At 36.8% G+C, this 57,671-nt stretch carries 37 protein-coding genes (2 of these 37 cut by a window edge); 10 read left to right on the top strand and 27 right to left on the bottom strand.

The window, feature by feature from the left end; all coding sequences use genetic code 11:
• The 9 genes from B4F31_RS12960 to B4F31_RS12920 all read right to left on the bottom strand — a co-directional run.
• Positions 1-2,157, bottom strand: the 5' portion of a protein-coding gene (locus B4F31_RS12960; protein ID WP_286761449.1) for a sodium:solute symporter family transporter. It extends 531 nt beyond the left edge of the window; 2,157 of the gene's 2,688 nt are visible here — the first part of the coding sequence; it begins with the start codon at positions 2,155-2,157; its stop codon lies off the left edge, out of view.
• A gap of 82 nt (positions 2,158-2,239) precedes the next feature.
• Complete coding sequence (locus tag B4F31_RS12955; RefSeq protein WP_093302098.1) at positions 2,240-2,548, bottom strand: hypothetical protein; 309 nt, start codon at positions 2,546-2,548, stop codon at positions 2,240-2,242.
• A gap of 212 nt (positions 2,549-2,760) precedes the next feature.
• Positions 2,761-4,275: a sialate O-acetylesterase gene (locus B4F31_RS12950; RefSeq protein ID WP_286761448.1), complete on the bottom strand. Its 1,515-nt coding sequence runs from the start codon at positions 4,273-4,275 to the stop codon at positions 2,761-2,763.
• A 3-nt stretch (positions 4,276-4,278) separates the two neighbouring features.
• Positions 4,279-6,309 carry a family 20 glycosylhydrolase gene (locus B4F31_RS12945; protein ID WP_286761447.1) on the bottom strand — a complete coding sequence of 677 codons (2,031 nt, stop codon included), beginning with the start codon at positions 6,307-6,309 and terminating at the stop codon, positions 4,279-4,281.
• Between the two features lie 194 nt (positions 6,310-6,503).
• A complete protein-coding gene (locus tag B4F31_RS12940; protein WP_286761446.1) occupies positions 6,504-7,847 on the bottom strand; it encodes a Gfo/Idh/MocA family protein in 1,344 nt (447 codons plus the stop codon).
• A gap of 16 nt (positions 7,848-7,863) precedes the next feature.
• Complete coding sequence (locus tag B4F31_RS12935; RefSeq protein ID WP_286761445.1) at positions 7,864-8,841, bottom strand: formylglycine-generating enzyme family protein; 978 nt, start codon at positions 8,839-8,841, stop codon at positions 7,864-7,866.
• Between the two features lie 3 nt (positions 8,842-8,844).
• Positions 8,845-9,771 carry a hydroxypyruvate isomerase family protein gene (locus tag B4F31_RS12930; RefSeq protein WP_093302088.1) on the bottom strand — a complete coding sequence of 309 codons (927 nt, stop codon included), beginning with the start codon at positions 9,769-9,771 and terminating at the stop codon, positions 8,845-8,847.
• Positions 9,772-9,773: 2 nt separating this feature from the next.
• A complete protein-coding gene (locus B4F31_RS12925; protein WP_286761444.1) occupies positions 9,774-11,450 on the bottom strand; it encodes a beta-N-acetylhexosaminidase in 1,677 nt (558 codons plus the stop codon).
• A gap of 114 nt (positions 11,451-11,564) precedes the next feature.
• Positions 11,565-12,719, bottom strand: a complete 1,155-nt coding sequence (locus tag B4F31_RS12920) for an AGE family epimerase/isomerase (RefSeq protein ID WP_286761443.1) — start codon at positions 12,717-12,719, stop codon at positions 11,565-11,567.
• Between the two features lie 114 nt (positions 12,720-12,833).
• On the opposite strand from B4F31_RS12920, the gene B4F31_RS12915 reads away from it, so the two are divergent.
• The gene (locus B4F31_RS12915) at positions 12,834-13,541 is read left to right on the top strand and encodes a FadR/GntR family transcriptional regulator (protein WP_286761442.1); all 708 of its coding nucleotides are present in this window, start codon (positions 12,834-12,836) and stop codon (positions 13,539-13,541) included.
• A 4-nt stretch (positions 13,542-13,545) separates the two neighbouring features.
• Here B4F31_RS12915 and B4F31_RS12910 read toward each other — a convergent pair whose 3' ends face one another.
• The 14 genes from B4F31_RS12910 to B4F31_RS12845 all read right to left on the bottom strand — a co-directional run bounded on the left by B4F31_RS12910 (position 13,546) and on the right by B4F31_RS12845 (position 33,742).
• Positions 13,546-14,268 carry a 3-keto-disaccharide hydrolase gene (locus B4F31_RS12910; protein ID WP_286761441.1) on the bottom strand — a complete coding sequence of 241 codons (723 nt, stop codon included), beginning with the start codon at positions 14,266-14,268 and terminating at the stop codon, positions 13,546-13,548.
• A gap of 288 nt (positions 14,269-14,556) precedes the next feature.
• Complete coding sequence (locus B4F31_RS12905) at positions 14,557-15,681, bottom strand: sialidase family protein (RefSeq protein ID WP_286761440.1); 1,125 nt, start codon at positions 15,679-15,681, stop codon at positions 14,557-14,559.
• Positions 15,682-15,770: 89 nt separating this feature from the next.
• Complete coding sequence (locus tag B4F31_RS12900) at positions 15,771-17,276, bottom strand: RagB/SusD family nutrient uptake outer membrane protein (RefSeq protein WP_286761439.1); 1,506 nt, start codon at positions 17,274-17,276, stop codon at positions 15,771-15,773.
• A gap of 15 nt (positions 17,277-17,291) precedes the next feature.
• Entirely contained in the window at positions 17,292-20,579 is a 3,288-nt protein-coding gene (locus tag B4F31_RS12895) for a SusC/RagA family TonB-linked outer membrane protein (RefSeq protein WP_245764316.1), read from the bottom strand.
• A 90-nt stretch (positions 20,580-20,669) separates the two neighbouring features.
• Positions 20,670-21,566, bottom strand: a complete 897-nt coding sequence (locus B4F31_RS12890) for a dihydrodipicolinate synthase family protein (protein ID WP_093302076.1) — start codon at positions 21,564-21,566, stop codon at positions 20,670-20,672.
• A gap of 47 nt (positions 21,567-21,613) precedes the next feature.
• On the bottom strand, positions 21,614-22,384 hold the full coding sequence (agaR, locus tag B4F31_RS12885; protein ID WP_075326315.1) for a transcriptional repressor AgaR: 771 nt from the start codon (positions 22,382-22,384) through the stop codon (positions 21,614-21,616).
• 204 nt (positions 22,385-22,588) lie between these two features.
• Positions 22,589-23,998 carry a Gfo/Idh/MocA family protein gene (locus B4F31_RS12880; RefSeq protein ID WP_075326314.1) on the bottom strand — a complete coding sequence of 470 codons (1,410 nt, stop codon included), beginning with the start codon at positions 23,996-23,998 and terminating at the stop codon, positions 22,589-22,591.
• A gap of 119 nt (positions 23,999-24,117) precedes the next feature.
• On the bottom strand, positions 24,118-25,107 hold the full coding sequence (locus tag B4F31_RS12875; protein ID WP_093302447.1) for an amidohydrolase family protein: 990 nt from the start codon (positions 25,105-25,107) through the stop codon (positions 24,118-24,120).
• A gap of 88 nt (positions 25,108-25,195) precedes the next feature.
• Positions 25,196-26,020 (bottom strand): class II fructose-bisphosphate aldolase, encoded by an 825-nt coding sequence (locus B4F31_RS12870; protein ID WP_075326313.1) that lies wholly within the window; start codon positions 26,018-26,020, stop codon positions 25,196-25,198.
• Entirely contained in the window at positions 26,020-26,964 is a 945-nt protein-coding gene (locus tag B4F31_RS12865) for a carbohydrate kinase family protein (RefSeq protein ID WP_075326312.1), read from the bottom strand. The genes B4F31_RS12870 and B4F31_RS12865 overlap by 1 nt, the downstream gene beginning before the upstream one ends.
• Complete coding sequence (locus tag B4F31_RS12860; RefSeq protein WP_093302073.1) at positions 26,954-27,880, bottom strand: 1-phosphofructokinase family hexose kinase; 927 nt, start codon at positions 27,878-27,880, stop codon at positions 26,954-26,956. The genes B4F31_RS12865 and B4F31_RS12860 overlap by 11 nt, the downstream gene beginning before the upstream one ends.
• Positions 27,870-29,033 (bottom strand): SIS domain-containing protein, encoded by a 1,164-nt coding sequence (locus B4F31_RS12855; RefSeq protein ID WP_093302071.1) that lies wholly within the window; start codon positions 29,031-29,033, stop codon positions 27,870-27,872. The genes B4F31_RS12860 and B4F31_RS12855 overlap by 11 nt, the downstream gene beginning before the upstream one ends.
• Positions 29,034-29,178: 145 nt before the next feature.
• Positions 29,179-30,591, bottom strand: coding sequence for an arylsulfatase (locus tag B4F31_RS12850; protein ID WP_093302068.1), 1,413 nt, complete (start codon positions 30,589-30,591; stop codon positions 29,179-29,181).
• 31 nt (positions 30,592-30,622) lie between these two features.
• Positions 30,623-33,742, bottom strand: a complete 3,120-nt coding sequence (locus B4F31_RS12845) for a glycoside hydrolase family 2 TIM barrel-domain containing protein (RefSeq protein WP_286761438.1) — start codon at positions 33,740-33,742, stop codon at positions 30,623-30,625.
• A 267-nt stretch (positions 33,743-34,009) separates the two neighbouring features.
• Here B4F31_RS12845 and B4F31_RS12840 point away from each other — a divergent pair, with 267 nt between their 5' ends.
• From B4F31_RS12840 to B4F31_RS12800, 9 genes are all read left to right on the top strand, one after another.
• A complete protein-coding gene (locus B4F31_RS12840) occupies positions 34,010-37,018 on the top strand; it encodes a SusC/RagA family TonB-linked outer membrane protein (RefSeq protein WP_286761437.1) in 3,009 nt (1,002 codons plus the stop codon).
• An 11-nt stretch (positions 37,019-37,029) separates the two neighbouring features.
• Positions 37,030-38,724, top strand: a complete 1,695-nt coding sequence (locus B4F31_RS12835) for a RagB/SusD family nutrient uptake outer membrane protein (RefSeq protein WP_286761436.1) — start codon at positions 37,030-37,032, stop codon at positions 38,722-38,724.
• 562 nt (positions 38,725-39,286) lie between these two features.
• The gene (locus tag B4F31_RS12830; RefSeq protein WP_093302060.1) at positions 39,287-42,292 is read left to right on the top strand and encodes a SusC/RagA family TonB-linked outer membrane protein; all 3,006 of its coding nucleotides are present in this window, start codon (positions 39,287-39,289) and stop codon (positions 42,290-42,292) included.
• Between the two features lie 10 nt (positions 42,293-42,302).
• Positions 42,303-43,898 carry a RagB/SusD family nutrient uptake outer membrane protein gene (locus B4F31_RS12825; RefSeq protein ID WP_093302058.1) on the top strand — a complete coding sequence of 532 codons (1,596 nt, stop codon included), beginning with the start codon at positions 42,303-42,305 and terminating at the stop codon, positions 43,896-43,898.
• 115 nt (positions 43,899-44,013) lie between these two features.
• Entirely contained in the window at positions 44,014-45,312 is a 1,299-nt protein-coding gene (locus B4F31_RS12820) for a DUF3472 domain-containing protein (protein ID WP_232228820.1), read from the top strand.
• Between the two features lie 42 nt (positions 45,313-45,354).
• Positions 45,355-46,299: an NAD-dependent epimerase/dehydratase family protein gene (locus tag B4F31_RS12815; RefSeq protein WP_075326301.1), complete on the top strand. Its 945-nt coding sequence runs from the start codon at positions 45,355-45,357 to the stop codon at positions 46,297-46,299.
• 124 nt (positions 46,300-46,423) lie between these two features.
• Positions 46,424-48,250 carry a DUF4091 domain-containing protein gene (locus B4F31_RS12810; RefSeq protein ID WP_286761435.1) on the top strand — a complete coding sequence of 609 codons (1,827 nt, stop codon included), beginning with the start codon at positions 46,424-46,426 and terminating at the stop codon, positions 48,248-48,250.
• Positions 48,251-48,436: 186 nt separating this feature from the next.
• Complete coding sequence (locus B4F31_RS12805; protein WP_093302052.1) at positions 48,437-49,681, top strand: sugar MFS transporter; 1,245 nt, start codon at positions 48,437-48,439, stop codon at positions 49,679-49,681.
• Between the two features lie 449 nt (positions 49,682-50,130).
• Complete coding sequence (locus tag B4F31_RS12800) at positions 50,131-52,686, top strand: adenosylcobalamin-dependent ribonucleoside-diphosphate reductase (RefSeq protein WP_093302445.1); 2,556 nt, start codon at positions 50,131-50,133, stop codon at positions 52,684-52,686.
• Positions 52,687-52,883: 197 nt separating this feature from the next.
• On the opposite strand, the gene B4F31_RS12795 is transcribed toward B4F31_RS12800, so the two are convergent.
• From B4F31_RS12795 to B4F31_RS12780, 4 genes are all read right to left on the bottom strand, one after another.
• Positions 52,884-55,454 carry a hypothetical protein gene (locus B4F31_RS12795; protein ID WP_286761434.1) on the bottom strand — a complete coding sequence of 857 codons (2,571 nt, stop codon included), beginning with the start codon at positions 55,452-55,454 and terminating at the stop codon, positions 52,884-52,886.
• Positions 55,455-55,463: 9 nt separating this feature from the next.
• Positions 55,464-56,360 carry a hydroxypyruvate isomerase family protein gene (locus tag B4F31_RS12790; protein ID WP_286761433.1) on the bottom strand — a complete coding sequence of 299 codons (897 nt, stop codon included), beginning with the start codon at positions 56,358-56,360 and terminating at the stop codon, positions 55,464-55,466.
• A 257-nt stretch (positions 56,361-56,617) separates the two neighbouring features.
• Complete coding sequence (locus tag B4F31_RS12785) at positions 56,618-57,322, bottom strand: NUDIX hydrolase (protein WP_093302044.1); 705 nt, start codon at positions 57,320-57,322, stop codon at positions 56,618-56,620.
• A 59-nt stretch (positions 57,323-57,381) separates the two neighbouring features.
• A protein-coding gene (locus tag B4F31_RS12780) for a solute:sodium symporter family transporter (protein WP_286761432.1) crosses the window boundary here: on the bottom strand, positions 57,382-57,671 show its end. It continues 1,300 nt past the right edge of the window; the window shows 290 of its 1,590 coding nt (coding positions 1,301-1,590); the start codon falls outside the window, past its right edge; it ends in the stop codon at positions 57,382-57,384.

The raw sequence follows: 57,671 nt of genomic DNA, 5'->3' as shown, positions 1-57,671 counted from the left end.
ACCGGGAGGAAGGTGATTTGCAATAAACAATGGGAAAATACCATCATTTTGCATTCCCACAACTATAAAATCAGGATTGTCTTTAAAAAAGACATATAAAAAAGTCCCCATTAAAAAGATAAGCAATCCAGCAGGAATGGAAATTATTCCGTTAAGCCAGATACTTTTACGTGATTCCTTTTCATTGGCTGTGGTTAAATAACGTTGTACTACTGCCTGGTCTGTAGTGTACGGCGCAAAATTTAATGCAAAAGAACCTAAAAATAATGACCAGGTTACGACCTCAGTCCAGCTAAATCGGAAATCGAATAACTTCATTTTATTATCCGCATAAGCAGTTTCAAAAATATAACCTACATCCCCAATATCTATGGCTATATAGATAAGTCCAAGGATAAGACCCCCAATAAGTACAATTACCTGAATAACATCTGTCCAAATTACAGCTTCAATACCTCCCAATACCGTGTAAAGTATTGCAAGAACACCCATGATAATTATTGCCGTATAGATGTCCAAACCTACTACTGTAGACAGTGCAAGGGCTGGCAGATAAACAACAATCCCCATTCTCGCCACCTGAAACAATACGAAAGAAGCACTACCAAATATTCTCACCGCAATATTAAATCGCTTTTCAAGATATTCGTAAGCAGTAGTAATATTTAAATTTCTAAAGAATGGAAGATAAAAGGTAATGACGATAGGCACCGTAAGCAAAATAGTAAAGTAACCTAAATAGGCCTGCCAGTCATAAGAATAGGCCAAAGCCGGTTGTGAAAGATAGGTTATTGCACTAAGCATCGTTGCATAAATACTCAACCCAGCAGCCCACCAGGGTATACGCCCCCCAGCCAGAAAATAATCATCTGTACTATTGTTTCGTCTGGAAAAATACCAACCAAGCCCAACAATTAATGCTAAGTAAACAAATAAAGTAATGTAATTAATCAAGCCAAAATCTGCCCGGTGGGGCTCCACACTAATTTTGTGAACGGCCGGGGTACGTACACCAGGACTTATCTCTCCTCCAGCAATAAAAATCTCATCATTCCAAAATTCGGCATCGGTTACTACAGGAGATTTTCCGGGAATCTCCCCTCTTTGACTCCAGGTATCTGTAATGGCATGATATGCCCAAATGGTGGAAGAGAAAGATGTATTCTGAAAATTATTAGCTATTAATTTTTTAAGCGAATCAGATTTGTGACGAGCTTCTGCTTCCGAATAATTAGATTCACTTACAGATACCAACTCATTCTGAAGTTCTAAACGCTGATTCCAAAGTTGATTTTCTCCACCAGCTCCCCCAAAAATAATAATATGTGCATCCCCAAGTTTCACCGCAGGCGCAGCTCCAATATATCCTCCCGAAAGCCCGGGGGTAGTATTGGTAGGAATATCTGCTTTTTGTCTCCATTTCTTTTGAAGCGGATTATATTCATACACATCAGTCAAAAATTGATTCGGATCATTTGCATCGGGATTGAAATGAGTTCCACTAAAAACATAAACACAATTCGCCTTTCCGTTGTTCTGGCTAACCACTACGGGTTGAATTCTACCTGGGCCTGGTAAATCTTCTAAACGTTGCCATTCATTATTTTTAAAAGAGAAAAATTTATTACTTGCTTTACTCCCATTTTCTTCCTGTCCTCCAACAACAAAAACCTCATCACCTATATTTGTAGCCTGCATATTAGCCAGAGGTTCAGGTAGATCAGGCTGCTTTTCAATTTCGATTTTCTTCTCTCTCGGGTTCCATTTTAGCAGAAAAACTTCAGAAAATGTACCATCTGAATTATTCCCTCCAATGCATAACAAGCCATCGGGAGTAGACACTGAAGCTCCATAAGCCAGTTTCCGGGGTAATTTTGCATTTACTGAAATCCAGTTATAGCTATCATTCGATTTTTGTAAAACTTCAATAGTATTATACCAAACTTTTTCTCCTCCTTCCCAAACTGGATCATTTGGAAAATTTGCTCCTCCAGCTACTATAAATGCATCATTATGAATACCAGAAAAGGCTCCATTTACGCCTAAATCATCATTAAGCGTGGCAATAGTATCCCATTTAAAATCAAGTTTTTTCTCAGTTTGCGCAGTTAGTTGCCCACACAGGAAGAACAAAAGTAAAATCACCCGAATATTCATATGCTAAATTTTGGCCTAAAGATAACAATTTTGTATTATGTATAACATATATAAATATTATTTTATAACTTACTTTGTGAATTTATTGTTTTTCTAATGAAGTTATAGTTATTATTGGTGCAGTTATACATTCGTTAGTTAGAATGTCTGATTTGCTATGTTTTCTAAAAGCAACCTTGACTTCTACACCCATTGCGCGAAATTGTTCTTCTATTTCATGTTGAAAAACATATTTTTCATCAGAAAGTTTTAGAGTAATATAGCCATTTATAGTTGCACAGTCTGGCTGGTAATATAAAGTAGCCGCTGCATGTTCTAATTCATTATCATTTTGCTTTTCAACAGTACAACCCAGTAGTAATATTAAGAAGATGAAAGAGAAAAACTTCATACTATTAATTCATATTAAATCCTTGAAATCTACCATAATTCAATGTATAGTTACTATTAATAAATATGATTAAAAAGATACAAAAAGGAATTTTAGTAAATGTGAATCTACCATTTTTAGGTACAAAAAACCAAAATATACAGCGATCAATATACTTAGGTAAAAATAAGCGTGTTTAAGATAAATTCCTTGTTCCGGATATTTGATTTTGATTAATCACGTTTCATAACTTCCATCTTAAATGTTGAAGCCGGCAAGCCTTCCGAATTAATCAAATTCCCGGTAGCCCAGGGCTGCCAGTTATAGTAAATAAATTTAGGTTTTTCTGAAGTTTTAATAAATACTTTATTTCCTTTTAATTTTGCCGCTGCTTCCGTTTTTCCATTAAGGGAAAATCCTCTCAAAGATTTGCTATTGGAAACGCTTAAGCCATTCCCAATGTATTCAAAATCCACTATTATACTATCATTTTTATAAATAGCACTCTTTGGTAAGGGACCAGAAACTAAAACATCTTGCCCATATTCTTGGTTTAAAGCCCATCGCGCAAGTCTATTGCCCACAGCTTTTTTATTTCGTGGGTGGACGTCGTGACGGGCACCAATATCACTACTCACGGCCATTCCCACATTCTTCATTTCCTCCAGTAATCTACGCTGCCCGTCCCTAAATTCAGGCCAAAAGTGAGAGTCATAATTTATGGTATCAATTGAAGACAACTGAACCCAATAAAAAGGTAAATTAGGGTTCTCCCATTTTTTTCGATAATCCTGTATCATAAGTTTTTGCAGCTCAGGATATTCTTCTACACGCTCCTTTTCCTGGGCGTTACTTTCGCCTTGATACCAAAGAATACCTTTAATTGGCATTTTTAAAATAGGCGCAATACCTGTGCTGAATGCGAAACCAGGTTTATAACCATGATTTGGTCCATTGGAGTGATTTTCTACTTGATTTCCGTTGATATTCTCCCGACCTCTTTCCCTTATCCAATCGGGTAGATGTGCATTATAAAGCCAGTTTGAACCCGTTTTCTTAGAAAATTTTTTATTCTTTTTTAAAGTTTCTAATGCTATAAATGTTTCCAGGGGTGCACCGCCAATAGATAAATTGATAAGGCCTACCGGAATCCCTTTTTTATTTGAAATTTGTTTCCCAAAATAGTATCCTATAGCACTCATAGCTTTAAAAGTAGAAGTATCGCTTTCCTCCCATTTTTTATCATAGAATAATTCTCCCCCAGCAAATTTTTTTCTTTCGTCTTGATTATAGGCCTTCCCATAAATGTTCTTTCCTATATACTTAGGGTTATAAAACCTGAGTTGTTTGTTATTGGCATCTTTTAACTCCTCTTCAAAATGCATCTCCCCACTCATAGGCCATTCCATATTAGATTGACCCAGTAATAGCCACACATCCCCTATTAGTAGATTATGTAAGGTAATTGTTTGCTGGGGTGATTTCAAAATTAGTTCCTGAGGATTAGAGTTGGCAGGCTGCTCATCAAACACTACCTCCCAATTGCCCTTAACATCTGTGACAACAGATTCAACTTTATTCTGAAAATAAATTGAAATTTTAGATTGTGGGGGAGCAATTCCCCAAATTCTAATGGGTTGGTCCCGCTGGAGTACCATATTATCAGTAAATATATCAGCAAAGGTTATTTGCGAATGCATAGGTCTAAAAGCGAGTAGTAAAACAAAGGTTAGTAATAAGCATCTCATAGGTTAATTTTTTGAAGTTGAAAACCTAATTCCTTCCTGCTCCAACGGTGCGAAAGTAAACATCCAATTTTGATAATCGCTACTTCCCGGAACACGGATCAAAACTTCATTCCAACCCTCTTTTAACGAAATTTTTGCTGGTTCTCGTGTCCAATATAATTCTTCATCTTTCCAGGGCACTTCCTGGTCACCTTTACTTCCCCAACCACTGGTCTTTTCAGGTTTCCACCCGGGATTTTTCCAATTGGGAGCGGGAATTTCCTTTTCATTTACCCAAATCGTGCCTCCACTTACATCCCATTCCCCTACTTCAGGAATTCCAGTATAAGCCCGATTACTACGAAAAGGGGTTTCAAAACCAATCCATACGGGTATATTCTTAGCTTCGTCGGCATAAATATAGGTATGAGCGAAATAAGTTTCGCCGGGCTTCGCTTTGGGATAAAATCCACCCTGTTTAAACCGGTACCGGATATAAACTGTATTTCCTGTAGCATTTTTCCATTGAAGAATACTATCATTAATTGAATATGAATCTTTTATTTCGCCCAGGGTTTCCTTGTCTTCAAAAGGACCAATAAGTTTCCATTCGGTATCGGCCTGCTTTACATATTGGAAAGGTTGACCTTTAAAATAGGTGTTTTTATGATACATTAGGAAATCTTCAAAAGCAGAAAAATAATCATGAGCTTTACTATTCTTTGGTGGTACTCTGGTTATAAATTTTGAGGAAGTTTCTGTAATATCGGCTGTCCAGGTTGTCCAGGCATAGGTTAATAGTGAAGGGTATAATGGATTATGTCTCACCGCATCAAAAGGTTCATCAAGGTTTACATCAGGCCAAAGCGCGATGATTCCACCTATTATCTTGTGATTGCTATCCTGTCCAATAGGTTTAAACAATAGTCTCGGAATTTGTAGCATTGGTTCGCTGTTATTGATATAGGAATTTTGAGAATCAATACCCCTTAAACCAGATTGGTCCATTTTTTCGATCTCATGTTCTGGTCGCCAGGTTTGGCGAATTACTCTATCGTTTGCCGGTAAACCTGGATCCCAAATTACGGCCGATCTATTATTTGATTCAATTATATGGAGCATTCGATTCATAAAACCTTCAGGGTCGGGAACATCAACTTCATCAGAGCCCAGGTGTATTATAGGTGCCATTTCTTTCGGAATTTCCTCAAAAAATTCATATAAAACGTCTTCTAAAATCTTCATTCCTTCTTCCGATTCCATTCTATGGCCGGTAGCCGTTGTAAACGAATCGCTATGGCCAGGCATGTCTATTTCTGGAATAACCTGAATTTGCAATTCATTAGCATAGTTAATTACTTCACGAATTTCATTATAAGTATAGAATAGTCCAGGATCCCGTGTAGGCCTATGATTTTCAGCTGCATTAAGTTCTGGATATTTTTCACTTTCTATACGCCAGGCAGGATAATCTGTTAAATGCCAGTGGAAAGTATTCAATTTATAATTTGCCAGTATATCCAAATGATTCTTTAGAGTTTCAATAGGTTGAAAATTCCGGCCCGTATCAATCATATAACCCCGCAACTCAAACGCGGGTTCATCCCAGATTTTTACAGCATAAAAACCTTTCTTCCCATCAACAATCTGTTCTAATGTTTTTAACGCGTAAAAAAAACCAGCATCAGAGGAAGCTCCAATTTTAATTTCATCGGAAGTGATTTCAAGGGTATAGGCCTCCCGGGTTAAACTGTCAATTTTCTTAAATTTAATCTTATTCTTATTGTTCTTACTAGTTTTAACGCCGGCTTTAAACAGCAATTGTTCCAATTCACTTTTTACCGATGGATGTAAAAAGTTAAAGTTATTAATCTCAACTTGCTTAAAGTCTATTGGTTTCTCCCCCCATGAAACTTCCTTTGGGTAGGGCATTAGTTTTACGGGTGCTTCCTTAAGTTCTTCCACACTTAAATTACTTTTGAATTCTTCCTGAGCAGTTGTTGTAAAGCTTATAATATACAAAAGAAGGACTGCGAATATCTCTAGTTTTCTCATTGCCATAGTAAATTGTATTATGTATGATATATAAAAATATAATAAGGGCTTTCAATTGAAGGAAAAAATTTTCAATCTTAGAAAGATCCAGTTTTAAAACTCATTTGAATTCTAAAACTGGATTAATATATAATGATAGATTTTAAAGTTAATAGGAAAAAAATTGTAATCAACTTAAAGTGTGACCACAAAAATTACATAACTTTTGTTTTTCCTGGGGTAGGTATTGGGTAATGCCCATCAGAATTTGGCATTACAGGTGGTGTGGAATCCCAGCTTAGATTTTCAGGAACCAATTCCAGGTTAGATTGAAGTGCTTCATCCCAACTGATTACCTGCCCTGAATATGTAGCCATTCGGCCCATGATCGCAGTCATTGTACTTTTAGCTCCATTCTCAGCATCGCTTATAACCTCGCCGTTTCGAATGGATTTAAACAATTGGTTATGTTCTTCCTGATAAGGGTTGGGATCATTCCGACCTCGATATTTAAAAATATCGTTGCCCTCTAAATCTACTAATTTTGCAACACCTGCATCATTGGTTTCAACAATACCTTTGGTGGCCTGAAACCCCTCTCCTACTTTTGACATTGTTCCGGGTTGATGCCTGCACTGGCTAGAAATTACGGCCCCACCGGGATATTTAAATTCAACAAAATGATGATCGAAGATCTCTCCGTGCTCGGGTCCTGTACGCACTTGCCGACCGCCCATTCCCTGAGCCGAAACAGGATACTCACCTATAAACCAATTCGCAACATCAATATTATGAATGTGTTGTTCTAAAATATGATCACCACAAAGCCAATTAAAGTAATACCAGTTACGCATTTGGTATTCCATTTCGGTTTGGTTTGGCTGTCTGGGGTTTACCCACACCCCACTACTATTCCAATACACCTGCCCTGAAAGAATTTTTCCAACTTCTCCCTTTTGAATTTTTTCAGCAATATTTATATAATTATTCTGGTATCTTCTTTGTAAACCAACAACAACGTTCAACTTCTTTTCTTTAGCAATTTTTGCTGAATCCAAAACTTTTCTAATTCCTGGTACATCTGTAGCCACAGGTTTTTCCATAAATACATGTTTCCCCGCATTAATGGCATATTCAAAATGGTGGGGTCTAAAACCCGGTGGTGTCGTAAGTATTACTACATCTGCCAGATCAATAGCTTTTTTATAAGCATCAAAACCGGTGAACCGATTTTTTTCTTTAACCCTTACTTTATTAGACCCAGCAAACTCATTTTCCAACTGGCCCAAGCTACTAAGTAGTCTGTCTTCAAAAGCATCTGCCATAGCAACCAACTGTACATTTTCGTCGGCTTTTAGAGCTTGATTTACAGCACCTGTGCCGCGACCTCCGCATCCTACCACAGCCAGTTTCAGCTTTTTGTCGTTAAAAACATTGTACATAGCATTCATTTCCATAGCAGGTATCATCATTCCGGCGGTAAAAAGCGCTGTAGTTTTACAAAACGTTCTCCGTGAATTTTTTATAATTTCTGGCTTAATTGGTGCTGTTTTTTTCATTTTTAAAAGTTTTAAATCAAGGAGTAATTGGCCCCCAATATTTTTCATAATCTGTTTCTGTTGGCGGATTGGGATCTCTTACAATCCTAAATCCCACAAATTGAGCATCGGTATTCCACCATTTACTTTTGGGAAATTGAGGGTCGCGCATTTTCCAGTTCTCACTGGATCCCAAACGAGCAGCACTTCTTAAGTATTCAGCATCATCATAATAAGAGCCTCCCCTCACACTATGAGGATATTCATTTTCTGGTACTGCAAAAGGATTAGGGGTCAGATCCTCCCTGTTCTTATAAGTATCAGCGCTATAAGCATCTAAAGTCCACTCCGCAACATTTCCGTGCATATCATAAAGTCCCCATTGGTTTGGTTTCTTTGAACCCACGGCATGATAATGACCGTCACTATTTTCATAAAACCAGGCATATTCATCTAAATCGTCAGGATTGTCGCCAAAATGGTAAGCAGATTGATTCCCAGCCCTGGCAGCATATTCCCATTCTGCCTCAGTGGGTAAGCGATAAAAATATCCTGTTTTTGCTGAAAGCCATTTACAGAATTTTTGCGCGGCCAGATATGTTATATTCACTACCGGCATACCATCGCCTGTTCCCATTCCCAAACTCATATCTACATAAGGCACAGTAGCACCTGAAATAGCATCAACTTTAATAGTTACATCCTTAGCCTTATTCTCTAATGGCAAATCATTTAACGGACGCTCCAGGTAGAGCTTAAAAAGCTTCCATGTAATTTCGTGAGATGCCATCCAAAAAGGATCAATCTGTACCTTATGTAACGGTGCTTCATCTTCATAATGACCAAATTCTTCTAGCGAACTACCCATTTGAAATTCCCCGCCAGGAATAGCAATCATTTTAATCTCTAGATCTGTACCTGAAAATTCCTGAACATAATTTTCTAACTTGTCCTGGCCGTAAAATTCAACAGAAACCAAAGTTAGACAGGTAACAAAAAATTTTATATATCTCATTTTTTAAAAATCGTCACTTTGTTTATATGCTTCTATTACGGCGATTTCGCCCTTTTTTCCCTGCAGGGAGTTCCCATGTTCCATACCTACTATCCCGTCGAAACCTTTTGAATGGATATATTTAAATACATTTTTATAATTGATCTCACCGGTAGTGGGTTCATTTCTTCCCGGGTTATCGCCTACCTGAAAGTATGCTATCTCATCCCAACTGGCCTCAATATTAGGAATTAGGTTCCCTTCTTGTATTTGCTGATGATAAATATCAAAAAGTATTTTGCAGGACGGACTATCTACCGCTTTACAAATTTGATAGGCCTGGGGGGATTCGCTCAAAAATAAACCAGGATGATCTCTAAAATTAAGAGGCTCCAAAACCATTGTAAGTCCGTGGGGTTCTAAAATATCGGCAGCGCGCCTTAGAGATTCAATTACATTTGCAGTTTGATATTGCATATTTAGACGTTGATCCACATAACCGGGCACCACTGTCATCCATTTAGCATTAACGCGTTTTGCAACCTCTACCGATTCCCTTATCTCTTTTAGAAATTCATTTTGCAAGTCTTTATTTCCACTAGCTAAATTAGGCTCAGTCCAGTAAATAGTATGGGCTACAAAAACACCCATGCGTATATTTCTTTTGGTCATTGTCGCAGCCATTTCTTCCTGTAACGCTACGGCCCTACCTTTCATTCCATTATCCTCAAAAGCCTTAAAACCCTGATCGGCCATAAAATTAAGCTGATCTATGGGATCTTCTCCTGCGTGGCTACGAAACATTCCCAGGTGAGGGGCATAATCAAGATTAAAATTATCCTCATTTAAAAAAGTATTTTCATTGAAATTAGCGGCAAAAGCTCCTACCGGCGCCAAACCTGCCAAAGCAGATGCTGCTATATTTTGCTTAACAAAGGTTCTTCTATTCATTATTATTTAGCTGCTGTAGGTTCATTTTTAATTGATTGAGAATCTTCAAAAACATGTGTGGCATAATTTAAATCCATTTCGTCGTAGTGTTTTTTAAATTCGGTTAGCCTGCTTTTAAATTCTTCCCAATTACGTTCTTCAGGATAGGTCCAAACTACCTCAGATAAAGCAGTCATTCTCGGTAAAATCATATACTCTACGTAATCTGAATCTTTCATATATTCAGTCCAAACATTGGCTTGCGCTCCCATAATATACTTTGCTTCCTCAATTGATAATTCTTCAGGAACGGGATCAAAAGAATATACATGTTTAACAGTAGAATTGCCGCCAATTGCCAGAGGTTCATTTTCAGGATTGGCTTGATAATGGTCAAAATACAAATGAGTATTTGGAGTCATCACTACATTATGCTTTTGTTTAGCAGCTTCAATCCCACCCTGGTTACCTCTCCAGGACATTACCGTGGCATTAGGAGCAAGGCCTCCCTCAAGAATCTCGTCCCAACCAATTATTTGACGGCCATTTTTATTTAGAAATTTCTCAATTCGCCTAATAAAATAGCTTTGCAATTCGTGTTCATCTTTTAGCCCCTCTCGTTTTATAACTTCCTGTGCCTGGGTACTTTTTTCCCATTCTGTTTTTGGTGCTTCATCTCCACCAATATGAATATATTCACTTGGGAATAATTCCATAACCTCGGTTAAAACATTTTCCAGGAATTCAAAAGTTTCTTCTTTTGGTGCCAATATTTCGTCAAACACCCCCCATTTTGTAGCCACTTCATAGGGGCCTGTATTATTACCTAATTCTGGATAGGCAGCCAAAACTGCGCGAGAGTGGCCCGGCAATTCTATTTCAGGTATAACAGTTACATGTCTTTTGGCAGCATACTCCACGATATCTTTTACTTCTTCTTGCGTGTAATATCCCCCATATTCTTTGCCATCACCTTTATATGGATCAAAATTCTTTTCTATCATCGTTTCTTTCCTAATAGAGCCAATCTCGGTAAGTTTAGGATATTGTTTAATTTCGATTCTCCACCCCTGATCTTCGGTTAAATGCCAGTGGAAAGTGTTCATTTTATGGATTGCTATTAGATCTATATATTTTTTAATGAACGCTACCGGAAATATATGTCGGGCCACATCTAAATGCATGCCACGATAATTAAATGCTGGTGCATCTGAAATAGCTACGGCAGGAATACTGATTGTTGCAGATTCATTTTGAAATTTAGATTTTAAAGGAAGAAGTTGTTTTAGCGTTTGGATCCCATAAAAAACACCTTTAGCTGAAGCTCCTTCAACTACAACCTTTTCGTGTGTAATCTTTAAATTATAGGCTTCATCCTGATCAAAATCACTTGAAATTTTAAGACTAATGCTTCTTTCCACTTCATCTCTATCAGATTTAATTGCTGGGGTAAAACCGGCAATTTCCCCAATATAATCCGCAAGAAATTCAGCTTCCTGACTTAATTCTTCACTTGCCTGTATTTGAGTATTCTCGTCTATAACAAAAATCCCATTTGAAGTTTCCATTTTTTGTGGAAGCGGAATTATAGCATAATCTTGCTTTTTATTTTCAACTTGTGCAAATTCATCGTAAGATTTGGATTGATCACAGGAGATAAGAGTGGCAGCTAAAATTAAGAAGGCAGTAAATTTTTTCATAATTAACTTTCTATATATAAATTTTGCATAAATATAATTATCATATCGAAAATTAAAAATTTATACTTCATAATTTTTAACTTTCGATATCTTTAAAAATAAAATCACCTTTAATTAATGAGAATTTTCAATATTTTCGAAAGCCTGCCAGCATTGATACATAGCACGAGGCACATGAAAACAACCTTTCCATTTCCCTCCTTTTAAACTAAGGTGTGGTTCACCCTGCCTATTTAAATAGCCAAACCACTCGCCATTCTTTTCGTCGGAAAATTTACTCCACGCATATTCATGGACTTTTTTATACCACTCCCATACTTCCTGGTTTTTGGTTAAACTATAGGCTTTTGAGAGCGCCACAAGGGCTTCCAGGTGTACCCACCAAAGTTTTTGATCCCATTCTAACTGCTGGGGTGGATAACCTTTAATATCAAGAAAGTAAAAAATTCCGCCGTATTGCTTATCCCAGCCAAATTCTAAGGTATTTAAAACAACCTGGACCGCTTCATCCAACAATTTTTTATCATTCTTTCTTTCTGCAATATCCATCATGAACCACATTGCTTCAATACCGTGGCCTGGGTTAATAAGACGACCTTCAAAACTATCTGAAAATGAACCGTCCGGATTTAAGTTTTCATAAATTAGTCCATCGTCCTGAAGAAACACCTCCATCACTTCCGTTATGCTGTGTTCCAGCCGCAGATCAACCTCTTCTTTTGGTAAGACCGATTCCAGTTCCAAAACAAGATTGGATAAAATCATTGGAAGGGAAAAATTTCTAAGGGGCCGGTTACCCGTAGTTTTATCGTATTTACCTTTTGGATTTTCCTTTCTATCTAGAATATTATAGTAGGTTTTACGAGCCAGTGCTTCAATCTCTTTATCTCCACTGGCTTTTGCATATTGCCCGAAAGCCATCGTTGCAAAACAATCGGAAAAAATATTATAGGGAGCAATAAGAGGTTTCCCTTCACGGGAAAGGGAAAAATAAAAGTTACCATTTTTATCCATGCCATGAGTGCGCAAAAAGTCAATCCCGTTTTTAGCAATGTCAAGCCATTCCTTTTTTTGATCTACATTATTGAAAAGAAACGAATACATCCAGGCCTGCCTTCCCTGCAACCAGACAAATTTATCAGTATCATACACCTGGCCTTCCTGGGTTAAGCACGAAAAATAACCTCCATGTGTCTTATCGATTGAAAAGTTGCTCCAAAAAGGAATAACATCTTCTAAAAGTGCTTTTTTATATATAGTTGAATTCATATTATATGTATAACATAATACGAATATAAAAATTAGTTATATCTTTATCCTCCATTATCTGATATTTTATAAATTATTTTTATTTCTTAGCTTTTTTGGAATATTTGCATGACTATGAAGAACATAAAACCTATTGATACACTTTCTCTGGTTGATAAAGTTGAAATTCGACTCTTAGAATTTTTTAAAAATAACAATTTAAAACCCGGAGATCCAATTCCCAAAGAACTTGAGTTTTCTGAATCACTGGGAGTTAGTCGTACGGTAATAAGGGAGGCATTACTAAGGCTAAGAACCCTTGGATTGGTGGAGTCAAAAAAACATAGAGGCATGGTTCTTACTGAACCAGATATTATAAATAATTTTGCCCGTATTTTAGATCCCACGCTTTTAGGCACCGGTATATTAAAAAATCTTTTTGAACTGCGTTTAATCTTAGAAATGGGAATGGCAGATTTTCTTTTTGAAAGAAAAACCCAGAAAGATTTAGACGATCTGGAAGAGATTGTTGTAAAGGAAGAGGAACAGGAGTCAGATCAAAGCCATTTTAGCCTTGATAAGGAAATATCTTTTCACGGGAAACTCTACCAAATTTCAAATAATAAAACCCTGCAAGGCTTTCAGCAATTGTTATTACCCGTTTTTGAATATGTTCATTTAAAAAATACTCCGCAAGATTTTAAACATCGATATTCTTCGGGACATTTTGTTACTCACCGAATGTTAATGGATAATATAAAAATTGGAACACCAGAAACATTTAGAAATGCCATGCGTCATCATTTAGAACCTCATTTTGATTCTATTTTTAAAGAAAAATAAACTTTTAATCCAGTCGCTTAATTTTAATATCCCGAAATTCAACTCCTTGCCCTTCGGCCTGAAGACCAATGTATCCCTGGGTTAAAAGTTTTCCATCTTGTTTAATTTCCGGATCATAACCTTCAGTGGTACCACCACCAATTTGAGGTTTTGTATATTTTAATACCGTTTTACCATTCACTTTATGAATAACAAGACTGTCCTGAACTATCAATTCAGCTTGCACCCATTCGTTCCATAAGTAAGTATCTGAAGAGGAACTAATACAATGCCGTGGATCCATTTCTCCCTCAAAAAAAATTTCAGTGCCTGGGGAACACATATTTCCCGTTGGGCGTGGATTGCCGTCACCGGCATCTGCCAGCATTTGATATTCAACTGAAATAGGCCAATCCTGATTTTTTAATATGGTTTTTGGATCTTGAGAATGAAACATTACCCCACTGTTACGGTAGGTATAACCCGGCGCATCTTGCATCCATTCATCTGTAAAACGATATTCAAATTTTAAGTGGTAGTTTGAAAATGGTTTCTTATAAAAAAGATGACCGTATCTTTCGTTAAAACGTTCATATCCTTTATAATTTACCTGAATAACTCCATCTCTAACCTGAAAAGTGTTTTGATAATTATCACCCAATTCATGTTTGTGAATTTTCACTATCCAGTTATCCAGATTTTTTCCATTGAATAAATATTCCCAACCATCATCTTTTTCACTTTTCAAAGTATTTACTTTACAAGAAACCAAAATTAAAATGCTAGCGGAATAACAAAAGAATTTAATAATATTATATTTCATCTGAATATTAAATAGGAAAATTAGGTGTTAAAATAGTTTAAAAACACCAAAATCAAAATACCCGGACGGAATTTTGATTTAGTATTGTAAAAAATCCAGATCTCGGTATTCACAACTGGCTAAATTAAATCAACTGTAATTAATCAAGGAAACCTGTGAAATTATCAAAGAATATCGAGTCTGGATAATTGAAAGTATTTTGGTTATTGTTTTTTACTTATCAGTCAACCATTCTAAAGAAAAGCTTGTGAAAAGATTCCTGGAATAGCCATCGGCTTCAAAAAACACACCTATATCACCATTCTCTAAAACCGTAAGATCAGAATAGGCTGCAGATCCAGGATATATAATTTTTCCCTCACTCCAGGTTTCTCCTTCGTCATAACTTATACGAACGCTTAGGTTTTTTCTTTCCTCTGCATCATTGGAATTTGAAAAAAGCAGGATATCTTTTTCGTTCTCACCATCACGAGTATACCTAATAATACTTGCATTATTTCCTGGGTCGGTTAATTTAGTTTCGGGACGGGTTTCCCAACTTTCTCCCTTATCATCAGAAATATGTACATATCGATGTCCTTCACCTGTATTCACGCGAGCATTAATCATATATCTTCCATCGGCAAGTTCAATAACCTTAGACTCATCTGCAGGTTGAATTGGGGTGTCGATTAAAAACCAGTTTTCTCCGTGGTCATCACTACCAAATAAATGTAGACCATTATCCAGGTTTACAAGGGTATGCAGTAGCCTCCCAGAGCTTGTTTGTGTTCCACGTCCAGAAGTAATGAATTTAAAATCTTTATGCCATTCATCCTTAGCAATTTCCGTAGTAATATCGCGGGGTTCTGTCCAGGTTTTGCCGTTGTCTTTACTCGAAACTACATGTAGATAATAGATATTCGCTTCATTGTCAAGATCCATAAAGTTATAGAACATAAAAATTTCTTCTGTCTCTTCATCAACAATCATAGAAGGGTCTGATGCAGATTCTCCCTCGGGAAAGTCAACTACTGTTTCAATTTCGCTCCAGGTTCTACCATTATCGGTACTTCTACGCTGTACAATATTTATATCTTTGCTCCCTCTTAAATCTGCACAAGAAGGTACTCTCTCATCTATTGCAGCTATAATATCTCCATTAGGAGCAGTTATCAAAGAAGGGATACGATAACAGGCAATATTCTCTTTAGCTTCTGCATTAAAAAGATCTTCAAACACTAACTCCTGTGTTTCAGGCTCATTAATTTCTTCTATTTTGGCTTCTTTTTCTTTAGCGTTATCATTGCAACCTTGCAAAAAAGCACCGAGCATTATTAGTAATATAATTTTTTTCATAATTTTTAATTTAATTAAATTTTAAAAAAGGCCGCAAGTGCGGCCTTTTCAGCTAACTAACTAATAAATAATAACCATGGGTATAATTATTATTCATAACCTTCTGTTTGTTCCAATAGCGGATTATTGGCTATCATTCCTGGAGAAATTGGTAGTTCCAATTTATAAGCTTCAGCTGCATCCAAACTTTCTATTTCATCAAATATAAATGTGCCTCCTGCACGTCTTAAATCCCACCAACGTTTTCCTTCCCCGATAAATTCTTTTAACCTTTCATCAAGAATTGCACGAGTATTCTCTACCTGAGAGCCACCTGTATAAGCATCTTCGGCTTCTGTATAATCCTCTCCATAAGCTCTTATTCGAATTTGATTGATTTCTTCTGACGGATCTTCCCCTAAATTATTTTTGGCCTCAGCCAAAAGCAATATAACATCGGCATATCTAAACAATGGTACATCATTATTACTTAAACGGCTACCTGCTTCAACTACACCCAAAAACTTTTTCAGAATAGAGGCCTGATACCCTTCAGTATCAAATGGAATATGACCTTCATCATTACCATAAAGCCTAATAAAAGTCTCATCCCTACGAGCATCTTCAGTATTATCAATCATTTCCAGTATTTTAATACTTGGACCATAACGGTTACCTCCATTAGAAATAAAATCGGCCATAGAGTTACCATAGGAATCCCAGGTAGCATTTATCTCTGTAGACCGACCAGTAAATAATCCGCTATAAAAATTTCCAGCTTCATCTTGTGTATAATCAAATTTAAAAATGAACTCATTATTATTTTCATTTTCTTCACCCCACAGATCATTGTAATTTTCTACCAGGCTAAAGCCCATTCCTTGTACTTCTTCTAGAGCTAATTTTGCTTCATTATAATCTGTATCTCCCCCGCCAAGGAGTTTACCAGACCATAAATAAACTTTTCCTTTCAAGACCAAACTTGCAGCTTTAGACCAATAGGTTCGCTGCCCATTCCAAAAAGATTCATCATCTCCAAAAGCCTCTAAAGATCTGGCAATATCGCTTTTTACTAATGCCATTACCTCTTCTTTAGAAGAACGAGCTTTAGCTAATTCGCTCGGATTAACGTCTAACAAAGGTTCAGTTGAAATTGGTACTCCACCCCAGGTTTTTAACATTGTAAAATACATAAATGCCCTAATTCCATACACCTGTCCAATAAGGTGAGCTTTATCGGCTTCATTGTCAAATTCGATATTTTCAATATTTAAAAGAAAATCATTAATATGATGCATATAACCGTAAAAACCGGCCCAATTTCCAAATGGCACCTGAGTAGCACTAATATTTTGATTAATTAAATCAAGGTTAGAAGGAGATTCAAAGGTAGGGCCACCCCAAATATCTGACCGAACTTCACCCATAACCCAGAAAGTACTATTATAATTTCTAAAATTAGCATATAAACCAACCTGTGCGGCCCTTGCAGCCTCTTCACTCTCCCAAAACCCATTATAGGTTAGGGTGCTTTCTGGCTGTAGATCTAACTCGCTTTCGCAAGCTCCTAGTGCAAAAACTAAGAAAAGTGCACTAACTATTTTATAAATCCTCATAATAATTATTTTTTATTAAAAACTTAAATTAACCCCCAGAGTATAACTTACCGGTAAGGGGAAACGACCGCTATCTATACCTCCATTTTCTGGAGAGTAACCGGTATAATCATTAAAGTATGCTAAATTACTTCCCGTTCCATATATTCTAAGGTTTTGGAATACATTACCTATAAGTTCTCCTGGAACATTGTAACTTAAGGTCACCTCCCTAAGAGCTAGGTAGTCCCCTTTTTCCCAATAACGAGAACTACTATTGTACTGTCCTCCATACGGAAAGGACAAGTGGTTACGTTGTGGATCAGTGAAATCGTATCTGGGAACGTTTGTATTTGGATTTTCTTCCGTCCAGGTATCTAACAATTCGTTAGTCCAGTTCATATTTCCTTGAACTTGCGCCATTCCCCGGGATCTTGCATTGTTTTGTATTAGATGGCCTAAAGCAAAGTCAGTCTTTATAAACAAGTTAAAGTTTTTATAGGTAAGATCTGAGGTGAATCCTCCAAAGAAATCTGGTGTAATTCTACCAATTTTCACCCTGTCGCGAAAATCTATAATATTATCACCATTCACATCCCTCCAACGAGAATCCCCTAACTGCTGAAATTCTGGGTTGGTTGCCATTTCTACTCTACGACCTTCGTGCTCTGCCAGATCTGCTTCAGTTTGATAAACTCCTTCTTGAATATAAGCCGTAACAATATCAGTTCCCACTCGTTGTCCTTCCTGTAAACCACCTATATATCGGGTACCATCGGTTTCAGGGTCATAAACCTCAATCCCTCCTTGACGGTTGTTTTCTACCCCGTTATCAGGTAAAGATTCCACATATCTTTTTTGTGTAAAATAAGTACCACCAATATTCCAGTTCCAATTGTCGTTATTGACAATTGTTGCATCCAATTCTAATTCAAAACCTTTATTTCTTAAGGTCCCGTTATTCACAAGGATAGAACTAAATCCAGTCCATTGAGGTAAAGTTAAACCTGCAAGTTTATCATCCACATCTCGAATAAAATAATCTACTAAAAGATTCACACGATTTTTAAACAGGCCTAAATCCAATCCAAAATTGAGTGTAGTGGCACGTTCCCATTTTAGACCAAGTGTTGGTAAATTGGTATTAGCGTAACCGGTTTGACCACCATACACAGCGGTTTCCGCATATAAACCATAAACACCATAATTACTCAATACATCTATATTCCCATTCACCCCATAACTTACACGTGGCTTAATACGCGATACTAAGCTTTCAACATTTGAACTTTCATAAAAGTTTTCATTATGAAGATTCCAACCAAATGATACCCCTGGGAAGAAATCATATTTTTCAGTCCCTAATCTCGAAGTTCCGTCTTGTCTAAAAGTAAGACCTAGTAAATATCTATTATCATAATCATAATTTACCTGCCCAAAAACTGAAGCAATAGCATAATTAGTTTTTGAGGAAGAAGGCACTCCATTAGCTTCTGCTCCCGCATTCAGAGTAGTAATTAAATCGGTAGGAGATAACCTTGTTGCTCCACTCAATACAAAATAGTCTTCTCGAAAAAATTCTCCACCCAACATTGCATTAACATTGTGTTTTTCATTAAAAACATTATCATAAGTAACCGTGGCCGTGGCCTGATTCCTCAATGTTTTTTGATGGCTGGCAGAAGCATTTCTAGTGGTTACTAATGATCCCGCATTTAAGTACGCTTTATTAAAACTCTCATTAGTGTTATTAATAGTAAAATGGGAACCCCTAAGCATTAAGTTGAAATTTTCTATAAACTGCCAGTCCAATTGTACTGATGCAGTAAGACGCTGCTCCAAATTCTCACTTAAAAATTTATCCTTATAGTATAATGGATTACCAAAACTAGTATTTGTACCAGGGTTTGGATCATCACTTAAACTCCCATCGGGATTATTATTATAAATCCTGGACGTAGGTGGTTGCCCCGCCGCACGTTCGAATATTTGATTATCATTACCCAAATAAGTACCATTAACTTCGGAATGCGCATAAAGTAAATTTGAAGAAACTTTAAAATTATCTTTTACGTTATAGGATCCGTTAAACGTTCCTGAAAACCGTTCAAAACCAGAACCAATAACAATACCTTGATCATCAAGATATCCCAAACCGGCATAATAAGTACCTTTCTCATTACCGCCATCAAAAGAAAGAGAATGATCTTTTGAATGACTATTTTGAAAAAACAACTCACTCATATCATTTTCTTGAAAAATTAACTGCTGCGACGGATTTATAGGATCTTGAATGGAACTCCAACCTGGCTGATCTAGCAAATATCTATTATCCTCTCCTAAAATCATTGTAGTAAAAGGAGAGTTTGTAGTGTTATTGCCAGTTCCCATCCCCTGGGGTCCTACTAGAAAATTATTAAATGCGCCTTCACCAAGTACTCTTTGTGTATTTCTAATGGCCCTACGATTATAAATAATAAAATCTTCGGCCCCAAGATATTCTGGGGTGTCCCGTCTTTCATTGATAGTATACCTATGCCTATAGGTAATGTTAGAACGTCCAGCTTTTCCTTTTTTGGTAGTTACCAGAATAACTCCGTTTGCAGCTCGCGCACCATATACGGCAGTAGAAGCAGCATCCTTTAAGACTTCCATAGATTCAATATCGTCGGAATTTAAAGCATAAAAGGATCCAGGAACTCCGTCAATTAAAATTAATGGACTACCGCCACCACCAAAATCACTCCCCCCACGTAGGGAGATACTTGGTGTAGCTCCGGGTTGTCCAGTGTTTTGAGTTACACGTAAACCTGCAATAGTACCCTGAAGCGCTGTAGCCGCATTAGATCTAGGCGCGCTTTCCAGTACCTTAGTATCTAATTTGGAAACTGCTGTAGCCATATTACTCCTCAACTGGGTGGAATACCCGGTAACAACCACTTCATCCAGGCTGGATAGATCTTCTTCAAGAATAACATTAATTTCAGAATCCCCGTCTTCTACAACGATTTCGGTAGTTTTGAAACCTATATAACTAAAGGATAAAGTTTCTCCCTGGGATACTTCTATATTATATGCTCCATCAAAATCGGTTTGAACACCACGATTAGTATTTTTCACTAATACATTAACTCCTGGTATAGGGATTCCTGCTTCATCTGAAACAACTCCTGAAACTTCGAAATCCTGAGATTGCATCGTAAAGCCAAAACACAAAAATACAAGCCCACCCAATAGTACTTTATTAGTGAAATCTGGCCGGGATAATTGTAATACCTTATTCAAAAGGTATCTCCAATCATCCATAATTAATCTTTTTTTCATAAAATTAGGATTTAATTTGTTTGTTTTTAACACTGCTAATATAAATAAAAGCATTATGTTATACATAATAATTTAATAAAAAATTTTTCGTTATGATGAAAAATATTCGGATAAGCCAATGTTTTCAAAAGTTTCGAAAGCATTTTTTATTTCAGAATCTTTTAAAGTAGGATGCGGATAACGAGAGGGGCCACAATCTATGCCAAGTTTCTTCATAAAACTTTTCCCAGATCCGTTGAAGCTTCCATAGCTACTCAATGTTTCTACAAATTTTGCTACAAAACTCTGTAATTGTGCAGCTTTCTGAAGATTACCTTTATCAAATTCTTCCTTTATTTTATAAAAAAGTGGTGATAAATGATTGTAAGTACTTCCAACCCAACCACCAGCCTGTAAGCCTAGTGAAGAATAAAAAGCTTCATCTACTCCAAAGAAAATATCCAAATCAGGATGACCAAGACTCGTTTTTTGAAATTCTACGAGATTATTCTCAGTAAATTTAATACCAGCAAAATTGGGAATTTGCCCCTTAGCTTTTTCAGCAAAACTCAGCATTGGAAAATTTACACCGGTTAAAACAGGTAAGTGATAGTAGTAGAAAGGAAGGTCTTTTGCCTTTAATGCAATTGATTTACAATAGTCAATTAATTGCTGGATATTTGAAGGTGTAAAATAAAAAGGAGCTATTGCTGCCACTGCATCTGCCCTTCCTACTGAGGAAGCTGCAAGAATTTCTGCCTCTTTCAGGCTATTGCTTCCCACGTGATTTATTAAGTATAAGCCATTTGATTTATGATCTGCCCAGGCTTCCAGTAGCTCTGTACGCTCATTAGTGGTTAATGAAACAAAGTCACCAGTTGAACCATTAATAAAAACTCCAGATAGTTTATTCCTTTTAAGGAAATCGGCATACGAACCAACCATCCCAGGATTAATGCTCCAATCATCTTTCATAGGCGCATAAGTCGCCGCAAACAAGTTTTTCATTTGATATGTATTATGTATTACATATCAAATATATAAAATATTATCTTTTATTCACCTTTTCCTGCAATTAAAACTTCCACGTTATTCTTTTGTAACATCTTAAGGTCGTTCTCATCAATTCCATCGTCGGTAATAACCTTATCTATATGTTCAAAATTCTGAATAAAAGCCAGGCCGGTTTTTTTGAACTTAGTAGAATCTGCCACCACAATTACTTCTTCAGCAATCTCAATCATTATTTGATTTAGATATGCCTCTTCCATATGGTGGGTGAAAAAACCGACATTACTTCTAATACTATCTACTCCAAGAAACAATTTATTACAAAAAAGCTGTTTTAAATTTCGCTCCGCCATTGGCCCCACTAAGGACATGGAAAATTCCTTTAAATATCCGCCAGGCATATAAACTTTTAAATTATCAAACTGAGCAAGATTGTTAACAATGTCCAGTGCATTAGAAATAACCGTAATTTCCTTAAACTTCCCCAGATTACTCGCAATTTCAAAAGTAGTTGTTCCTGAGTCCAGAATAATAGAATCATTTTCCTGGATAAGACCAACAGCGGTCTTCCCAATTAGCCGTTTAAGATCGCGATTAATACTTTTCTTTTCTGATACCGCTAAGGCCAGGTTATTTGTCTTAAAAGCACCTCCATGAGCCCTAACAAGGAGTTTATTTTTTTCTAATTTATCTAAATCGTTACGAATAGTAACTTCACTCACACTAAAGTGCTCACTTAATTCGGTTACATTCACTTTATTTGTTTCATCTAAAATTTCCAAAATTTTAGATCGGCGTGCTGCGGCTTTTCTCATAGATTAGCTTTGATTTATTTAGTTAACTATTTTCCCTATTAGAGGTATAGTTACTTTTTTATTATTTATTCCAAAATTAGACAAAAAATAAAAAATTCCTGTTAGTTATAGACAACAAAACAGGAATTTAAAAAATATTATATTTCGTTTGAAAGTTTTATTCCAAAATATACAAGTTTTTTCGTAATAATGAATAAATAATTTCTAAGCTTTTAATATTACATTGGTTGTTCCACCTCCTTTTAAAGTTACATCTACAGGCTTATTATTCTTCCATGCTCCTCTTGTAAAATCAGGCACGTCCATAGACTGAGCTCTATTGGTAACAGAATCTACTGAAAGAGGGGTGATTGCGCTCCATAAAGCTGCATCGTATACATCCTGGTCTAAAGGAAGGCCATTTCTAAGACAATCAATCAATCTCCAGTCCATGATAAAATCCATTCCTCCATGGCCACCGACTTTCTTCGCCATATCACCTACTTTTTTCACTATTTCAGGAGTATATTTACTTTCAAGTTCAGACATTTCGTTCTCATTTAACCAACTATGTCCCTTAGCTACTCTCTCAGGGCTTGGCCATTTTCTCGCAAAAGCTTTAGTCCCGCTTACTAAGTGTATTCTAGAATAAGGGCGTGGAGAAGTAACATCATGCTGCACCATTATACTTTTTCCATTTTTGGTCTTAATCATGGTGGTATTCATATTTCCAGCATAATCTTTACCAACAAATTGGTCATAAAAAGAATCATCTTTAGCTAATTCTTTAGCTTTCCCAGCCATATGAAAATCATTACTGGATAGGGACGTTAAATAATCCATTTGGTCACCCCTGTTTACATTCATTATCTGGCAAATTGGGCCTAAACCATGAGTTGGATAAAGGTTTCCATCTCTTTCATAGTTCTCTCTTAGACGCCACATATCTTCATAAGCATTTTTCTGAAAATTTAGATCTAATAGATCATGGATATACGCTCCTTCTCCGTGAATAATTTCTCCAAAATAACCTTGGCGTGCCATATTCAAAGTTAAAAGTTCAAAGAAATCATAACAGCAATTTTCAAGCATCATACAATGCTTCTTAGTTCTTTCAGATGTTTCCACAAGCTCCCAACATTCATCTATAGTCTTTGCCGCTGGAACTTCTACTGCAGCATGTTTTCCGGCTTCCATAGCGTATACTGCCATTGGCGTATGCCAGTCCCACGGGGTTGCAATGTAAATTAAATCCAGGTCTTCCCTGTCTACCATTTCTTTCCACGCATCATCACTCCCCGAATATAAATCGGGATTATGGGAAGTTCCCTTTAAAAGTTCTTTTGCTTTTTCAGCCTGTTTAGGTCTTAAATCACACAGTGCTTTAATCTCCACTCCTTCAATCTGACTCATACGGTTTACCGCACCCGGACCTCTCATTCCCAGACCAATAAAACCAATACGAACGGTATCTAATTTGGGAGCGGCATAACCGCTCATATTAAACTGTTGGGGACCGGTAGGAGCATTTGCTAAAAATGCTTCAGGCCCTTTGCAGTTTAAAAAGCTACTGCTTACCAGTCCAAGCCCGCCAAGACCGGTTATTCTTAAAAAATCTCTTCGGTTATTTTTCATAATAAAAGTTTTAATTCTAGAAAATCTGTATAGTTATTAAGTACTTAAGAAGTAGCAGATCATAAAAGATATGTTTTCATACTATTTAAAGCGAACCCGGAAAAACAAACATTAGCAATTTAAAAATCGGAAAAACCATAAGTTTCTTTCGCATTAGTATAGAATATCTTTTCCACAACATCTTTGGGGAGATCGAGACCTTTGAAATCTCCTTGAAATTCCGGAGCGCTCAATGTTTTTGCTGTGGCGAAAAAATCGTAATGAAATTGCCACAAATTTTCAAACCTTCCGGCGATTTCGTCTGCTGGCGTATTACCGTCGTCAATCACATCGGTGCCGTATATAATTCTATCTTGATATTTTATGCAGAAGTTGCGTACAGCTTCCCAATTATCTTTAGCCTGCAATTGTAAATGGCAAACACGCTCAGCTACATCGGTTAAAGTATTTGGATATGCCTCCAAACGAGCAGCAACTTCTTTGATGCTCCACTCCATGCTAAACAAATGAAGCCCCACATAGGTTATTTCGGGGAATTTTTCTAGCATATTATCCCTGGCCTGCATTTGATCTTCATAAGAGGGATATTGCTTTTGAAGAAACATATGATATTCGGGATGGTCTTTAAAATAGTTTCTATCTGAATCTACGGTCATTTCATCCAGAGGTAACCAACAATTTCGAGGCTCTCCCTGATGACCTATAAGCATAATTTTATTCTTTTGAATAAAATCAAAAATTGGATCAAAGACAGGATCATCTATCATTACAAAACTGCCGTCTTCGTGATGATAATCAAAACCTACATCTTTCCATATCTTCACCCCTACTGCCCCATTATCTATCCCTCGCTTTATCTGATTGATAGCATCATCTACAAACTCTGAAGTTCCCCATTTTTTAAAATTGAACGTGGTAAAATATTTTATTCTTCCCGGATATTTTTTCTGAAGCTTAAGAATGATCTTTTCCTGTTCTTCAATTTCATCAAAAAATGGGATATTGGTGTTTATAGAAAGAAAACCCGAATTATATTCCATCATTTTCTCCATTTTTTCTGCAGAAAGCGTGTTTAAATGCACGTGCGCATCTATAAATTTTGATATCATATTGTTTTCTTTTTTTAATTCTATTTGCACTTAATTTTTTTCCTCTTCATAGGAAATAGATTTTGGCTGCACTTTATTCTAACAGCTTTTACCTATTATTCTTTACAATTTCTAATTTACCTTTAACCAGTTTTGTAATTTCTTCAGTTGCTACGGGAAATACCTTTCTTAAGTCTATCTCTTCATTATTACGCAATTCACTTTGCAAGGTTTTCATAAAGATATTCTTGATTTCTGTAGCAAGGTTTACTTTACAAATCCCTCTGGAAATGGCTGCCTGCATCTGGGAACCTGGCACTCCAGAACCACCGTGCAATACCAATCCTACAGGAGTAGCTTTTGCAATTTTCTCCAGTAAATCTAATTGTAGCTCAGGTTCTTTTTGGTAAAATCCATGTGCAGTACCAATAGCAACTGCCAGGGCATCAATTCCCGTTTCTTCTACAAATTGTTTGGCTTCTTCGGGTTGAGTAAAAACTTCTTCATCGTGAGATTGTCCTAACTTAGCAACGTACCCCAATTCAGCTTCTACATGTGCTCCATATTTTTTAGCCCGTTCTACAACTTCCCGGGTAATTTGAATATTCTCTTCAAAAGCTAATTCACTACCATCTATCATTACTGAATCAAAACCTGCATCCAGGCAACGCTGCGCTAAATCTACCGAACCACCGTGATCTAAATGAATCCAACCTTCTACTCCAAACTGTTTTAATCCAGTTCTTCCTAAATTTACCGCTGTTTCCAATCCCATATAATCTATAGAGCTCTGGGTAAGTTGTAAAATTAAAGGTTCATTCATTTCTGAAGCGGCACCTAATACCCCATGCAAGGTTTCTAGGTTATAAAAATTAGTAGCCAGAATTCCACGGCCTTCACTTCTCAACTGTTGTAATTTTTCTTTTAATTTCATTATAATTTCTTATTCACGATTTGTTGAATTTTGCTTTTAATTTCTTTCTCATTACTAAAAGCACCAGTACCTCCGGCCGCCGTTGTACTTACTGAGCCTGTGAGATTAGCATAATCAAGGCACTCCCGTAAAGATGCTCCGCTTAGGAATTTCTTTAAGAAACCTGCATTAAAGGAATCACCGGCACCAATGGCATCTTTATATGTGTTGTTTAAATAAGGTTTTATTGTAATATCTTCAGATCCGGATACCACCCTACCACCTTTATCTCCTAATTTTAAAGCCAGAATATTAGTATGGTTTTTTATCGCTTCAATAGCACCTTTTAGATTTTTCTTTCCCGTAAGTTTCAAAAGCTCATTCTCGTTAGGAAGAAAAACATCTACAAATGGTAAACAATTTTTATAATCAAAATCCCATTTATCCTGTGGGTCTACCTGTAAATCTAGAGAAGTACTAAGTCCAGCTTCCTTTGCTTTCTTAAATAGTTCAGTAATATAAGGCTGCATACCAGGCTGCAGAAAATAATTTGAAAAATGAAGATGTGAAAATGTTGAAATATTTTCCCAGGGTATATGTTCTATACTTAGCACACTCATTGCTCCGCAATAAGTTACATTGGCCCTATCCTGATCATAATTCATCACTACGGTAATACCGGTTTTGTGGTGTTCAGAACGACTAATAAACCGAGTATCCACATTTTTTCCTCGTAATTCTTTCAAAATAAAATCACCAAAATTATCCTCTCCAAGCAATCCACAAAAGGAAGTAGGAACACCCAGAGCAGCAATATTCGAAGCTAAAATTGCTGAAGAACTACCCAGGGTAAAATCCATGTTTTCAGCAATTTTTTCAGCACCTATTTCCGGAAAACCCTGAATTTGATTCAAAATAAGATCAATATTCAACTCTCCAACCACCAATAGTTTTTTATTGCTCATATATTATCTCTTTTACTTCTACCTGAGGTAATAACCGGTTTACATCTTCTAAATGTAACATTCCCAAATCTTCGTTTAAACAGTTTGCTGCCCCACAAGCCACTCCATAGGTGGCAATTTTAGATGGTGAGAAGTTATTTGCCACACCATAGGCAATACCTGCAGTAAGACAGTCACCACTCCCTACTGGGCTTATTACCTCATCTATTTTTACATTTGCTGTGATAAGTTTTCCCCTATAAAAAAGTTCCAATCCTTTACTACCGCGGGTTAAAGCCACTAGCTCTACCCTGCCGTTCAAAGTCTTCAACAAATCCTCCATATTAGCACTACCACAAAGACTCATGGCTTCGTGCTCATTAAGGTGCAAACCAAAAAAACCTATTTCAAGTGCATTTTGAAGCTGTTTACCGGTACAATCAAGTATACTTCGCTTTCCAAAATTATTTCCTATCTGGATTAATTCGGCATAAGTATCTGCAGAAATTCCCCTGGGCCAGGATCCAGCCAGACAAATAATGCTGGTATGTTCAATTAAACGTACATATCCCTGTTTAAAATCTTCCCAGTTCTTTTTATTAAGGCTGGGGCCCGGTTCTAAAATCTCGGTATTATTAAATGCTTTATTTTCCGATAAAAATGTATAACACTTCCTGTTATTGTCTTTTAAACCAATTCCATTTATATAAACACCCTTCTTTAGGCATTCCTTTTTTATCCATTCTCCAGAGGATCCACCCCAAAAGGCGTATAACATAGATTCTGTTCCTAGTTCTGCAAGGGCCAGGGCTATATGGGTGGCTTTACCGCCTGGATATTCTTTTATATTTGATATTCTATTTGATTGGCCGGCAACAAGATTATTCATCCAGGCGTAACTATCTATAGAAGGATTAGGACAAAGATTAAGAATCATGCTCTATTTTTTCAGGATATTCATAAATTTTCACGCCTTGCACTACCCGGCTTATTGCTCCAGAAATCGAGGGGTTATCTGGATTTAGACCTAACTGTAAAGATTTATAATAACCCATAATCTGGCCCACCAGAGTCGCAGGTACAATATTTAACTGCTGATTTGAATTTAAATTTAAATCTATATTTAGACAGGAATGGAGGACTTTATCTTCTGAACGACCAATACTTACACATTCTATCGTTCTGGGATCTTTTGCAATAGATTTTGCAAGATCTAATTCATATTTATAAACATGGTCACTAGGCGAGAAAAGATAAACCAATAAGGTTTGTTCATTAGTCACTGCACGCGGACCGTGTCTAAAACCTAAAAAGGAATCATGTTTACAAATAATCTGACCATCTGTTAATTCCTGAAGTTTTAAATGACATTCCCGGGCAATTGCTAGCATAGGTCCAGAACCCAAAAATACCACGCGTTCAAAATATTTCGCCGAAATTTCTTTAAAAGCCTTTGCACTATCCAGAAGAAGATTCCCCTGGTTCATTATTCGTTGCAATTCCAGTTTATGACTTTCCAAATTCTTTAGATCACTAACCAATAATATACTTAGTAACATTGAAGTAAAACTCCCAGTCATTGCAAGGCTTTTGTCATTCGCTTTTTCCGGGAGTAAAATGGCTAAAGCGGTTTTTGTATTAGCTCTGGTATATTTAAATAACTCCCCTTCTTTATTGCAGGTAATCACTAAATGAAAAATTTCAGAGCAAAAACTGTCGGCTAAATTTACAGTTTCAACACTTTCCGGACTGTTACCGGAACGAGCAAAAGATACTAAAAGCACTGGATGATCTTTAGGAAAAAAAAGCTCAGGATGGGTGACTAAATCGGTTGTAGCAATGGCACGTGTAGTACGTTTGCTGTTTTTTTGAACCAGCCCTTGAGCTGCTTCTCCTACGAAAGCTGAAGACCCAGCCCCGGTTAAAATTATTTCTAAACCATTCTTATTCAAGATTGGGTCTAAAAAAGCTTTGATTTCTTTTTGTTGTGCTTGAATTAGATCAAAAACCGATTGCCATAATTCTGGTTGACCTTCTATTTCTTGTTTGGTATGTGAGACACTTTGTTCTCCTGATTTATTCTCCTTCATATATATTATAAGTTACCTCCAACTTTCTTTTTTCAAATAAAACAAAAAAAATTGAAAACGAAAAATTTTTTTTCGTTTTACAGATTTTTTTAAACTTTTAATTAACGAAACGAAAGTTTTGATTTAGATATTAATGGTATTTTTTCTAAAAATTAAAGTTCTTGTTCGGTGTTCTTACAGAATTCATTAATTGCGATAGTTCAAGAGTTTTTTGAGGATATTCTTCTGCGAGATTCGTTTGTTCCCCTGGATCTGATTCAATATTAAATAGCGCTACCGGAGCATTTGGATTTTCATTTACATTAAGACGAATAACTTTCCAGTCTTCTTGTAATAAAGCTTGTTTCCCACCAAACTCGTGAAACTCCCAGTATAAATATTCGTGTTGTTCTTGATTTCCTTTTCCCGTAAGTGTCGGTAAAAAAGAAAGGCCGTCAATTGAATTTCCTTTAATTTTGGCCTCAGTAATTTCTGCAAGAGTAGGATAAACATCCCAAAATGCTCCTTTAAAATTGCTGGTACTACCGGCTTCTACTACTCCCGGCCACTGAACAATAAATGGCTCCTTAATTCCTCCTTCATATAAATCTCTTTTCACTCCACGATAATCACCGCTACTTCTAAAAAAGTCAACATCTGCCTGGCGTCGTCCGCCTTCCAGGTGGGTACCGTTATCACTAGTGAAAATGACTATAGTGTTCTCTTCAAGCCCCTGTTTTTTTAATTGGGTTATCACCTTCCCTACGTAAGCATCTATACTTTCCACCAACGCCGCATAGGCCGCTTTAGGATATTCTTGTGAACCGTAATGTCGTCCTTCAGGCCAGGCTTTCTCCGGCTCATATTTGCTTGAGCCATCTTTGTTTAAATGCGGCTCTATATATGTGTTAGGGACAACAAGTTCTGCGTGAGGAATGGTAAACGATAAATACAGAAAAAATGGAACATTTTTTTTCCGTTCTTCAATAAAGTTAACTGCAGCATCGGTAAACAGTTCATTGGCGTAACTATTAGGAGGGGTTTTCTCTTTAGTTAATAGTCCGTTTTCTATCACATCCAGGGAATCGGGTTGTTGATAATGGGCGTCTACATGGTGCAAATGGCCAAGAAATTCATCCCAGTCCCTTTTTTCGGGTGAACCAGTGCTACCGGCAAGCCCTAGCCCCCACTTCCCATACATTGCAGTGGTATATCCCTGCTCCTTTAAAATTTCGGGGATAATTTTCTTGTCGGGATTTAGCGGAAATTCCCCATTCCCTCTTACTTCAGTATTTCCAGTATGTTGCCCGGTTAACAATGCCGCTCTAGACGGCGCACAAACGGTACTACCTGCGTAAAAGTTTTCAAATTTCATCCCATTTGTCGCCAGTTGGTCAATATTGGGAGTCTTAATAATATTCTGACCATAGACCCCGATATCTCCAATACCTAAATCATCAGCCATAATAAAAACTATATTTGGCATTGATTTTTGTGATTTCTCCTCTTGGTGCTTAGCGTTATCTCCACAAGCCAGAATAAGAAAACTTAACCCAAGTAGATGAATTATTTTTTTCATTTTAAATTTTTAAGCCTGTTAATAATCCTTGTTATTCCAAGGGAGAAATTATATAGCTATATTCATAATCCTGAAAAGGTATGCGGTACTTTTCTAAAGCAAGGCTACCCCAGCTATTAATGCCGGCCACACCCATTTGTTTGAGATCTACATCGAGATGAATTACATCATCTTCTTCCAATAGTCGCGAATGCTCCTGGCTCTTTTTTGCCGATGGATAAAGTTGTTCTAATGAATAAGGCAATGCGGAAACATTTAATAGCTTATCAATATAATCTATTTTTATTCCTTTTTTCTTTCCTTGAGAAACTGTTGCCCAACGTACATCTGTTTTATTCCCCGATTCCTGCGGACGGATATATGGATGATATTGATCTTTTACCAGGCCTTTATAAATTCCTACCATAGCGCTAAACTTTCTATCGGCATAGCTTTCCCAGGGGCCACGTCCATACCAGCTGAAGTCTTCCAGGTCCTTAGGTAATTGCATAGAATTTCCTACCTTCAACAATAATTTATGGTCTCCCCCAAGGGCTTTAAAACTATTCGTTACTTTTATTTTTGCGTTATCATATAACTCGAAAGTTTGAATAAATTCAGCATCATCATTGAGTAAAGAATAGTGTACTTCTACTAGATACCCTCCACTTTTAAGGTTTTCATGTCTAAAATTCTTAATCTTTAAACCTGGGTTTTTTAGATAATCCAAACTTTTATTTAAGCCCGCACCAAAATCATTATCGACTAAGGGTCGAAAAAGAGAAAGTTTAGGTCCTTTTTCAATTAGGATATCTCTCTTATATTCATAATCAAAAAACCGACCTGTTTTTTTATCAAATTTCACAGAAAACCTTCTTTTTGAGATTTTCAAAATTTCTTCAGTTTCTTCTACATTAAAGGTCGTCGGGTTTAATTTAGGCGCGGTAGATACCGGTTTAGTAATAGCAAATTCATCTTCTGCTAAAAGCGTACCCGCCTCCATTAAATTTTCATCACTGGCAAGTTTAGCTTTAATATGTACTCTGAATTCGGCAGTAGTATCCGTTGGAATTTCAAAATCTAATGGAATTTCAGTTATATTTTGCGAAGCAAGAGATATGGGCGCAACATTAGTTGAGTTTACTATTTCTCCATTTTTAAGCAAATCTATTTCATATTTAAAATTAGCTAGATCACGAAAAAAATACTTATTAGTAATTTCTATCCTTCGATTTGCATTATTAAATTCGAAGCCAATTTCCTGATGTACTTTTCTAACCTCATACGCATGAGGATTCCAGGTACGATCTGGCATAATCACTCCATTAACCAAAAAGTTATTATCGCTGGGGGTTTCTTCTGGACCCCAATCCCCGCCATAACTAAAAATTTTCTTTCCATCTACTTCCTTGTAAATCCCCTGGTCTACCCAATCCCAGATATAACCGCCCTGTAAGCCATCATATTCTTCGATAACCTCCCAGTATTCTTTAAAGTTACCCATACTATTGCCCATGGCATGTGCATACTCACTCATAATATACGGACGTTCCAAACCATTTTCAGCATAATATTTCATGGTATTGGGGTGAGGATATTGGGGTACAATTATATCTGTATTCCATTCGGTAGTGGAACGTTCGTATTGAACCGGCCGTGTAGGATCAAAAGCTTTAATCCAATTGTAAGCTTTATAAAAATTATAACCATTCCCGGCTTCGTTCCCCATACTCCAGGCCACAATAGAAGGAAAGTTTTTATCCCTCTCTACCATCCGTTTAATTCTAAGCATATGCGCGTGCTCCCATTCAGGATCATTTCCAAGGGTACGTTCAGGGTCATAATACATCCCGTGAGATTCTATATTTGCTTCATCAATGACGTAAAAACCGTATTGATCACATAACTCGTACCACCGAGGGTCATTGGGATAATGAGAAAGTCTAACCGCGTTCATATTAAGCTCTTTCATTATTCTTATATCTGTAAGCATTTGTTCCTCGGTAACCACATGGTGAGTTTCAGGATGAGATTCATGTCTATTTACTCCTTTAAACAAAACGGGTTTACCATTCACCAAAAATTGGTTGCCTTTCACTTCATAAGTTTTAAAACCGACTTTTTGTTTAATACTTTCTATAGTCTTTCCTTTTGGTGATTTTAAATTAATAATGAGATCGTATAAATAAGGCGTTTCAGCAGACCAGGCATTCACATTCTTTATTTTCTCTTCAAAACGCAGCAAGGTTATTCCATTTTTACGCTTTAAGCCAATAGTGGGTTTTTCTTCTTTATAGAGAAGAACACCATTCTTATCCTTTAAAAGAACCTCAACAATATTCTCACCCTGATCGGTATTAGTTCGATTCCAGAGTTCAATATCAAAGCTTAATTCTCCATCTCGATAATTATTAATTAACCCACTTTTTACAAAAAGATCGTAAAAATGTACCTGGGGACGCGAATACAAATAAACATTCCTCTGAATTCCACTAATTCGCCAAAAATCCTGCGCTTCCAGATAACTACCATCACTCCAACGTCTTACTTCCAGCGTAATTAAATTTTCACCTGATTGAAGATAATTTGTCAATTCAAACTCTGACTCCAGCTTACTATCTTCCCCCATACCAACATACTCACCATTCACATACAGCTTAAACGCAGATTTTACTGCTCCTAGATGGAGAAAAACTTGTTGATCTTTCCAGGCTTCCGGCAGTGTAAAATTACGGCGGTAAATACCTGTTGGTTGTTTTTTGTTTTCTATAAATGGAGGATTTGGATTATCTACCGCAAACTCAAAAGGATGGTTCACATATATGGGAGTGCCATACCCATTAAACTCCCAATTAGCTGGAACTTTAAAATCATCCCAGTCTGAATCATCGAAACTTTCCCTTTGAAAGTTTTCAGGAAGATATTTATAATGTTCTTTCCAAAGAAACTTCCAGGTGCCGTTAAGATCTAGAAATCTATTTGATTTTGATTTATCTCTGAGATGGGCAAGTTCTTCATTTTCAAAAGGAAAATAGGAAGCCCGCATAGGTAAGCGGTTCTCTTCCTGATAATTTGGATTTTGGAAGACATCTACATCGTTTTGGTGTTGGGCAAATATCGAGGTGAAACAAAACAGGAAGAAAAAAGAAACAGAAAAAATTATCTTTATCATTACAAAATATTTTAAAAAACAATGTTACGAAATTTTTTATTTTTCATTATATCAATTTTTTAAATTTTATAAATACTTTTCTTATACATACTATTATTATTCTTCCGAAACTATGACTAACAGACCCCAACCATCTTTATTTTCTATTTTTTTGTTAATTTTTTTGTTAATAAATTATTATCAATATATTAGCGAAAGTTTTCGAAGGTTTTTATTTGCTTTTATAGATAATTACCGCTAATTTACTAACAAAAACAAAATTATATCATGAAAAACTGCTATTCATTAATACTTTTTTTCTGCATAATGTTTTCTTCTTCGGCTTACAGTCAGGAGAAAATAGAGGTAGAAGGAACAGTTCTGGATGCTGAAACGGGTATTCCCGTACCTAGTGCCAATGTTATTGAAAAAGGTACAACAAACGGGGTTTTAACAGATTTTGACGGTAACTTTAAAATTGACGTTCCCAGAGATGCAACGCTGGAAATTTCTTTTTTAGGTTATGCTACGCAAGAGGTAAAAGTGAATAGCCAAACCGAAATCCAGGTTTCGTTAGAACAGGACGCCGCGGCACTGGATGAAGTTGTTGTAGTTGGATATGGCTCACAGAAAAGAGAAAGTTTAACAGGATCCCTACAAACCGTGGAAGGAGATGAACTTAGAGATATCACAACACCTTCGGTTGAAAATATGCTAAACGGAAAAGCGGCAGGAGTATACGTAGCGCCAGGATCTGGCCAACCTGGGTCCAGAGGAAGTGTGGTAATTCGGGGACAGGCAACCTTAAGCGGAACTACCAGCCCACTATGGGTTATTGATGGGGTTATAGTTGGATCTGGGCCTGGAGAATTAAATCCGGATGATATTGAAACTATGACCGTACTAAAAGATGCAGCCTCAACTGCTATTTACGGTTCTCAAGGTGCTAACGGAGTTGTTGTGGTAACCACGAAGAGGGCGAAACTAGGAAAAACAACAATAAGCGCCTCTTCTAATATAGGTTTTAATGAATTGAATAACGGGAATTTGGAAATGATGAATGGAGCGGAGTTATATGATTATTACGCTTCATTTGAAAACGCTGATCAGATTTCATTTCCCCGCTGGAACGAAGAATTACGCAACAGTAATTTCGATTGGTGGGATCTAGCCACTACTACCGGGTTTACACAAAATTACAATGTTTCTGTTCAGGGTGGTTCTGAAACACTTAGGTCTTATATGTCTGTAGGTTTGTATGATGAGCAGGGCGCTGTTAAGGGCTATGATTATACCCGCTACAATTTCAGATTCAGAACTGAATATAAACCTACTGATTGGTTGACTATAAAACCATCAATAAATGGTTCACTTCGAGATGTGGAAGATCGGCAGTATTCTACAACGGCTATGTATTCCAACTTTCCGTGGGACAGTCCTTATGATGAAGACGGGAATTTAGAACCTCATCGTTCTAGCAACTGGGTAAATAGTGCCAGCACGAATTACCTGTATGATCTTCAATGGAATCATTCCTCAAACAAAAACTATGAGTTTATGGGGAATATGGATTTTGATATTGAACTGACCGATTGGTTAACGTTTTCTTCTGTTAACAACTATCGCTACAACAGCTATAAATCTAAAGGCTATACCGACCCGCGTTCTAATGGAGGCCAGAGTGTTAATGGACGAATAACCGATTATCGATCGGAATCCACACGCAGATACACCAACCAAATTTTACGATTTGACCAAAGTTGGGGCAAGCATGAACTTAACGGAATTCTTGCTTATGAATTCAATGACTACCGCGGTGAAACCCTTGATGCTTATGGAACCGGATTTATACCTGGTTTTGAGGTATTAGATGTTGTATCTGTACCGGAACGAACCAGAGGAGGTATTAGTGAATGGGCTGTACAGTCTGGTCTTTTTAACGCAAATTATTCCTATGACACCAAATACCTTGCTCAGGTTTCTTTTCGTAGGGATGGTGCATCCAATTTTGGAGATAATGCTAAATATGGAAATTTCTACTCGATTAGTGGAGGATGGAATATTCACAAAGAAAATTGGTTTAATGCAGATTGGGTAGACGCACTAAAACTACGTCTTGCCTATGGTTCTGTAGGAAACCGTCCAGGTTCCCTTTACCCGCAATACGATCTATATTCAATCTCGACTAATGCAAGTTACAATGAAAACCCAGGAGCATTAATTAGTCAGATAGGAAACGATGACCTAACCTGGGAAAAAACGTTTACGAGCGGCGTAGGATTTGATGCAAGATTTCTTAATGACCGAGCAAGACTAACCTTTGATTATTATGAAAAGAATACTGAAAATATCCTGTATCGGGTTCCTATTACGGGATTAACAGGTGTGACCAGTATTTGGCAGAACATTGGGGAAATGGAAAATAAAGGAATTGAAATTGCCATTGGCGGTGATATAATCCGAAACGAAGATCTAACCTGGAGTGTAGACTTAAATTTAGGGCATAATGTAAATAAACTCACAAAACTCTACGAAACAAAAGATGCCAGCGGAAATTATACTGTAAGACCAATTATTATAAGTGATGGGTTGGGAATTGCCGGTTCTGCACAACGCATGTTAGAACCTGGAAGGCCTATAGACACCTATTACTTAAAAGAGTGGGCCGGGGTGGATCCTGAGAATGGAGCTCCACTGTGGTACAATGTGGAAAGGGATGATCAGGGAAATGAAATTTCAAGAACTACCACTTCCAACTACTCAGAAGCAACATTTGAAAAAACTGGAAGAGTATCTCCTGATGTTTTTGGTGGATTTTCTACTGGACTATCATACAAACAATTCGACCTTGATGCTATGTTCGGTTATGCTTTAGGTGGTAAAATATATAACTATTCTCGTCAGGAATATGATTCAGACGGAACATATACAGATCGTAACCAAATGAAACTTAGACCTGGATGGAGCCGATGGCAACAACCAGGGGATATAGCCACCCATCCAATCGCTAAGTATAATAATCCTGATCAAGGTAATGCTACTTCTACTCGCTATCTGGAAAACGGTGATTTCTTAAAACTACGCTCACTAAGCCTGGGTTATAATATTGACCTTAGCCAGTTTGCTATAAGTAATGCACGTATTTCCTTAACTGGTGAAAACCTGTTCGTTATAACAGATTATTCAGGAGTAGATCCTGAAATTCCCGCGAGTAATGGAGCAGTGATGGGCTCTACCGGACCTGGAGTTTACCCATCCACACGTAAATTTATGCTGGGACTTAACTTAACATTTTAATAAAAAATATCATGAAAAAAATACTTATAGCCTTTTTGGCCACGACAGTACTTTTAGCCTGCGATATTGACCGTCTACCTCAAGGAAGCCTGGATTCCGAGACCATAGTCAATGATCCCGATGCTTCTCTTGAATCCCTGCTGAATGGGATGTATGCCCAGTTAAAAAGCTGGTCAGATCCTATGCACCGTATGGGTGAATATGCAGGCGACAATATGATGATTCGCGGCTCATCTACTGATGCGTTTTATGAATTTATATCATATTCTCGCACGCCAAACAATTATCGCCTGACACAATTTTGGGACTCAGGCTATAAAGCCATCGCACAAGCTTCAAATATTATTGATATGATTGAAGAGGGACAAAGTGAAGAGATAGATAACAACCTTGGCGAAGCTTACTACGTTCGGGGAATGATGTACTTTTACTTAACCCGTGCTTTTGGCCGTCCTTACTATCAAAATCCTCAAACAAACCTTGGGGTTCCTATAGTTAATGGTACACCTGATGATGTAATAAATTTAGAGCTTGAAGATCGTGCTACAGTAGAGGAAAGTTACCAACAAGCTATTACTGATCTAAAAAGGGCTGAAGAATTACTTACAATAGAAAAAGAATCAATTTATGCCACAAAAGAAGCAGCACAAGCTATGTTATCCCGTGTTTATCTTTTTATGAGTGGCACTTATGAATCTCCTAATACTGAATATACTCAACTGGCTGTAGATTATGCAACCGAAGTGATCGGTTCCGGCAAGTATTCGTTATTGCCAAGAGAGGAATTTATGGAGTATAACACCTTTATTCCCGAAAATAATGCAGAAACCATATTCGCAATAAAAAGAGTTGCATCAGAATTTTCAGGTTACGATCACTATTATGGTGTTGGAGGCATGTACGCCAATATAGGCGGTATGGGCTGGGGAGAAATGTATGCCAGTGCAAAATATATTGATTTGTTAGACGAAACAGGTCGTAATGACTGGCGCCCGGAAAGCTACAGTTTAGTAGATGCTCGTGCAGCCTTTATCCAGCCAACCTATGATAATAGTGCTCCTGAAGTTTTCCGCTTTATCAAGGAAGATGGTGACGATTTAAATTATGTACAGGCAGAGATTACTCGTAGTGGGAACACGATAATTGCGGAGGACGACACAGATTCTTATACACTCACTCCTGTTGACACTAATCAGGAGATTTATTCTATTCAATATAGAGATGGAAAGACTTATACAGGTGTGATAGACAACTATATTTCATTAAACCGGGTTTACCCACAATTTTACATTACTAAAGCTTCTCTAGAAGGAGAAGAATCTCACTTACACTCTCCAGTCATTAGTCGTTTAGGTGAAATTTACCTGAACCGTGCTGAGGCTTATGCAAAACTTGGTAATTACAGCGCCGCACTGGAAGATCTTAACACGATCAGGGAGCGTTCTATTGTAGACGGAGGTTACAGCTCGCTAGATGCTTCAAATGCCAGTGAAAGAATTGATAAAGAACGTCAGCTTGAATTAGCTTACCAGGCTGAACGAAGCTATGATGTTTTCCGAAATGGAAAGGCACTAACACGGGAATATCCAGGACCACACAACCAAAATGAGGTGATTCCCGCTACCGATTTCCGTGTGCTGTTTTATATTCCGCAGGATGCCATCAATTCATACCCGGGTACCCTTACGCAAAATCCAACCCAATAGTAAGCGTAAATATTTAATTGCAACCTGTTAAGACTTGTTGCTCTAAAAGAAGGTAACGTTTTACTTTCAAATATAGAATTAGCCAAATTCTATTCTTTTTAAAAAGCGTCTCGTTTAAAATTTTAACGAGACGCTTTTATTTAATACATATTTTATAATTATTCATATAAAACAATCAAAACCTTGTTTAGAGTTTCATTTAATTCTTCTCGCCAAAAGAATACTTCTGTCAACTTAAAATTGAACTTATAAAATTTAAACTTTCTCTTATCCAAATTTCCCCTTCTTCTCTTAACGAATATAATTTTAAAAACCTTTAATATATACACCTACTCTTAAGATAATTCCAACACCTTGTTTTTAAATAGTTTAAAAATTAATTAAACAAAAATCTTACATAAAATATTTCAATAAAAAAGAATTAAAAAAATTAAACTTACAAAAAACAATTTTTTAATAATTTATTTTGGATAAGTAAAGAAAACGTTTGAAATTGCAAACTATACGAAAGTTAAAACTTTCATTTTATTAATTTACCTTTAAATAATAACTAATAAATTTTATGAAAAAATTACTACTAACCTTCATTGTCGTGTTTTTGCCTTACATAATGTTAGGGCAGGAAACCATTGAAATTACAGGGACTGTTACAGACAACAGTATGAGCCTTCCTGGTGTTAACATCGTAGAAAAAGGTACCAACAACGGCACAATGACAGATTTTGATGGAAACTACACTATTCAAACGCCCAGTAATGCAGTTTTAGTTATCAGCTATATGGGCTATGCTACAAAAGAAATAGAGGTTAATGGCAAAACTAATATCGACATTGTTCTGGAGCAAGATGCTGCAGCTTTAGACGAAGTGGTTGTGGTAGGATTTGGCACCCAAAAGAAAGTAAACTTAACAGGTTCCGTAGCATCTGTAGATGGGGATATGCTTGAGGATAGACCTATGACCAGTGTATCTGCCGGACTTTCTGGATTGTTGCCGGGTGTTTCGGTAAACCAATCATCAGGTATGCCGGGTAACGATGGTGGTACTATAAGAATTCGTGGTACTGGTACTTTAAACCAGGCGTCTCCTATGGTAGTAATAGATGGAGTTGAAGGTTCCTTGAATGATGTTCAGCCAAACGATATTGCAAATATTTCAGTACTAAAAGATGCTGCTTCAGCTGCTATTTATGGTTCAAAAGCTGCTAACGGTGTCATTTTAATTACAACTAAAACCGGAAAAACAGGAGAACCTTCAGTACGACTAACAAGTAATTTTGGATGGCAATCTGCTACTAGATTACCAGATTATCTGGGATCGTACGACTATGCTGTGCTTTATAATGAAGCCTTAACAAATAGTGGTAAAGCCCCAAAATTTGATGAAAATGACCTTGAACTTTTTCAAAATGGAAGTGCCCCTTACAGCCATCCAAATACAGATTGGCAGGATTTACTGTACCAGGGATCGGGATTTGTCACCACAAATAATTTAGGCATATCAGGTGGTACAGAATACACTAAATATCGAGCATCCCTAAATTATCAAAAACAGGATGGGATAATAAAGCACACAGGGAAAGATGAGTATAATGCTCGAGTAAATCTTACAATCACCCCTAAAAAATGGTTAACCACCAATTTAAACCTGTCCTACACACAAATGGATCGTGAACAGCCTAACAATACATATGTTGGCGGCGGTTTAGATCAAATTATTAGGCAAACAAACAGAATTGCACCCTGGATTCCTTATAAAAATGAAGATGGCAGTTATGGGACCATTTCAGACGGCAACCCTATTTCCTGGATAGATATGGGGCCTCAAATTAATTATAACCGGAAAACCTTTGTGGGAATTGGTTCTATACAAGCCGACCTTTTCGAAGGATTTAATGTTAAAGCCCTTATGTCCCATAGAAATGTAGAAGAGGATAATTCAGAGATGAATAAAGAAATCCAATATAACGAGAACAAATACCACGGTCCAACAAAACTCACCGAAGACCTTAGAACAACTACTCGAAATACGCTTGATTTAACGGCTAATTACAATAAAACTTTTGAAAATGTACATAATGTAGGTGCTTTGGTTGGATACCATGCTGAATCTTATAATTTTAAAAGAACAACAGCTTACCGTGAAAACTTTCCAAGTAATGAACTTCCTAATTTAGATGCCGGCTCCACAAACGGCATGAAAAATACAGGCTATACAAGAGAACTAAATATGACCTCCTGGTTTGGTAGATTAAATTACGATTACCAAGGCCGCTATTTATTTGAAGCAAACTTAAGAGCAGATGCATCATCTCGTTTTGCAGAAGATAATAGAGTTGGAGTCTTTCCTTCTTTCTCTGCAGGTTGGAGAATATCTGATGAAAATTTCTTTGAAGGAATAAAAAGTACTGTGAACAATTTAAAACTTAGAGGTTCCTGGGGTCAACTTGGTAACCAGGATGCCCTAAATGACTATTATCCTACTGTACCAACTTTAGGTCTTGGAATAGACTATCCGTTTAATAGTGAAATTAATTCTGGAGCAGCCATTGCGAATGCGAAAAATGCAGCATTAATTTGGGAAAAAACTACAAGCTATGGATTAGGTATAGATGCCAGGTTACTTTATAAATTAAATGTCACCATAGATATATATAAAAAACTTACCGAAGGTATTATTATGCAAGTGCCCGCTCCCAACGAATTTGCATTAAATAACTTTTATGATAACGTAGGTAAGTTAGATAATAAAGGAATTGAAGTTAGTCTTGACTATACAGAGACCTTTGGCGAAATAGATTTTGGTTTTGGCGGTAATGTAGCCTACAATAAAAATGAATTAGTAGAACTTGCAGGTACAAATGAAGTTATTAGTGGACGTCAAATCCGGAAGTTAGGTGAATCACTTGATTCCTGGTATGGCTATAAAACCGATGGTTTACATCAAAACCAGGAAGATATTGATGCATATCCTACCAATACCTTGTATCCAGGACAGATTCAACCAGGAGACTTACGTTATGTTGATATCACAAACGATGGCAAGGTAGATGCCAACGATCGTGTGTTACTAGGCAACTCTACTCCTACTCTAAATTTTGGAGCTAATTTAAGTTTAGCTTACAAAAATTTTGATTTACTGGCAATCTTTCAGGGAGCCACAGGTGGCTATGGCTATATGGATTTTGATGCTATTGGCGCCGTTAATGGAGACGGACAAAAACCATCTGCAATGTGGTTAAACCGATGGACTCCAGAAAACACAAACACTAACGTGCCAAGACTCATTGATGCAATTAATGGACCAAGCATGCCTCAAAATTCTACCACAAGCTATTGGTTAAGAAGTACAGATTATTTAAGAATGAAAAATCTTCAACTTGGATATAACATTCCAACCAACGTTTTAGACGGCTGGAATATTTCAAAACTAAGAGTTTATTATACTGCTCAGAATTTATTTACTATTACGAATTATCTCAAAGGATGGGACCCTGAAGCGCCTTCCGGGCGTGGTAGTGGATACCCGGTTGTAATGACCAATTCTATCGGTTTTAATCTAACTTTTTAATTATTACAAGATGAAAAAATTAATTTACTTTATAGGAATCGTTTTTATATTCACCTCTTGCGAAGATTCTTTTTTAGACACAGCACCTAATGATGCACTTTCCCCTTCCACTTTTTGGAAAAGCAAAAAAGATTTAGATCTGGCGCTAACAGGCTGTTATAACGGCTTTGAAAGTGGTAACTCAATATTATATCGCGATGCTGGTTCTGATAATGCTTTCAATAATTTCCCCTGGGAAGGATGGACGAATATTGGGAATGGAAAATTATCACCAGCAGATCCCGGAGCATCGTATTACAACTTTGCCACAATAAACCGATGTAATGAATTTCTGGAAAATGCAGATAATGCAGTTGAAGTTCCGGAAGAAGATAGAATAATTTATAAGGCTCAAGCCCGCTTTATTCGCGCATATGAATATTATGTGCTTACCACAAATTATGGTGATATCCCTTTAATTACTGAAAATTTTGCTACACCCGAAGAAGCTAAAGTGCCACGAAATCCACAAGCAGAAATTCGCACATTTATTGAAAATGAATTAACTGCAGTAATCGATATTCTACCCGAATCATATTCAGGTTCAGAATTTGGAAAAGCTACAAAAGGGGCCGCTCAAGCTCTCCTTATGCGCTACTATCTATATTTTAAAAATTATGAACAAGCCTTAACAACAGCAAAAAGCATCACTGGCTATTCATTACACCCAAGTTTTAAAGGCCTTTTTGATCCAGCTAATGAACAGAATAACGAAATCATTCTATCTGTACAGCATACGCCTGATATTTATGCAATGAGTTTTACTCCATTCTTACCCAATAGTATTGGTGGCTGGTCATCTGTAGTTCCTACTCAGTCTTTGGTTGATGCGTTTGAGATGGCAGACGGAAGAACTATTCAGGAAGCTCAAAGCCAGGGAGACTATGATCCTGAAAATCCATTTATAAATCGTGATCCCAGGTTAAGAGCCACAGTCGTTTATCCCGGGCAGGTATTTGCCGGCAGGGTTTACCGCTCAATTGAAGAAGATGACCCAGATTACTATAATACAGCTGATAACGCTTCAAAAACGGGATATAATTTTAAAAAATATACCACTTTTATAGATATAGATCCCAGTGCTCCTTTCTGGAATATGGGAAATGATATCTTTCTTTTTCGATATGCAGAAGTTCTCCTGACTATTGCAGAGGCAAAAGTAGAATTAGGGCAAATAGACAGTGAACTTTATGAAGCAATAGATGCGGTGAGATTAAGAGCAGGGATGCCTGCAGTGGATAAGCAAAAATATGCTGATCAGGAAAGCGTGAGAAAACTTATTAGAAATGAACGAAGAGTTGAGTTTGCAATGGAAGGACTTCGTAGAGATGATATTATACGCTGGGATATAGCGTCTATAGTTATGAATGGTGAATTATTGGGCGCAAAAAGAGGAAGGGTTCTTGAGACTACTCAACCAAATGGAGATCATCATGTTTCGATGACGTTACCACGAAATTTAATCGAGACCAGGGAATTTCAAGCTCCTAAAAATAATCTTTTGCCTATTCCACAAAGTGCGATCGATAAGAATCCCAAACTGACACCTAATAATACAGGATATTAATTTATTTGAGTATGAGAAAGAATAATTAGAATTAATCTCTAAACAAGCTGCTTTCCCCCCAAACTAATATGAAACCCCAATAATATTAATTGGGGTTTCCTTAAAATAAAAATTGATGAAATTCAACATATACAAAGTTGCTATATTAATAACCTATCTGGGTATATTTTTAACTTCTTGTACACAGGATAAAGAGGAACCAGAATATACCTATCAAATTCCTTTAGGTGAAAATTCGTGGATTTCCAACAATCAGGAAGAAGATAGAAAAATTATTAAAAAAGAAGGTGTACATAATTGGGATGGCAAAAAACCTATTCAAAGTTATTTTAGAACCAACAAATCAGGATTGGTAAAACTTGGACTTAACCTGAAATCAACTTCAGGAAATACCAAACTAAAAGTATCACTGGCTGGAGAAAGCCACGAAATTCAGGTTAAAAACAAAGACTTCCAGAAGGTTTATTTAGGTGAATTTGAACTTGAAGATTCAGGTTACCAGCAAGTATCTATTAAAGTTATAGAACCGGAATCAAATGAAAAAATAACAATCAAAGAACTCCTTTTGGCTGGATCTGTTACCGAGGGGGAAGTGAATTTCGTAGAAGACAATTTCCATTTTGGTCGTCGTGGCCCTTCAGTTCATTTGCGTTACCCCATCCCGGAAGAAAGTAAAAAACCCACTTATTTTTACAATGAAATAGTGGTACCACAGGGAGAAGATGTGATAGGTTCTTACTATATGGCAAATGGATTTTCTCACGGTTATTTTGGCATGCAGGTAAATTCAGAAAATGAACGTCGAATCCTATTTTCGGTTTGGAGTCCTTACGAGACGCAAAACCCTGATGAAATTCCGGAAGATCAAAAAATTATTATGCTTAAAAAAGGAGATGATGTCTATACCGGCGAGTTTGGCAATGAAGGCTCTGGAGGACAGAGTTTTAAAAAATTTATGTGGAAAACCAATACCACTTACAAATTCCTACTGAAAGGTGAGCCTGCAGGTCCAAATCATACAGATTATTCCGCATATTTCTATACGCCAGAAAATAACGAATGGGAACTTATTGCAAGCTTTAGAAGGCCAAAATCCAGTAATTATTTAGGCCGTTTATATTCTTTCCTGGAAAATTTTGTCCCTGCTACCGGAGATATTTCCCGTAAGGCTCACTATAAAAACCAATGGCTTTATGATGAGGAACAGGGCTGGATAGAATTCACTGAGACCATTTTCACAGCTGATGCCACCGCCAATCAAAAACATAGGCTTGATTATGCCGGAGGAGAGACCACAGGAGGATATTATTTGAAAAATTGTGGCTTTTTTAATGAAACAACCGAAGTCAATACTAATTTTGAAAGGGAAGCAACCGGGAATGCACCACAAATAAATTTTGAAAATTTACCTTAACAACTCTAAATCAATCTTAAAAATACTTTCACTACTTTTTTAATGGAAAAAATATTAATTACGGGCGCAGCGGGACAATTAGGAGTTGAACTCACCACTGCTTTAGCTTCAAAATATGGAGCCAGTAATATTCTGGCCAGTGATATTAACTCAGAATCAGCTAAAAAATTTAATTCAGTAAAATTTCTAACCTTAGATGCTACCGATTCTAAGCACATTGAAAATATTATTGTAACTGAAAATATTACCCAGATATATCATTTAGCTGCTATCCTTTCAGCCAAAGGGGAAGATAATCCTCTTTTTACCTGGGATTTAAATATGCGGAGTCTCTTAGGAATTTTAGAGGCTGCCAGAAAATACCAGCTTAAAATATTCTGGCCGTCATCTATTGCTGTTTTTGGAAATGACACTCCGCGTAAAAATACCCCCCAAAACCCTAGAATGATTCCAGGTACAGTATATGGAATCTCTAAGCAGGCCGGCGAGCAGTGGTGTAATTACTATGCTAAAAAATTTAAAGTTGATGTGAGAAGCCTGCGTTACCCTGGCTTAATATCTTATTCAGCCCAACCTGGTGGTGGTACTACCGATTATGCTGTAGATATATTTTATAAATCTAAAGAAGATAAAAAATACACCTGTTTTCTTAGTAAAGATACCCGTCTACCCATGATGTATATGCCCGATGCCATAAGAGCCACATTGGAATTGATGGAAGCACCTGCTTCAGAAATTAAAACACGTACATCCTATAACGTTTCCGGAGTAAGTTTTACACCGGCTGAACTTGCTGAAGAAATCAATAAACATATCGCAGATTTCAAAATTTTATATGAACCTGATTTTCGACAACATATTGCAGACAGCTGGCCACAGAGCATTAATGATGAGGTGGCCGAACAGGAATGGGGTTGGAAACCTAAATACGATCTTAAGAAAATAACTATAGATATGCTTAAAAATATAAAATGTGAAGCCTATTAACCTGGTGAATGGTGGTTCAATCAATACCAAATTGAGCATCTAAATCAATATTGATTTTAATCCACTAAAAGCAGTATTTAGCGCTACAAGAAGCTAAATTGATTATAATATTCAATTTCATCATATGACTTTCAAAAAATTCAGAATAATAAAAACCTGGAGCGCTATTATTCTCCTGGGTTGGTTCAATTTTTCTCAGGCACAAAGTCCGGAAGGAGTCACTCACTCCGGGCAACACACAAACCAGATGCCTTTTCCAGTTGATTCGTATCACGAATTAGCAAACCCAACTCCCACTCCTGTTAAACTTTGGAATGATTCTCAAAGAACTATAGTGGGATGGGGTAAAACCAGTAAGAGGTACGAGAAAGAAAAACCGGTATCGAAAGATTCACTTTTAACTGATTTAAACCTGCAAGGCTGGAGGGGAGAAAAACTTTCTGCCCAATGGGTAGTTTCAGCAGGAAAAAAAGATTTAAGCCTAAGTGTAGAAATATCAGATTTAAAAAACAGAAATAATAACCAGGTTATTTCAAAGGAGCAAATAGAAAGTGCATTTGTTCGCTATGTATTAACCGATGAACTTAATAAAGATCAAAAAGGAGCCTGTGGCCATCGCGTCCCGGCAAACTTTGATTCAACTTTAGTGGCCGATGTTATAGATCATAAAATAAAAGATTTCAAGGTATTAAAACAAACTACAAGACCCGGCTGGTTATCCATTCAGGTTCCCCGGAATACCAAACCAGGGCTTTATTCGGGAACTTTAAAAATAAAGGATGGTAGTAAAATTTTAAAAAAGTTATTTATAACTATTACGGTAGAAGAACGCCGTTTGTCAGCTCCAAAAGAATGGAACTTCCATCTGGATCTATGGCAAAATCCATATGCTGCAGCCCGATATTATAAAACCGATTTATGGAGTGATGAACACTTTAAAGCTATGGAAGAGGATATTCATCATTATGTAAATGCTGGAGGAAAATCTATTACAGCAAGTATTATTGACCGTCCCTGGGATGGCCAAACACAGGATGCTTTTCATTCTATGGTTCGGTGGACTAAGAAGCTTGATGGCAAATGGGATTTTAGTTTTGATGTTTTTGATAAGTGGGTAGAATTTATGATGGATTCAGGCGTGACCAAACAAATTAATGCCTACAGTATGATTCCCTGGAAACTAAGCTTTGCTTATTTTGATGAAGCTGCCAATACTACAAAACACCTTAAAACCAAACCCGGAGAGGAAGAATACAAAAATTCCTGGACAGCTATGCTTAAAGCCTTCGCTGCCCATTTAAAAGAAAAAGGATGGTTTGATAAAACTTATATCGCTATGGATGAACGCCCTATGGAATCTATGGAAGCGGCTATGAAAGTTATAAAAAATGCTGATAAGAATTTTAAAATATCTTTTGCAGGTAATAGTCATCCTGAATTGTTTGATGCTATAGATGATTATTCAATTACATTAAGTGAAAATTATCCCGATAAAATTATTGAATCCCGTAAAAAACAGGGGAAAACAAGTACTTTCTATACCAGTTGCTCCCATCCCTATCCCAATAGCTTCACTTTTAGTGAGCCTTCAGAAACCGAATGGTATGGCTGGTATGCCGCCAATAAAAAGTTAGATGGTTTTTTACGTTGGGCTTACAACAGTTGGGTTCTGGAGCCACTTTTAGACAGCAGGTTTACCACCTGGGCAGCTGGAGACACCTATTTTATTTATCCGGGCGGAAGAACATCTATACGCTTTGAAAAGCTATTAGCTGGAATACAAGCCTATGAAAAAATTCAAATCTTAAAGTCTGAATTTAAAAGGAATAATAATACTGAAGCGCTTTTACAAATTGATAAAATACTGTCCTCTTTCACAATAGATGAGCTTAACAATAAATCAGCTTCTGTAATGATAGATAAAGCTCAAAAGGCTTTACAGAACTTATAAAAATATTGCTATGAAAATTTTAAGTGTATTCTTTATAAATCCAGTAACCGGGGTTACTGGTAAATTTTTCGCTTAAAATTCTAATATGTACCGATTATCATAAAATAACCCAAAGGCAAATTGAGCAATGAGCTAAGCCTTTATCACAATACTGTTTTAAGTAAATAGAATATTAAAAATAAATCCATGACTAAAGAAACAAACAAATCCATCATCATAATTGGAGTATTATTTTTCATTTTCGGCTTCGTTACCTGGTTGAACTCTGTCTTAATTCCATATCTCAAAACAGCGAGTCAGCTCAATAATTTTGAATCCTACCTTGTAGCTTTCGCCTCATACATCTCCTATCTGGTTATGGCAATACCTTCGGCATGGGTTCTAAAAAAAATAGGATTTAAAAAGGGTATGTCTACGGGATTAGTTGTTATGGCTGTTGGTGCCCTAATTTTTATTCCAGCGGCTATATCAAGAACTTACGTTTTATTCTTATTCGGATTATTTGTTCAAGGCACTGGTTTAGCCCTGCTGCAATCTGCTGCTAACCCTTATATTACCATTCTAGGTCCTATTGAAAGTGCGGCAAAACGGATGAGTATAATGGGAATCTGTAACAAACTTGCAGGAGCACTGGCCCCAATCATCTTTGGTGCTATTTTGCTTAAAAATATGGACAAAGTGGAAGCGAGCCTTACTGGGATGAATGCGGTAGAAAAAGCCGCTGAACTGGATGCGCTTTCAGCACGGGTAATAACACCATATATTGTAATGGCAATAATCCTTATAGGCCTTTCTGTTTTAATTTACTATTCATCATTACCTGAAATTAAAACTGATGAAGAAGATGAAACTCTCGCAGCCGCCAATAAAAATAAAACCAATGTTTTACAATTCCCTAATTTATTATTGGGTACCCTTGCAATGTTTCTTTACGTTGGTGTGGAAGTAATTGCCGGGGATACAGTGATTAGCTATGCCCGAGATGCCCACGATATCCCTACCAATGTAGCTAAATTTTTCACCACTTATACATTAATTGCAATGATTGTTGGTTATCTAATTGGTACCGTAACGATTCCAAAATATATTAGTCAGCAGAATGCCTTACAGCTCTCTGGAATATTAGGAATAATATTGGGCCTGGTCGCCATTTTTACAAATGGATACATATCGGTCTTAAGTATTTCTTTGTTAGGTCTTGCTAATGCCCTGGTATTCCCGGCCATATGGCCACTTGCACTACACGGATTGGGTAGGTTTACTAAAATTGGATCTTCATTTTTAATTATGGCCCTGGCGGGAGGTGCAATCTTACCACTTATTTATGGCTATCTTGCTGATACCTTTGATCCGCAATCAGCTTACTGGATTGTTATCCCAAGTTATTTATATATATGGTTTTTTGCAGTTAAAGGACATAAAATTAAATAATAGCTTTCTATAAATCTTTGTGGTTATGTAATAGCATCTTTCTTAAAAGATGTTATTACATAGGTGACCGTTTTTGTTTAAATTCAACTAAAATATTCGTAGATTTTAAGCTATAATTCAGTAAAGAATTTTGGAGCAAATTCACGCATTATTATTGAAAAATTTAATTTGATTTCGAGGCAGTCCTCGGAGCATTTAGTGCCGATTATCCAGTAAAAATCACTTTCTCTACTTCAGCTTCAGCAATTTACTCCCGCACAAACTTTAATTCTATTTTTTTACAAATTTGTCAACTTTCAAATGTTGATAAATTCATATTTAACTGATAATAAGCTTATTAACAATTTTTGTTTGATAACTTTTTTTAACAAGATTTTATATTCTTGTACTTCTTTGTCTATATTTACATTCCGCTTGAAACTATTACTAATCCAAAATCTAAAATTAATATGGGTGTGAACACTACTACCGCCGCTCCTAAGACTTATAGCCAGGATGAGGCTTTTAAAGCTTCGTTAGACTATTTTAAAGGAGATGATTTAGCCGCACGGGTGTGGGTAAATAAGTATGCGCTTAAAGATTCCCAGGGGAATATTTATGAGCTTACGCCAAACGATATGCATCGTAGAATTGCAAAAGAAATTTCCCGTGTAGAGCAACGCTACCCAAACCCAATGAGTGAAGATGAGGTTTTTGACCTTATTAAAGACTTTAAATATATTGTCCCTCAAGGTAGCCCAATGGCCGGTATAGGTAACCCTTATCAAATTGCTTCCCTTTCTAACTGTTTCGTAATTGGTAACGATGGCGATTCAGATTCTTATGGAGGGATTATGAAAATAGACCAAGAACAGGTTCAGCTTATGAAACGCCGTGGTGGTGTTGGTCATGACCTTTCCCACATTCGCCCAAAAGGCTCGGCGGTAAAAAACTCTGCCCTTACTTCTACCGGTATCGTTCCTTTTATGGAACGATATTCTAACTCCACTCGTGAAGTTGCGCAGGATGGGCGTCGTGGAGCGCTTATGCTTTCTGTTTCTATTAATCACCCAGATTCTGAAGACTTTATAGATGCAAAAATGGAGCAGGGAAAAGTAACCGGCGCCAATGTATCGGTAAGAATTGATGACGAATTTATGCGCTCGGTTAAAGAAGATCGCAATTATGTTCAGAAATATCCAATTTTTAGCGAAAATCCGAAGAAATCTAAAGAGATCGAAGCTAATAAGCTTTGGAAAAAAATAGTACATAACGCCTGGAAATCGGCTGAGCCTGGAATTCTTTTCTGGGATACCGTAATTAACGAATCGGTCCCAGATTGTTATGCCGATCTTGGTTACAAAACGGTTTCTACCAACCCATGTGGGGAGATTCCGCTTTGTCCTTATGATTCATGTAGGCTGTTAGCTATAAACTTATTTTCTTATGTAGAAAATCCGTTTACTAAAGAGGCTTCTTTCAATTTTGAACTTTTCAAAAAACATATTGCCGCTGCACAGCGCATTATGGACGATATCATTGATCTTGAATTAGAAAAAATTGATGCAATTCTTGCTAAAATTGAAGCAGATCCTGAAGGTTCAGAAATTAAAGGTGTAGAATATAATCTTTGGAAAAACATTCAAACCAAAGCTAAAGAAGGTAGAAGAACCGGAATTGGCATCACTGCTGAAGGTGATATGCTTGCCGCTTTAGGTATTAAATACGGAAGTGATGAAGGTGTAGATTTTTCAGTAAAAATCCATAAGCACATCGCTATTGAAGCTTACAGAGCTTCAGTTTATGCAGCAAAAGAAAGAGGTGCTTTCGGAATTTTTGATTCAGAAAGAGAAAAAGAAAATCCTTTTATTCTTCGACTTAAAGAGGCAGATGAGAAATTGTATTATGATATGCTGGAATACGGCCGCCGTAATATTGCTTTACTTACTATTGCTCCTACAGGTACTACGAGTTTAATGACGCAAACCAGTTCTGGAATTGAGCCGGTATTTATGCCTGTTTACAAACGAAGAAGAAAAGTAAATCCTAACGATAAAGATTCCCGTGTAGATTTTGTAGATGAAGTTGGCGATTCCTGGGAAGAATACGTGGTTTTCCACCATCGATTTAAAGAATGGATGAAGGTTAATGGCCACGAAATAACCGATGATTATACACAAGCCGAGCTGGACAAACTTGTAAAAGCTTCTCCTTACTACAAAGCCACTTCTAACGATGTTGATTGGCTGAGTAAAGTAAGAATGCAGGGAGCTGTACAAAAATGGGTAGATCACTCTATTAGTGTGACCATTAATTTACCAAACGATGCTACCGAAGAATTGGTTGGTCAGCTATATTTAGAAGCCTGGCAAGCCGGTTGCAAAGGAGTTACCGTGTATCGTGATGGTTCTCGCTCTGGAGTTCTAATTTCTAACGAAGAGAAAAAAGAAGAGGCTGAAGAAGAAAACAATACGCCATTCCCAACTACTCGTCCGCAAAGCTTAACTGCAGATGTGGTTCGTTTTCAGAATAACAAAGACAAATGGATTGCTTTCATTGGCTTAATTGACGATAGACCTTACGAGATCTTCACCGGTTTTGCCGATGATGAAGAAGGAATTCTGCTTCCACGCTGGGTAACTGAAGGGACAATTATAAAAGCTAGAAATGAAGATGGAACTTCTCGTTACGATTTCCAATATGAAAACAAACGAGGTTACAAGACAACTATAGAAGGCTTATCGCATAAATTCAACCCGGAATACTGGAATTATGCTAAATTGATCTCTACCACGCTTAGACACGGGATGCCAATTGAAAAGGTTGTAGATTTAATAAGCAGCCTGCAGCTAGACAGTGAATCTATAAACACCTGGAAAAACGGAGTTGCCAGGGCGCTAAAACGCTTTATCGCCGATGGTACCGTTGCCAAGAAACAAAAATGTACCAATTGTAATTCATCTAATCTTATCTATCAGGAAGGCTGCCTTACCTGTCAGGATTGCGGCTCTTCCAAATGCGGATAGTCTCTGGTTTAGATTAGATAAAAAATGCCTTTTGAAAATTTTCAAAAGGCATTTTTGTTTGTAGGAAGGAAAATATTTTTAACTCGTCATTCTGAATTCATTTCAGAATCTAAGATGCTAGCAATTAGAACAAGTTAGAAGCTGAAACAAGTTCAGCTTGACGAATGAAGTTTATTCAAACCGCCTTTTTCATTTTATTATTCCAAACTCACCGAAATAATCCCAACTCCCTGCGGCTTTTCCAGCTTAATATCTTCAATTCCCGGGCCGATTGAAAATTGCAGCGCTTCTGTATTTTCTAATTCAAAATCGCCTTCATAAGAATGTTCGAAATAAAACGGTAAAAATGAAGGATAAGGTCTTGGCAGACTCACTGTTTTAACCGGTTTTAAAGCGGAAAGATCAATTTTATAAGTTTTGGTCTCCTGGTCAAGATCTAATGTAGTTCCAAAAGCCGCTCCGTTTTTCATTACCAAGGCAATTTGAAGTTTATCTGTTCTTTCGGTTAATGCTCTGGCTTTGATCACAAGGCTATTTTTGGAATTTAACTCGCTTTTACGACCCGTAATTTTTCTATTGAAATTATATCGAAAAGAGTAATCGTAAACCGGTTCTGCCTCAGGGTTTTCAACATCTTTTTCAAAAAGTTTCTCCACTTTTACCTGATATTCTGCTTCGCCCGGAATATCAGTTGGCACGAGCTTATTTTCAGGGCTCCACTCGCCTACTACATAATCTTCGTCTTCTGAAGCATTAAAAATATAAAGCGGTTTAGTCTCTTTTACAATTTGTGTGGTATATACCTCTTCAAAATAAAAATCCCAATCTTCAGGACTTCCAGAAACTTCACCGGGGAAAGTTTCTTTTCCTTTATTAGTAGTAACGATAATTCGATACTCCAAAAAGCCATTTTTCAACACATTTTCCGGAATTTCCGCCGAATAATTATAAGCGTTATTATTCTTAAGCTCAATAGCTTCATAAGTATTCCCGTTTTGCAGCCAGGCTTCTACTTTTTCTATTTCTTTGTCTGAAACGATCTCTGCATTAATTTCTGCTGAAGAATTCTCGGTAAGTTCTTTTATCGGATGGTGCATAACATAAGTTTGCGCTACGGTACTTTCGGGAGCGGTAAACTCTTCCAGCTCGAACCTTAAATTTATATCTGAATTTTCATCAATTTCGGCTCCTTTATTTTTCAAAAGATAAGTTCCGGGACGAATTTTAAAAGTTTTCCCCTTAACTTCAGGTGTAAACTCATTGTCTTTGTTTAAAACTTTCAGGCTAAAGTCTTCATTTAAACCGGCAAAATCTAAAGTCATTTCCCATTCATTCCATTTGATCACCGCAACGGTTTTTTCAAGGCTGTTGCTTCCAAAAGGATTATCGACCAAAATAGCATCAGGCATTACTTCCAATCGCCAAACACCGTCGTCTAATTTATCGAGAAAATAGGCGCCTTTACCTTCATATTTAACCACTTCAGAATTACCAAAACCGGCAACTTGCTTGAGGTTTTTTAAGGATTTTGGCTGATTATCATTCGTATTGGTATAAATAAATTTTTCTTCAGAATTTAATACCGCGAGATCCTTTTCATAATCAATCGTAAAATCCTGAAATTCCAGGTTTTCTGGATAAATACCAAAATCACTATTTACAGGAACCTGATGAAAAATCTCTCCCACAATCATTAAGGAAAGGGCTTTTTGTGGCGTGTAGGCCAGGTTCATATAGTGCGTATTGTATTCGGTATTTCCAAACGCCAAATAAGTAGGATCGTAAGCGAAGTGAGTTCCTATCTGGATTCCGGCTTCCCGGAAACTCCTTGCCATTGCAGGATAGATATAAGATTTCATCACATCGGCGGCATCAAATTCGTACACGAGTTTCGCCGCGTTATTTTCTTCAATTACATCATTAAACGGAATATGATAATCGTTTACATTTGGTAACAAATTCCCTTCCAATTCCTTCTGAAACCCCAATCCTGTTGGGTACCATTGAAAAGTTCCGCCATCTATTCCAGCATCAAAATAAGATTCGGCGAGATGAATACTATGACTTACATTATAGAAAATTGGTTTCTTAGAGCCGGTGCTTTTCATTGATTTCACCATTTTCTCAATGAATTCCTGCACTTCTTCAGGCTCTCCTTTATGGTGCGGTTCGTTGCTAATTTCAAAAGCAATAAGGTTTGGCTCATTTTTATAAGCTACGCCCGTATGCGGATTCACGTGATTCAGGAATTGCTTCAAATAATTTTCCTGAGCTTTAATAGCACCGGGCTCAGTTAAGCTTCCGGCTTTTTCGTATTTGTTAGAAAATCCGGGAGTATCTTCATCGGGTTCCGGCCAGCCATTTCCCCAATAGGCAATGGGTGTAACCACGAAATTTATATCACGTTCCTTGAGCTTTTTCAATAAATAATCAAATAACTCGAGATGTTCGTTTACTATTAAATTGCCTTCTTCATCACTAATTTCAGTATCCCAAACGTGAATTCTATAAAGATCAAAACCGAGTCGGGAAAAATGATAAACATCCTTATCTATCGCTTTTTTTAGATCTATACCTAATTTCTCACCACTTCGATAGCCGTGCGCAAAAGGTACCGAATAATTGACTCCAAAACCTTTGACTTCTGCATCGTTATGCCCCCAACGCATCAGGCCTTCATTATCTACGTAAACATCTTCTTTTTCCTGGGCAAAACTTATAAAACTGATTACAAAAAATATAAAACTCAGCAAAAATCTCTTCTTCATATATAAATTTTAAACATCACAAATTTCAATAGCTTTCTTTAATGAAGAAATTTCATCGGAATTGGTAGGAATAAATTCCTGGGCAACAAAACCTTCAAAACCGGTTTCTACAATGGCTTTCATAATTGCAGGATAAAAAAGTTCCTGGGTATCACCAATTTCGTTACGACCGGGAACTCCGGCAGTGTGATAATGATTTATGTGTTTATGGTGCTTTTTAATTGTAGCAATAATATCTCCTTCCATTACCTGCATATGGTAAATGTCGTAGAGCAATTTAAAGTTATCTGCTCCCATTTCTTCAGCCAGGGCAACACCCCATTCGGTATGATCTGCCATATAATCTGGATGATTAACCTTACTGTTAAGCAACTCCATTACCAGGTTTACATTTTTCTTTTTAGCGTATTTAAGCAGCGGCTTTAAACCTTTTGAGCAATTTTTAATTCCGGTTTTCTCATCCATTCCGCGTCTATTTCCCGAGAAAACAATTACGTTTTTAATGTTATGTTTTGAAGCTTTATCAATTAAACCCTTATATTTTTCCTGAAGATCTTTATGGTTTTTTGGCTCATTAAATCCATTTTCAATACTGGCAAAATCGTCTGTTGCCATAGAACAAACCAGGCCATATTTTTCCACTGTATCCCATTCTGAAGGTTTTAAAAGATCTATTGCCTGAATTCCCATACTCGCACAGGTTTTTGCAAATTCATCTAAAGGAATATTCTGAAAACACCATCGGCAAACCGAATGCTTAACATTGTTCTTTTTTCTATTAGGTAAGCTGTTGTTATCTATATATTTCATAGCAGCAAAAGAAGATGCTACTCCACCCAGGCTCAAAACCCCTGAACCAATGGCTATACTTTTTAACGCATTACGTCTTGTGAATTTCTTGTCCATTATTTATATATTAAGTTGGTATAATAAAATAGAAAATAGAAAAGTCAAAATTCAGGTGAAACTCACCGGGAATAAGACTTTAATTATAAAAACAAGGCTGAAGGAAAAACGATTGACTCAAATATGTATTCCACAACTATCTTTTCTTCGCAAATTATTATAAACGTAAAATTTACAATTAATTTTCAGAAAACAAATTTTTCGGAATAGATTTTTTTTAAAATTTTCTTAACACATTTTAGAAGAAAAAACTTCAATTAGGCGATTTCAAAATTGAAGCCGGACTCTTGAAGTTTCAGGTATTTTTTGCGGTCAAATTTGTATAAAAATGCACCGCGCCGCGAAGTAGACATATCTTTTTCGTCTAATTTAACCAACACATTTAAGGAAAGTACTTTTTTTCTAAAGTTTCGGGAATCGATTTCTTTATGATAAACGGCCTCATAAAGCTTTTGTAATTGTGGAATGGTAAATTTCTCTGGAAGTAATTCGAATCCTATGGGTTTATACCTGGCTTTTCTGCGTATTCTAAGCAGGGCATCTTTTACCATTTGATTATGTTCCAGCACCAAATCTGGCACATCTTCTATATCATACCAATGCGCTCCATGTCTCTCTACCAGTTCCTTATCATACTCGCCAATTCTTATTAAAGCATACTGGGCAATAGAAATAGTTCTATATCCAGGATCACGAAACGTGGTGCCATAGGTTTTTAGTTCTTCCATAAACACGTTTTCCAGGCCGGTTATTTCCTTTAAAACACGTTTTGCGGCTTCTTTCACATCTTCATCCAATTTCACAAAACTTCCTATAAGAGACCAGGTTCCCATAAGTGGTTTAACCCTTCTTTTAAAAATGAGAAGCTTCAGGTTTCCTTCATCAAATCCAAAAATTACGCAGTCTGTAGCCACGTACATTTTATCTTCTTGAATGTAGAAATCCTTTTGAAACGGTTTCATTAAAAATTGAAGTTTAAACTAAGATATAAAAATTCTTTAAGCTCGGATTTTGCACTTAATTATTGAGCAAAATATACATAGATAAATACCACGAGTACCACAATTCCAAGCCCAACCGGTTTTACCAGTTTCCAGGGTTGAATATCTACCTGCCTGGTATAATCTAAAATAAAAGGTTCAATTCTTGGTTTCCATTTACCGATTATAAACATAATAAGTACGTTCAGAACAAATAATATCGCCATTACGTGAAGGTAATGCGGTAGTGCATCTTCTCCTACCACAAAATACTTTAGTCCTAAATAGATTAAATAGAACCCAACCCCACTAAAAATAGCCACTTTAGCCG

The organism is Salegentibacter sp. UBA1130 (assembly GCF_002311535.1).
GTDB lineage: Bacteria > Bacteroidota > Bacteroidia > Flavobacteriales > Flavobacteriaceae > Salegentibacter > Salegentibacter agarivorans.
Note: the sequence above shows the minus strand (reverse complement) of the source record. Positions and strands in the feature narration are given on the sequence as shown.

Excerpts from the sequence above, each read along its gene's own strand:
- B4F31_RS12920 (WP_286761443.1), bottom strand. The coding sequence starts at position 12,719 with ATGAATTCAACTATATATAAAAAAGCACTTTTAGAAGATGTTATTCCT.
- B4F31_RS12835 (WP_286761436.1), top strand. The coding sequence starts at position 37,030 with ATGAAAAAAATACTTATAGCCTTTTTGGCCACGACAGTACTTTTAGCC.
- B4F31_RS12865 (WP_075326312.1), bottom strand. The coding sequence starts at position 26,964 with ATGAGCAATAAAAAACTATTGGTGGTTGGAGAGTTGAATATTGATCTT.
- B4F31_RS12790 (WP_286761433.1), bottom strand. The coding sequence starts at position 56,360 with ATGGACAAGAAATTCACAAGACGTAATGCGTTAAAAAGTATAGCCATT.
- B4F31_RS12815 (WP_075326301.1), top strand. The coding sequence starts at position 45,355 with ATGGAAAAAATATTAATTACGGGCGCAGCGGGACAATTAGGAGTTGAA.
- B4F31_RS12850 (WP_093302068.1), bottom strand. The coding sequence starts at position 30,591 with ATGAAAAAAATAATTCATCTACTTGGGTTAAGTTTTCTTATTCTGGCT.
- B4F31_RS12955 (WP_093302098.1), bottom strand. The coding sequence starts at position 2,548 with ATGAAGTTTTTCTCTTTCATCTTCTTAATATTACTACTGGGTTGTACT.
- B4F31_RS12915 (WP_286761442.1), top strand. The coding sequence starts at position 12,834 with ATGAAGAACATAAAACCTATTGATACACTTTCTCTGGTTGATAAAGTT.
- B4F31_RS12875 (WP_093302447.1), bottom strand. The coding sequence starts at position 25,107 with ATGATATCAAAATTTATAGATGCGCACGTGCATTTAAACACGCTTTCT.
- B4F31_RS12810 (WP_286761435.1), top strand. The coding sequence starts at position 46,424 with ATGACTTTCAAAAAATTCAGAATAATAAAAACCTGGAGCGCTATTATT.
- B4F31_RS12940 (WP_286761446.1), bottom strand. The coding sequence starts at position 7,847 with ATGAAAAAAACAGCACCAATTAAGCCAGAAATTATAAAAAATTCACGG.
- B4F31_RS12830 (WP_093302060.1), top strand. The coding sequence starts at position 39,287 with ATGAAAAAATTACTACTAACCTTCATTGTCGTGTTTTTGCCTTACATA.
- B4F31_RS12855 (WP_093302071.1), bottom strand. The coding sequence starts at position 29,033 with ATGAAGGAGAATAAATCAGGAGAACAAAGTGTCTCACATACCAAACAA.
- B4F31_RS12900 (WP_286761439.1), bottom strand. The coding sequence starts at position 17,276 with ATGAGGATTTATAAAATAGTTAGTGCACTTTTCTTAGTTTTTGCACTA.
- B4F31_RS12905 (WP_286761440.1), bottom strand. The coding sequence starts at position 15,681 with ATGAAAAAAATTATATTACTAATAATGCTCGGTGCTTTTTTGCAAGGT.
- B4F31_RS12795 (WP_286761434.1), bottom strand. The coding sequence starts at position 55,454 with ATGAAGAAGAGATTTTTGCTGAGTTTTATATTTTTTGTAATCAGTTTT.
- B4F31_RS12840 (WP_286761437.1), top strand. The coding sequence starts at position 34,010 with ATGAAAAACTGCTATTCATTAATACTTTTTTTCTGCATAATGTTTTCT.
- B4F31_RS12945 (WP_286761447.1), bottom strand. The coding sequence starts at position 6,309 with ATGAGAAAACTAGAGATATTCGCAGTCCTTCTTTTGTATATTATAAGC.
- B4F31_RS12860 (WP_093302073.1), bottom strand. The coding sequence starts at position 27,880 with ATGATTCTTAATCTTTGTCCTAATCCTTCTATAGATAGTTACGCCTGG.
- agaR (WP_075326315.1), bottom strand. The coding sequence starts at position 22,384 with ATGAGAAAAGCCGCAGCACGCCGATCTAAAATTTTGGAAATTTTAGAT.
- B4F31_RS12820 (WP_232228820.1), top strand. The coding sequence starts at position 44,014 with ATGAAATTCAACATATACAAAGTTGCTATATTAATAACCTATCTGGGT.
- B4F31_RS12880 (WP_075326314.1), bottom strand. The coding sequence starts at position 23,998 with ATGAAAAATAACCGAAGAGATTTTTTAAGAATAACCGGTCTTGGCGGG.
- B4F31_RS12800 (WP_093302445.1), top strand. The coding sequence starts at position 50,131 with ATGGGTGTGAACACTACTACCGCCGCTCCTAAGACTTATAGCCAGGAT.
- B4F31_RS12845 (WP_286761438.1), bottom strand. The coding sequence starts at position 33,742 with ATGATAAAGATAATTTTTTCTGTTTCTTTTTTCTTCCTGTTTTGTTTC.
- B4F31_RS12870 (WP_075326313.1), bottom strand. The coding sequence starts at position 26,020 with ATGAAATTAAAAGAAAAATTACAACAGTTGAGAAGTGAAGGCCGTGGA.
- B4F31_RS12930 (WP_093302088.1), bottom strand. The coding sequence starts at position 9,771 with ATGAATAGAAGAACCTTTGTTAAGCAAAATATAGCAGCATCTGCTTTG.
- B4F31_RS12805 (WP_093302052.1), top strand. The coding sequence starts at position 48,437 with ATGACTAAAGAAACAAACAAATCCATCATCATAATTGGAGTATTATTT.
- B4F31_RS12890 (WP_093302076.1), bottom strand. The coding sequence starts at position 21,566 with ATGAAAAACTTGTTTGCGGCGACTTATGCGCCTATGAAAGATGATTGG.
- B4F31_RS12925 (WP_286761444.1), bottom strand. The coding sequence starts at position 11,450 with ATGAAAAAATTTACTGCCTTCTTAATTTTAGCTGCCACTCTTATCTCC.
- B4F31_RS12950 (WP_286761448.1), bottom strand. The coding sequence starts at position 4,275 with ATGAGATGCTTATTACTAACCTTTGTTTTACTACTCGCTTTTAGACCT.
- B4F31_RS12935 (WP_286761445.1), bottom strand. The coding sequence starts at position 8,841 with ATGAGATATATAAAATTTTTTGTTACCTGTCTAACTTTGGTTTCTGTT.
- B4F31_RS12895 (WP_245764316.1), bottom strand. The coding sequence starts at position 20,579 with ATGAAAAAAAGATTAATTATGGATGATTGGAGATACCTTTTGAATAAG.
- B4F31_RS12785 (WP_093302044.1), bottom strand. The coding sequence starts at position 57,322 with ATGAAACCGTTTCAAAAGGATTTCTACATTCAAGAAGATAAAATGTAC.
- B4F31_RS12825 (WP_093302058.1), top strand. The coding sequence starts at position 42,303 with ATGAAAAAATTAATTTACTTTATAGGAATCGTTTTTATATTCACCTCT.